The 43,735-nt window shown below is 52.4% G+C and carries 40 protein-coding genes, 5 tRNA genes and 5 other RNA genes; 7 read left to right on the top strand and 43 right to left on the bottom strand.

Features of this window, described 5'->3' with window-relative positions:
• Positions 1 to 47: 47 nt before the first annotated feature.
• The 29 genes from ACQKDS_RS03060 to sdhC all read right to left on the bottom strand — a co-directional run bounded on the left by ACQKDS_RS03060 (position 48) and on the right by sdhC (position 20,947).
• A non-coding RNA gene (locus ACQKDS_RS03060) (RtT sRNA) lies at positions 48 to 177 on the bottom strand.
• A gap of 43 nt (positions 178 to 220) precedes the next feature.
• A tRNA-Lys gene (locus tag ACQKDS_RS03055) sits at positions 221 to 296 on the bottom strand.
• A gap of 100 nt (positions 297 to 396) precedes the next feature.
• Positions 397 to 519, bottom strand: a non-coding RNA gene (locus ACQKDS_RS03050) — RtT sRNA.
• A gap of 16 nt (positions 520 to 535) precedes the next feature.
• Positions 536 to 658, bottom strand: a non-coding RNA gene (locus tag ACQKDS_RS03045) — RtT sRNA.
• Between the two features lie 16 nt (positions 659 to 674).
• A tRNA-Lys gene (locus ACQKDS_RS03040) sits at positions 675 to 750 on the bottom strand.
• Positions 751 to 851: 101 nt separating this feature from the next.
• Positions 852 to 974, bottom strand: a non-coding RNA gene (locus tag ACQKDS_RS03035) — RtT sRNA.
• 16 nt (positions 975 to 990) lie between these two features.
• Positions 991 to 1,066 (bottom strand) — tRNA-Lys (locus tag ACQKDS_RS03030).
• Positions 1,067 to 1,072: 6 nt separating this feature from the next.
• Positions 1,073 to 1,148: transfer RNA gene (locus tag ACQKDS_RS03025), tRNA-Val, on the bottom strand.
• Positions 1,149 to 1,281: 133 nt separating this feature from the next.
• A non-coding RNA gene (locus tag ACQKDS_RS03020) (RtT sRNA) lies at positions 1,282 to 1,404 on the bottom strand.
• A gap of 16 nt (positions 1,405 to 1,420) precedes the next feature.
• Positions 1,421 to 1,496 (bottom strand) — tRNA-Lys (locus ACQKDS_RS03015).
• 176 nt (positions 1,497 to 1,672) lie between these two features.
• Positions 1,673 to 2,437, bottom strand: a complete 765-nt coding sequence (cpoB, locus tag ACQKDS_RS03010) for a cell division protein CpoB (protein ID WP_399665639.1) — start codon at positions 2,435 to 2,437, stop codon at positions 1,673 to 1,675.
• Positions 2,438 to 2,446: 9 nt separating this feature from the next.
• Complete coding sequence (gene pal / locus ACQKDS_RS03005) at positions 2,447 to 2,959, bottom strand: peptidoglycan-associated lipoprotein Pal (RefSeq protein WP_399665637.1); 513 nt, start codon at positions 2,957 to 2,959, stop codon at positions 2,447 to 2,449.
• Positions 2,960 to 3,003: 44 nt separating this feature from the next.
• A complete protein-coding gene (gene tolB / locus ACQKDS_RS03000; RefSeq protein WP_399665634.1) occupies positions 3,004 to 4,296 on the bottom strand; it encodes a Tol-Pal system beta propeller repeat protein TolB in 1,293 nt (430 codons plus the stop codon).
• 121 nt (positions 4,297 to 4,417) lie between these two features.
• Positions 4,418 to 5,551, bottom strand: a complete 1,134-nt coding sequence (gene tolA, locus ACQKDS_RS02995; RefSeq protein ID WP_399665631.1) for a cell envelope integrity protein TolA — start codon at positions 5,549 to 5,551, stop codon at positions 4,418 to 4,420.
• 78 nt (positions 5,552 to 5,629) lie between these two features.
• Complete coding sequence (tolR, locus tag ACQKDS_RS02990) at positions 5,630 to 6,058, bottom strand: colicin uptake protein TolR (protein WP_399665628.1); 429 nt, start codon at positions 6,056 to 6,058, stop codon at positions 5,630 to 5,632.
• Positions 6,059 to 6,070: 12 nt separating this feature from the next.
• On the bottom strand, positions 6,071 to 6,754 hold the full coding sequence (gene tolQ, locus ACQKDS_RS02985; protein ID WP_039992358.1) for a Tol-Pal system protein TolQ: 684 nt from the start codon (positions 6,752 to 6,754) through the stop codon (positions 6,071 to 6,073).
• Positions 6,751 to 7,155: a tol-pal system-associated acyl-CoA thioesterase gene (gene ybgC / locus ACQKDS_RS02980; protein ID WP_399665624.1), complete on the bottom strand. Its 405-nt coding sequence runs from the start codon at positions 7,153 to 7,155 to the stop codon at positions 6,751 to 6,753. The genes tolQ and ybgC overlap by 4 nt, the downstream gene beginning before the upstream one ends.
• Positions 7,156 to 7,286: 131 nt before the next feature.
• Positions 7,287 to 7,580, bottom strand: a complete 294-nt coding sequence (ybgE, locus tag ACQKDS_RS02975) for a cyd operon protein YbgE (protein WP_399665621.1) — start codon at positions 7,578 to 7,580, stop codon at positions 7,287 to 7,289.
• Positions 7,580 to 7,693: a cytochrome bd-I oxidase subunit CydX gene (cydX, locus tag ACQKDS_RS02970; protein ID WP_021805265.1), complete on the bottom strand. Its 114-nt coding sequence runs from the start codon at positions 7,691 to 7,693 to the stop codon at positions 7,580 to 7,582. The genes ybgE and cydX overlap by 1 nt, the downstream gene beginning before the upstream one ends.
• A gap of 17 nt (positions 7,694 to 7,710) precedes the next feature.
• Positions 7,711 to 8,850 (bottom strand): cytochrome d ubiquinol oxidase subunit II, encoded by a 1,140-nt coding sequence (gene cydB, locus ACQKDS_RS02965; protein ID WP_399665618.1) that lies wholly within the window; start codon positions 8,848 to 8,850, stop codon positions 7,711 to 7,713.
• A gap of 14 nt (positions 8,851 to 8,864) precedes the next feature.
• Entirely contained in the window at positions 8,865 to 10,433 is a 1,569-nt protein-coding gene (gene cydA / locus ACQKDS_RS02960; protein WP_399665616.1) for a cytochrome ubiquinol oxidase subunit I, read from the bottom strand.
• Positions 10,434 to 11,229: 796 nt separating this feature from the next.
• Positions 11,230 to 12,102, bottom strand: a complete 873-nt coding sequence (gene sucD, locus ACQKDS_RS02955) for a succinate--CoA ligase subunit alpha (RefSeq protein ID WP_399665613.1) — start codon at positions 12,100 to 12,102, stop codon at positions 11,230 to 11,232.
• On the bottom strand, positions 12,102 to 13,268 hold the full coding sequence (gene sucC, locus ACQKDS_RS02950; RefSeq protein WP_399665610.1) for an ADP-forming succinate--CoA ligase subunit beta: 1,167 nt from the start codon (positions 13,266 to 13,268) through the stop codon (positions 12,102 to 12,104). Before sucC ends, sucD begins: the two co-directional genes overlap by 1 nt.
• A 108-nt stretch (positions 13,269 to 13,376) precedes the next feature.
• Positions 13,377 to 14,591, bottom strand: coding sequence for a 2-oxoglutarate dehydrogenase complex dihydrolipoyllysine-residue succinyltransferase (odhB, locus tag ACQKDS_RS02945; protein WP_399665607.1), 1,215 nt, complete (start codon positions 14,589 to 14,591; stop codon positions 13,377 to 13,379).
• Positions 14,592 to 14,609: 18 nt separating this feature from the next.
• Positions 14,610 to 17,417, bottom strand: a complete 2,808-nt coding sequence (gene sucA / locus ACQKDS_RS02940) for a 2-oxoglutarate dehydrogenase E1 component (RefSeq protein ID WP_399665605.1) — start codon at positions 17,415 to 17,417, stop codon at positions 14,610 to 14,612.
• Positions 17,418 to 17,711: 294 nt separating this feature from the next.
• On the bottom strand, positions 17,712 to 18,428 hold the full coding sequence (locus ACQKDS_RS02935; RefSeq protein WP_399665602.1) for a succinate dehydrogenase iron-sulfur subunit: 717 nt from the start codon (positions 18,426 to 18,428) through the stop codon (positions 17,712 to 17,714).
• 18 nt (positions 18,429 to 18,446) lie between these two features.
• Entirely contained in the window at positions 18,447 to 20,213 is a 1,767-nt protein-coding gene (gene sdhA / locus ACQKDS_RS02930; RefSeq protein WP_399665599.1) for a succinate dehydrogenase flavoprotein subunit, read from the bottom strand.
• Between the two features lie 3 nt (positions 20,214 to 20,216).
• Complete coding sequence (sdhD, locus tag ACQKDS_RS02925; RefSeq protein ID WP_399665596.1) at positions 20,217 to 20,564, bottom strand: succinate dehydrogenase membrane anchor subunit; 348 nt, start codon at positions 20,562 to 20,564, stop codon at positions 20,217 to 20,219.
• Positions 20,558 to 20,947, bottom strand: a complete 390-nt coding sequence (gene sdhC, locus ACQKDS_RS02920; RefSeq protein WP_399665593.1) for a succinate dehydrogenase cytochrome b556 subunit — start codon at positions 20,945 to 20,947, stop codon at positions 20,558 to 20,560. The genes sdhD and sdhC overlap by 7 nt, the downstream gene beginning before the upstream one ends.
• Before the next feature lie 750 nt (positions 20,948 to 21,697).
• Between sdhC and ACQKDS_RS02915 the strand changes: the two genes are divergently transcribed.
• Entirely contained in the window at positions 21,698 to 22,987 is a 1,290-nt protein-coding gene (locus tag ACQKDS_RS02915; protein WP_399665590.1) for a citrate synthase, read from the top strand.
• 71 nt (positions 22,988 to 23,058) lie between these two features.
• Here the strand turns inward: ACQKDS_RS02915 and nei are convergent, their stop codons facing one another.
• The 12 genes from nei to ACQKDS_RS02855 form a co-directional block, all read right to left on the bottom strand.
• Complete coding sequence (gene nei, locus ACQKDS_RS02910; protein WP_399665586.1) at positions 23,059 to 23,850, bottom strand: endonuclease VIII; 792 nt, start codon at positions 23,848 to 23,850, stop codon at positions 23,059 to 23,061.
• A 24-nt stretch (positions 23,851 to 23,874) separates the two neighbouring features.
• Positions 23,875 to 24,519 (bottom strand): pyroglutamyl-peptidase I, encoded by a 645-nt coding sequence (gene pcp / locus ACQKDS_RS02905; RefSeq protein WP_399665583.1) that lies wholly within the window; start codon positions 24,517 to 24,519, stop codon positions 23,875 to 23,877.
• A gap of 8 nt (positions 24,520 to 24,527) precedes the next feature.
• A complete protein-coding gene (locus tag ACQKDS_RS02900) occupies positions 24,528 to 25,535 on the bottom strand; it encodes a DUF979 domain-containing protein (RefSeq protein ID WP_399665579.1) in 1,008 nt (335 codons plus the stop codon).
• The gene (locus tag ACQKDS_RS02895) at positions 25,532 to 26,263 is read right to left on the bottom strand and encodes a DUF969 domain-containing protein (protein WP_399665576.1); all 732 of its coding nucleotides are present in this window, start codon (positions 26,261 to 26,263) and stop codon (positions 25,532 to 25,534) included. The genes ACQKDS_RS02900 and ACQKDS_RS02895 overlap by 4 nt, the downstream gene beginning before the upstream one ends.
• Positions 26,264 to 26,309: 46 nt before the next feature.
• Positions 26,310 to 27,047, bottom strand: coding sequence for a 5-oxoprolinase subunit PxpA (gene pxpA / locus ACQKDS_RS02890; RefSeq protein ID WP_399665574.1), 738 nt, complete (start codon positions 27,045 to 27,047; stop codon positions 26,310 to 26,312).
• Entirely contained in the window at positions 27,037 to 27,969 is a 933-nt protein-coding gene (gene pxpC, locus ACQKDS_RS02885) for a 5-oxoprolinase subunit PxpC (RefSeq protein WP_399665571.1), read from the bottom strand. Before pxpC ends, pxpA begins: the two co-directional genes overlap by 11 nt.
• On the bottom strand, positions 27,963 to 28,619 hold the full coding sequence (gene pxpB / locus ACQKDS_RS02880) for a 5-oxoprolinase subunit PxpB (protein WP_399665568.1): 657 nt from the start codon (positions 28,617 to 28,619) through the stop codon (positions 27,963 to 27,965). The genes pxpC and pxpB overlap by 7 nt, the downstream gene beginning before the upstream one ends.
• A 172-nt stretch (positions 28,620 to 28,791) precedes the next feature.
• Positions 28,792 to 29,535, bottom strand: a complete 744-nt coding sequence (locus ACQKDS_RS02875) for a type 2 GTP cyclohydrolase I (protein ID WP_399665565.1) — start codon at positions 29,533 to 29,535, stop codon at positions 28,792 to 28,794.
• Between the two features lie 111 nt (positions 29,536 to 29,646).
• Positions 29,647 to 30,627 (bottom strand): MBL fold metallo-hydrolase, encoded by a 981-nt coding sequence (locus ACQKDS_RS02870; RefSeq protein WP_399665562.1) that lies wholly within the window; start codon positions 30,625 to 30,627, stop codon positions 29,647 to 29,649.
• A 22-nt stretch (positions 30,628 to 30,649) separates the two neighbouring features.
• Positions 30,650 to 32,080 carry a deoxyribodipyrimidine photo-lyase gene (gene phrB, locus ACQKDS_RS02865; protein WP_399665559.1) on the bottom strand — a complete coding sequence of 477 codons (1,431 nt, stop codon included), beginning with the start codon at positions 32,078 to 32,080 and terminating at the stop codon, positions 30,650 to 30,652.
• A 171-nt stretch (positions 32,081 to 32,251) separates the two neighbouring features.
• Entirely contained in the window at positions 32,252 to 33,205 is a 954-nt protein-coding gene (locus tag ACQKDS_RS02860) for a YbgA family protein (protein ID WP_399665556.1), read from the bottom strand.
• Positions 33,206 to 33,691: 486 nt separating this feature from the next.
• Positions 33,692 to 33,898 carry a YbfA family protein gene (locus ACQKDS_RS02855; protein WP_399665553.1) on the bottom strand — a complete coding sequence of 69 codons (207 nt, stop codon included), beginning with the start codon at positions 33,896 to 33,898 and terminating at the stop codon, positions 33,692 to 33,694.
• Positions 33,899 to 34,393: 495 nt separating this feature from the next.
• On the opposite strand from ACQKDS_RS02855, the gene ACQKDS_RS02850 reads away from it, so the two are divergent.
• The 6 genes from ACQKDS_RS02850 (at position 34,394) to kdpE (ending at position 42,334) form a co-directional block, all read left to right on the top strand.
• Positions 34,394 to 34,483: a K(+)-transporting ATPase subunit F gene (locus ACQKDS_RS02850; RefSeq protein ID WP_427622494.1), complete on the top strand. Its 90-nt coding sequence runs from the start codon at positions 34,394 to 34,396 to the stop codon at positions 34,481 to 34,483.
• Positions 34,483 to 36,171, top strand: coding sequence for a potassium-transporting ATPase subunit KdpA (gene kdpA, locus ACQKDS_RS02845; RefSeq protein WP_399665550.1), 1,689 nt, complete (start codon positions 34,483 to 34,485; stop codon positions 36,169 to 36,171). Before ACQKDS_RS02850 ends, kdpA begins: the two co-directional genes overlap by 1 nt.
• Positions 36,172 to 36,198: 27 nt before the next feature.
• Entirely contained in the window at positions 36,199 to 38,268 is a 2,070-nt protein-coding gene (gene kdpB, locus ACQKDS_RS02840) for a potassium-transporting ATPase subunit KdpB (protein WP_399665547.1), read from the top strand.
• 18 nt (positions 38,269 to 38,286) lie between these two features.
• A complete protein-coding gene (gene kdpC / locus ACQKDS_RS02835; protein WP_399665544.1) occupies positions 38,287 to 38,856 on the top strand; it encodes a potassium-transporting ATPase subunit KdpC in 570 nt (189 codons plus the stop codon).
• Positions 38,857 to 38,928: 72 nt separating this feature from the next.
• A complete protein-coding gene (gene kdpD / locus ACQKDS_RS02830; protein WP_399665542.1) occupies positions 38,929 to 41,679 on the top strand; it encodes a two-component system sensor histidine kinase KdpD in 2,751 nt (916 codons plus the stop codon).
• Positions 41,645 to 42,334, top strand: coding sequence for a two-component system response regulator KdpE (gene kdpE, locus ACQKDS_RS02825; RefSeq protein WP_399665539.1), 690 nt, complete (start codon positions 41,645 to 41,647; stop codon positions 42,332 to 42,334). The genes kdpD and kdpE overlap by 35 nt, the downstream gene beginning before the upstream one ends.
• Before the next feature lie 26 nt (positions 42,335 to 42,360).
• On the opposite strand, the gene ACQKDS_RS02820 is transcribed toward kdpE, so the two are convergent.
• Together ACQKDS_RS02820 and ACQKDS_RS02815 are read right to left on the bottom strand one after the other, a co-directional pair.
• Positions 42,361 to 42,666, bottom strand: a complete 306-nt coding sequence (locus ACQKDS_RS02820; RefSeq protein ID WP_399665536.1) for a DUF3861 domain-containing protein — start codon at positions 42,664 to 42,666, stop codon at positions 42,361 to 42,363.
• Positions 42,666 to 43,292, bottom strand: a complete 627-nt coding sequence (locus ACQKDS_RS02815; protein WP_399665533.1) for a PadR family transcriptional regulator — start codon at positions 43,290 to 43,292, stop codon at positions 42,666 to 42,668. The genes ACQKDS_RS02820 and ACQKDS_RS02815 overlap by 1 nt, the downstream gene beginning before the upstream one ends.
• Positions 43,293 to 43,735: the final 443 nt, after the last annotated feature.

The raw sequence follows: 43,735 nt of genomic DNA, 5'->3' as shown, positions 1-43,735 counted from the left end.
ATAAGCAAAATGCGTTTCAGGATCATACTTTGGGGGATCTTGCAGAATGGTGGGTCGTGCAGGATTACTCGGCCTCTGGCCTCGCCCTTCGGGCAAACGCCAGCGTTGTTCAAAATCGCTCCCGCCGATTTTGTCGAACCTGAACGCAGGTTCTCACCCGCACGACGCGTGCTATAGGCAGAATGCGTTTCAGGATCATACTTTGAGGGATCTTGCAGAATGGTGGGTCGTGCAGGATTCGAACCTGCGACCAATTGATTAAAAGTCAACTGCTCTACCAACTGAGCTAACGACCCACTGATGTGGTTTACTGCTGAACGACAAATACAGATAGAAGACTGTATTGTAGAAATTATGCTGCTTCACAATCCTGCATCTTGCCAATACATCAATAATTGGTGGGTCGTGCAGGATTACTCGGCTTGCGCCTTGCCCTTCGGGCCATCACTGCGTGATGTTGTCTCGCTTTCGCTCGACTCGAACCTTGACGGTTCTCATCCTTTACGACTTAATATCTTACCAAATCATCGAAAATTGGTGGGTCGTGCAGGATTACTCGGCTTTCGCCTTGCCCTTCGGGCCATCACTGCGTGATGTTGTCTCGCTTTCGCTCGACTCGAACCTTGACGGTTCTCATCCTTTACGACTTAACATCTTACCAAATCATCGAAAATTGGTGGGTCGTGCAGGATTCGAACCTGCGACCAATTGATTAAAAGTCAACTGCTCTACCAACTGAGCTAACGACCCACTGATGTGGTTTACTGCTGAACAACAAATACAGAAGAGAAGACTGTATTGTAGAAATTATGCTGCTTCACAATCCTGCATCTTGCCAATGCATCAATAATTGGTGGGTCGTGCAGGATTACTCGGCTTTCGCCTCGCCCTTCGGGCCATCAATGCGTGATGTTGTCTCGCTTTCGCTCGACTCGAACCTTAACGGTTCTCATCCTTTACGACTTAACATTTTGCCAAATCATCAATAATTGGTGGGTCGTGCAGGATTCGAACCTGCGACCAATTGATTAAAAGTCAACTGCTCTACCAACTGAGCTAACGACCCATGCAGTGGTGGGTGATGACGGGCTCGAACCGCCGACCCCCTCCGTGTAAAGGAGATGCTCTACCAACTGAGCTAATCACCCACAAGCGTGGTTACTGCAAAACTTCCTAGCGGAAACTGATTTTCGTCATGCTGGATGGTTCGGCTTTCGCTCGACTCGAACCTTGACGGTTCTCATCCTTTACGACTTAATATCTTACCAAATCATCGAAAATCGGTGGGTCGTGCAGGATTACTCGGCTTTCGCCTCGCCTTTCGGGCCATCACTGCGTGATGTTGTCTCGCTTTCGCTCGACTCGAACCATAACGGTTCTCATCCTTTACGACTTAACATCTTACCAAATCATCGAAAATTGGTGGGTCGTGCAGGATTCGAACCTGCGACCAATTGATTAAAAGTCAACTGCTCTACCAACTGAGCTAACGACCCAATTTCCTTGCTGCTTTAACATCTTGCAAGATGTCTTGGCAACGGCGGCATATATTACTAATTTATCGGAGCAGCGCAACCTAAATTTTGGCACATGGGGTTCAACTGCTTGTTCTTCACACGAATGAGCCCAAAATCAGGTCAAATCGACCAACTTCTGGGCTCATTTTTATGCATTAACTCGCGAGACGCTTCTTCGCCTGCTTAGCCGCATCGCTCGTCGGATACTGTTTTATCACCTGCTGGAACACTGCGTTGGCTTTATCAGCCTGACCTTTTTCCTGCATGATAATGCCGACCTTATACATTGCATCCGGGGATTTTGGCGATTTCGGATAAGTTTTCACCACCACCGCAAAATAATAAGCCGCGTCGTCTTTCTTACCCTTATTATACAGTAACTGACCAAGCCAATAATTGGCATTCGGCAGATAAGTAGACTTCGGATACTTTTTTATAAACTGCTGAAACGCAGGTATTGCCTGGTCATACTGTTTTTTTTCCAGTGCCAAAGAAACCGCTGCGTTGTAGTCGCTGTTTTCGTCTCCGGTACTGGCTGATGGCGCAGGTGCCGCCGCTGTGGCCGCACTACGGGTCTCAGCGGCAGCAGCCGTAGAATTCTGTGCCCCGCCCTGCCCAAGACTGTCTATTTGTGCATAGATTTGCTTCTGGCGTTCGACAACCTGATTCAACTGATATTGGCTTTCTTGGATTTGACCACGAAGTGAATCGATATCGCGCTGGTTGTCAGAGGCTTGCTGTTGAAGTTGGTTTAAAAGCTGACCCTGAGCATTGGTTATACGCTCAAGTGAGGTGACACGGTCTTCGACCGAGCCAGAGCCGACATTACTGATTGGCGCTTGGGCAGTAGCGGCCCATGGAGCCGCTACGCCAACCAGTAACGACAGACTCAAAAAATGACGTCTGAAGTTACTGTTCATAAAATTCTCTTAGTAAACCAAAACCGCACGGCGGTTTTTAGCATAAGCTTCGGCGTTGTGGCCCAGTACCGCAGGTTTTTCTTTACCGTAAGAAACGATAGAGACCTGATCGGCAGAAACGCCTTTACCTTGCAGGTACATTTTCACTGAGTTAGCACGGCGCTCACCCAGGGCAATGTTGTATTCCGGCGTACCACGCTCATCCGCATGACCTTCAACGGTCACTTTGTAAGATGGGTTATTACGCAGGAAAGTGGCGTGCGCATCCAGCATCTGAGCGTACTCAGAAGAGATGTCATACTTGTCTAAGCCGAAGTAAACAATATTGTTCCTTTGCAGCTCTTGCATCTGCAAACGTGCTTGTTCTTCGGAAGACAGGTTGCTGCTACCACTTTCCATACCAGTGCCGCCTGCGCCTACACCAGATTGGTCATTGTCTGCGCTTTTGTTAGAACTACAAGCTGCTACAGCCAGAACTGGCAGTGCCAGCAGAAGCCCTTTCAGCACTTTGTTCAGTTGCATTTCTTCGATCCTTTTATAGTTTGCCATACATATTTACACATGCATCACAGATACGGCGACCAGGCAGGGGATTTGACCTGTCCATCAGTTGCCGGAAGACGCGCTTTGAAACGCCCATCTGTCGATACCAATTGCAGCACAGAGCCCATATCTTGCGTCGAGCTATAGATCACCATGGTGCCGTTTGGCGCGATACTTGGGGTTTCGTCTAGGAACGTATTCGTCAATACTTGGACGGCTCCCGTTCCGAGATCTTGTTTAGCAATATGCTGAACACCATTATTGGTGGTCACCATTGCCAGGAATTTACCGTCGGCGCTCACTTCAGAGTCCTGATTCTGGGCACCTTCCCAGGTCAGACGTTGTGCGGCACCGCCGTTTGCACTGATTTTATAAATCTGTGGCCGCCCGCCCTGATCGGAGGTAAACGCCAGCGACTGACCATCCGGGAACCAAGACGGTTCGGTATTGTTGCTACGGCCATCGGTCAACTGTGTAATTTGCCCAGAAGCTAGGTTCATCACGTACAGGTTCAAACTACCACTCTTAGATAGTGCAAATGCCAAGCGGGTACCGTCTGGTGAGAATGCTGGCGCCCCATTGTGGCGAGGGAACGAGGCAATCTGACGCACCGCACCATTAGACAACGTTTGCACGACCAATGCGGAACGGCCACTTTCGAAGGTGACGTAAGCCAGCTTGCTGCCATCTGGTGACCAGCTTGGTGACATCAACGGCTCAGGCGAACGGTGCACAACAAACTGGTTATAACCATCATAATCCGCTACGCGCAGCTCATACGGGAATTTGCCGCCGTTGGTCTGCACTACGTAGGCAATACGGGTACGAAACGCGCCTTTGATGCCTGTCAGCTTCTCGAACACTTCGTCACTGACGGTGTGAGCGGAATAACGCAACCATTGCTTGGTCACTTTAAACTGGTTTTGCGCCAATACGCTGCCCGGCGAACCAGAGGTATCGACTAATTGGTAAGAAACCAGATAGCTCCCGTCTGCGCCTGGCTGAACCTGGCCGACAACGACCGCATCAATCCCCAAAGCAGTCCAAGCCGCTGGCGTCACTTCAGATGCAGTGCTCGGTTGTTGTGGCATGCGTGTAGTATCAATAGGGTTGAATTTACCGCTATTGCGTAAATCCGCACCGACAATCTTACCCACTTCTTCAGGCGGTGTGCCTGGCCCCGCCCATTTAAATGGCACCACACCGATAGGGCGTGCAGAGTCGACACCTTGGGTGATTTCAATGCGAACTTCCGCATGCAATACGGAGGCCCACAGTATTAAAAAACCTAATGCTACTCGAAATGCCTGCTTCATCTCATCTCCCTTATCCAGGCGGAATGCCTGCGATAAATTAGCAGAATTTTAACAAACCAACTCAAATAAAACTACATAATCCCTGTTGGTTACCTTAGTACATCCCTGCAGTATTCAACCGTTATTGTGGTTTAAAGGTAAGAGGAGCATTCTTAAACACCTCATACACCGCCTGACTCGGTGGTTTAGGGATGCGCGCCTGTTTTGCTGCGGCAATCGCTGCCTGACACAAGGCAGGATCGCCCCCCTCAGCCTTCACGCTAATCAACAAACCATCGGGTGCCAATTTGATTCGCAAATCGCACTGACGCCCTTTGTAAAGATCGGCATCATAGAATTTACTCTGGATAGCTGAGGTAATCTGCCCCAGATAACCACTGACTTCCGCACCACTGGCTCCGGCAGTTTTCGCGTTGCCCTGCCCTGCAGGCTTGCCGTCACCTTGTTGTTTAGCGCTACCTTTGGGCGCGTTTTTACCGTCTGCCAAGCCGCCAAACAAATCTTCAACCTCTGATGACTGTTTTGCTGCTTCAGCTGCCGCTTTTTTCTTGGCCTCTGCAGCGGCCTTTTTCGCCGCCTCCGCAGCCGCTTTCTTCTTGGCTTCAGCCGCTGCTTTCTGTTTGGCCTCTTCTGCTGCCTTGGCTTTCGCAGCCCGCTTTGCTTCTTCTGCCTGCTGCTTGGCCGCAGCGTCAGCTGCCGCTTGTTTCTTCGCCTCAGCTTCAGCTTTCTTTTTCGCCTCAGCCTGGGCTTTGGCTATTCTATCGGCTTCTGCTTTAGCTTTTGCCGCCGCTTGTTCAGACGCCTTTTGTTGTTCGCGCGCTTTCGCCGCCGCTGCTTCTGCGGCCTTCTGCTGCTCTGCGGCCTGTTTTTGTTGCTCCGCAGCCTGCTTTTGCTGGATCGCCGCTTTTTCTTGCGCCGCCAAACGTTCCTGCTCCAACGTTTTTAGCCGTTGTTGCTCTTCAGCCTGTTTCTGCCGCAGTTCTTCCGCCTGCTGATCCGCTTTCTTCTGACGCTGTTTTTCTGCACGCTGTGCGTCAGTACTCTGTTGCTGTTGGCGGTTGTATTGCTCCACCACCGCGCCCGGATCCACCATTACAGCGCCGACGACTGAACCTTCTCCACCACCACCGGCACTCATTTCGGTGTTTTCTTGTAGCGATCCCCAAATCAACAGGGCAATCAACACAATGTGCAGAACCACCGAAACAATAACGGCGCGGTTCAGCTTATCGTTTTGTTCAGTTGCCTTTACCAAAATAGATTCCCAAAAACTGGTGCTTAAACGGGGCTCCTGATGCGTAAAGCAGGAGCCAGGTTGCCGTTCGCCTTACGGTCAAATTGGCTGCGTCATCAAACCGACGGACGCGACGCCCGCTTGATGCAAGATGTTCAGCGCCTTAATAATTTCATCGTACGGCACGTCCTTCGCTCCACCGATCAAAAAGACCGTCTTCGGATTTTCAGCCAAGCGTGACTTAGCTTCTTCCGCCACCTGCTCTGGCGGCAACAGTTCCATACGATTATGATCAACCACCATGGTGTATTGGCCGACACCGGACACCTCAAGGATCACCGGCGGATTATCATCACTGGACACCGTTTTCGAATCAGTGGCGTCCGGCAGATCAACTTGCACACTCTGGGTAATGATTGGCGCCGTTGCCATAAATATCAACAACAGCACCAACAGCACGTCTAACAGAGGAACAATGTTAATCTCCGACTTCAGCTCACGCCGATTACGGCCGCGTACTCTCGCCATACAACCTCCTACTTATTTGCTGTCGCTGGAGAAGGCCTGACGATGCAGAATGGCGGTGAACTCTTCCATAAAGTTGTCGTAATTCTGCTCAAGCTTGTTTACTCGCTGGTTAAGACGGTTATATGCCATCACTGCCGGAATCGCGGCAAATAAACCAATAGCGGTAGCAATCAATGCTTCAGCGATGCCCGGCGCAACCATTTGCAACGTCGCCTGCTTTACTGCGCCTAACGCGATAAAAGCGTGCATGATGCCCCAAACGGTGCCAAACAGACCGATATACGGGCTGATTGAGCCCACGGTACCAAGGAATGGGATGTGGTTTTCCAACGTTTCCAATTCGCGGTTCATCGAAATGCGCATCGCACGTGATGCCCCTTCGATCACCGACTCCGGCGCATGGTTGTTCGCACGGTGTAGGCGGGCAAACTCTTTAAAGCCGGAGTGAAAAATTTGTTCTGAGCCTGTCAGGCTGTCTCGACGTGCCTGGCTTTCCTGATACAGACGCGAGAGCTCAATCCCCGACCAGAATTTGTCTTCGAAGGCTTCTGCGTCACGTGTCGCCGCATTCAAAATGCGAGTACGCTGAATGATGATAGCCCATGAAGCCACTGAAAAGCATATCAAAATCAACATGATAAGCTTAACCAGCAGACTCGCCTTCAAGAATAAATCTAAGATGTTCATGTCAGTCACTGCTTAAACTCCGCGACAATAGACTTAGGAAGCGCTCTCGGCTTCATTTGGTGTGGATCAATACAAGCAATCAACACGTCAGCCTGGCTCAGTAGAACGCCGTCAGCGTTGACAATACGTTGGGCAAAGGTAAGAGACGCCCCACGCATTTGAGTAATTTCACTCTGCACTTCCAACATATCGTCAAGACGAGCTGGCAGCAGATAATCTACCGTCATGCGCCGGACAGCAAACGCGATTTGCTCACTGAACAACTGCTGTTGATGAAAGTTATGCTGTCGCAGCATCTCAGTGCGCGCTCTTTCAAAAAAAGCAACGTAGCGGGCGTGATAGACCACACCACCGGCATCGGTATCTTCATAGTAGACACGTACCGGCCATCGAAATAACGTATTACTCACGGGACTTCCAAGCCAATGCAATTTAACGCTGTTACTATACGCAAGAGCGATCGGGTTGGGAATGGGTTACAAGATGGGATTGAAAATAATTATGGGCTGCGAGAGCCCATAATACGGGGATGTGGGGCAGTTTATAAAGAAACGTAAAGTAATCCTGCTGCCAGAATCACCATTGCCGGTAAGGGGGCAAAAAAAGCGCGCCACACCCTACGTTGCGGGCGGAAACCCACGCCATGAATCACGCCAGCGCAAACGGCCCACACCAGCAGAACACTTTGCCAACTCTCCAACGAGCTGGTTTGCGCTGCAAAACGCGTCGGGTCCCAGAACACGCACCCAGCCAGCACCAGCGCCAACACTAATGAAAGGGCCCGAATGGGGCCCTTGTCAGTGACAGCGTAGAGCTTGTCAGCTAGTGAACTCATCACTTACCGTCTTGCTGTGCTTTGGAGTCTTCGCTGTGCTCAAGCGCTAGCGCCGTAATAATACCGAAGGCGCAAGCAAGAAGCGTTCCGAGAATCCAGGCAAAATACCACATGGTTTAGCTCCTTATCCTTAGTACAGCGAATGCTTGTTGTTTTCGATGAAATTCTTATCCAGGCGACCAAACATTTTATAGTACGCCCAGCAGGTGTACGCCAGAACGATGGGAACAAAGATCAACGCCACCACGGTCATCACTTTCAGCGTCAACAGGCTTGACGTCGCATCCCACATTGTCAGACTCATGTTTGGATTCGTAATTGATGGCATCACGAATGGGAACATGGTCACACCTGCGGTCAGAATGACGCAAGCAATGGTGAGTGATGACATCAAGAATGCCCATGCGCCTTTTTCCAGCCGCGAGAACAGGATGGTAAACAGCGGTAATACCACCCCCAGCGCTGGCAGTGCCCACAACAGCGGATACTTGTTGTAGTTAATCAACCATGCACCAGCCTGATGAGCCACTTCTTTACGCAGAGGGTTAGACTCCGCTGCAGTGTTCAGCACCGAGGTCACCACATAACCGTCAATACCTTTCACCAGCCAAATACCGGCCAGTAAGAAGCACACCGCCATCACCAACGTCGCGATTTGCGCCGCAGCACGTGAACGCAGGTGAATTTCCCCGGTTGTGCGCATTTGCAGGTAAGTCGCGCCTTGGGTAATAAGCATCGTCAAGCTGACGACACCAGCCAACAGACCGAACAGGTTCAGCAACTGGAAGAAATTGCCGGTATAGAACAAACGCAGGTATTCATCCATATGGAACGGCACACCCTGTAACAGGTTACCGAACGCCACACCAAAGACCAGCGCGGGGACGAAAGAACCGACGAAGATGCCCCAATCCCACATATTGCGCCACCGGCTGTTTTCCAACTTGGAACGGTAATCAAAACCGACCGGACGGAAGAACAAGGCGGCCAACACCAAAATCATCGCAACATAGAAGCCGGAGAACGCCGCAGCGTAAACCATCGGCCAGGCGGCAAACAGCGCACCACCTGCGGTGATAAGCCAAACCTGGTTACCGTCCCAGTGTGGCGCGATGGCGTTGATCATTACCCGGCGCTCGGTATCGGTTTTACCAATAATCCGAACCAGGATGCCGACGCCCATGTCGAAGCCATCGGTGACTGCGAAACCGATCAGCAGTACGCCAACCAGCACCCACCAGATAAAGCGTAGTACTTCATAATCAAACATACATGGACTCCTGTTTAGCGCGCTTCCTGCACGGCGGCAGTCGGTTGTTCAAAGTGATAGCGGCCAGTTTTCAGGCTACTTGGACCCAGACGCGCAAACTTGAACATCAGATACATTTCAGCCACCAGGAACAGGGTGTACAAGCCGCAAATCAGCCCCATCGAGAACAGAATATCACCAGCGGTCAATGAAGAGTTAGCCACTGCCGTTGGCAGTACCTCACCAATTGCCCACGGCTGACGACCATACTCTGCGACGAACCAACCGGCCTCAACAGCGATCCATGGCAGCGGTAGGCCATACAACGCCGCACGCAACAGCCATTTTTTCTGCCCGATACGCCCACGCACAACACTGAGGAATGACAGACCAATAATGATCAACATCAGTACGCCACACGCCACCATGATACGGAAAGCGAAATACAACGGCGCAACACGTGGGATGGAGTCTTGGGTTGCTTGAGCAATCTGCTCTTCGGTGGCGTCTGCCACGTTCGGCGTATAACGCTTCAGCAACATGCCGTAGCCCAGATCCTTCTTAGCGTTATTGAACTCGGCACGAACGTTAGGATCGGTATTGCCAGAACGGAGTTCTTCGAGCAGTTGGTAAGCTTTCATACCGTTGCGGATACGGACTTCATGCTGCGCCATCAGATCCTTCAGGCCGGTAACCTGAGTATCGGTAGAACGCGTAGCGATCAAGCCGAGTGCATACGGGATTTGAATTGCGTAGGCATTTTCCTGTTTATCCTGATTCGGAATACCGAACAGGGTAAACGCCGCCGGAGCCGGCTGTGTTTCCCATTCTGCTTCAATCGCAGCCAGTTTGGTTTTCTGCACGTCGCCCATTTCGTAACCAGATTCATCACCCAGAACGATAACAGACAGTACCGCAGCAATACCAAAGCTGGAGGCAATGGCAAACGAACGCTTGGCGAACGCGACATCACGGCCTTTAAGCAGATAGTAGGCACTGATACCCAGAACAAACATCGCACCGGTGGTATACCCTGCGGCCACGGTGTGAACAAACTTCACCTGTGCAACCGGGTTTAGCACCAATTCAGAGAAGCTAAGCATCTCCATGCGCATGGTTTCGAAGTTAAAGTCTGAAGCGATTGGGTTCTGCATCCAGCCGTTAGCAACCAGAATCCACAATGCGGACAGGTTAGAGCCCAAGGCCACAAACCAGGTTACCGCCATGTGCTGTACTTTGCTCAGACGATCCCAGCCAAAGAAGAACAGGCCAACCAGCGTCGATTCAAGGAAGAACGCCATCAGACCTTCGATGGCCAACGGAGCCCCGAAGATGTCACCGACGTAGTGGGAGAAATATGACCAGTTGGTCCCGAACTGGAACTCCATGGTCAAACCGGTGGCCACACCCAGAGCGAAGTTAATTGCGAATAACTTGCCCCAGAATTTGGTCATATCTTTATAAATTTGTTTGCCTGACAGTACATATACCGTTTCCATTATTGCCAGCAAAAACGCCATGCCAAGCGTCAATGGGACAAATAAGAAGTGGTACATCGCCGTTAAAGCAAACTGTAAGCGCGACAGTTCGACAACATCAAACATCTTGACTCCTTGCTCCTCGCAGGAAGACTCCGACTTGCGGTTACCAGTATTACTCTCTTCAGAGTAGTAGCTAATAACGCCCCGCAGTGAATGCCCTTAAACACAACAATTTTGATCCAGCCTCTCTGCTTTCAACCGCACACTCAGGCCAAGCTCAAAACTTGGCGCGAACGCACCACTGAAAACCGAAAACGGATAACAATGACAACAAGATCAACTATTCATAATTACAATGCGATGATACTCGCCCAAACCCACACAATAAATAGGTTTTTACGTGACGCGGGTTGGAATTTTGGATACAGGTCAAAAGGTAGCCAAAAGTAGTACTCGGGTGCAAATTGATCTAAAACAATTTAAGCCTATCTGAACTTTATTTCCAGATTCATCACACTATTTCGCATAATTTTCTCAGGCTAGTGTTACGTAATAGTTCAATTGTTTTTTATTGATGCCATCGTGTTAATTAAATGTAATTTGCAAGATTGGCAATTGTATTATTTGACGATTAATATGTGATGAATATTAACCTTTTATTTCCATAATATTTTCATCGTGTATTTAGCCGAAAATCCACTTTACACCGATCAATCATAGACCAACTTTGGCACTTATTCCCGCCCACATACCGGATGTTTATCATGTCAAGACCAGCGCGGGCATCTGAGCTACGCGAGATGAAAAAAAGGCCACCCAAAGGTGGCCAAACATGTCGAGATCGTATTTTACCTGTCAGCTTTCAGGCTGCTACGTTGTTGGCAGCCGGAGACCGATTAAGTACATTCGAACCGCAATATTAGCGATTCAGTACGGCTTTCACTGCATCACCGATGTCAGCCAGGCTGCGTACGGTTTTCACACCAGCGGCTTCCAACGCGGCAAACTTCTCGTCCGCCGTGCCTTTACCACCAGCAATGATGGCACCCGCGTGGCCCATACGTTTCCCTTTCGGCGCAGTGACACCCGCGATGTAACCGACAACCGGTTTGGTGACGTGGTCTTTGATATACGCTGCCGCTTCTTCTTCCGCGCTACCACCGATCTCACCGATCATGACAATCGCTTCGGTTTGCGGATCTTCCTGGAACATTTTTAGGATATCGATGAAGTTAGAACCTGGGATCGGGTCGCCACCAATCCCTACGCAGGTCGATTGCCCCAAACCGGCATCGGTGGTTTGCTTCACCGCTTCATAGGTTAACGTACCAGAACGAGAGACAATACCCACTTTACCCGGCAGGTGAATATGACCTGGCATAATGCCAATTTTACACTCACCTGGGGTGATCACGCCCGGGCAGTTCGGGCCGATCATGCGCACGCCCGCTTCATCCAATTTCACTTTCACCGTCAACATATCCAGCGTCGGAATACCTTCGGTAATCGTAATGATCAGTTTAATTCCTGCGTCGACGGCTTCCAAAATGGAGTCTTTGCAGAACGGTGCCGGAACGTAGATAACAGACGCTGTAGCGCCAGTCGCTTCTACCGCTTCACGCACGGTATTGAACACCGGCAGACCCAAATGCGTGGTGCCGCCTTTACCCGGTGTGACACCACCGACCATTTTGGTGCCGTAGGCTATCGCCTGTTCAGAGTGGAAAGTTCCTTGGCTACCGGTGAAGCCTTGGCAAATTACTTTGGTGTTCTTATCGATTAAAATGGACATTATTTCCCCTCCACTGCCGCAACAACTTGCTGAGCCGCATCAGTCAGGCTGGTCGCAGCAATGATATTCAAACCGCTGTCCGCCAATTTCTTAGCGCCCAGTTCGGCGTTGTTACCTTCTAAACGCACCACCACCGGGACGTTCACGCCCACTTCGGCCACTGCGCCAATGATACCGTCGGCGATCAGATCGCAACGCACAATACCACCGAAAATGTTAACCAGAACGGCTTTCACTTTGTCGTCAGACAAAATAATTTTAAACGCTTCAGTTACACGTTCTTTAGTTGCGCCGCCGCCAACGTCCAAGAAGTTAGCCGGCTCACCGCCGTGCAGTTTAACGATGTCCATGGTACCCATCGCCAGACCAGCACCGTTCACCATGCAACCGATGTTGCCATCCAGCGCGACGTAGTTCAGTTCCCACTGCGCTGCACGGGATTCACGCTCATCTTCTTGAGAAAGATCGCGCATTTCACGCAGTTCAGGCTGGCGGAACAATGCGTTACCGTCGGCGCCCAGTTTGCCATCCAGACACACCAAATCGCCCTGTTTGGTGATAACCAGCGGGTTGATCTCAACCATCGCCAGATCGCGCTCAATGAACAGCGTCGCCAGACCCATAAAGATTTTGGCAAACTGGCTGACTTGCTTGCCGGTCAGACCCAGTTTGAACGCCAACTCACGCCCTTGGTAAGGTTGAGGGCCAGCCAGAGGATCGATGGTCATTTTGTGGATCAGTTCAGGGGTTTCTTCCGCCACCTTCTCGATTTCTACGCCGCCTTCGGTAGACGCCATGAAAACAATGCGACGGGTGCCACGGTCAACGACCGCACCCAAATACAGCTCTTTATCAATATCGGTGGCGGCTTCAACCAGAATCTGGTGAACCGGTTGACCCAGCGCGTCGGTCTGATAAGTCACCAAACGCTTGCCCAGCCAGGCCTCCGCAAACGCACGGATATCTTCTTTGCTATTAACCACTTTAACGCCGCCAGCTTTACCGCGGCCGCCAGCATGAACCTGACATTTAACTACCCACGGGCCGGAACCGATTTTAGAGGCGGCTTCTTCTGCTTCACGCGGTGTAGTACAGGCATAACCCGTTGGTGCCGGCATACCATACCGAGCAAACAGTTGTTTTGCCTGATATTCGTGTAAATTCATGATGTTCTATCCATTCAGGTCTGAAATTTTAGCCGGATCACAGATGCGGAAAAACCGGCCACATAGCACAGAGTATGGGCGCGTAAATCGCGCCCAAGTAGAGGGTTACTACACGTCCAGCAGCAGACGCGCTGGATCTTCCAGCATCTCTTTCACCGTCACCAGATAACCGACAGATTCTTTGCCGTCGATCAGGCGGTGGTCGTAAGACAACGCCAGATACATCATCGGTAGAATGACAACTTGGCCATTCACCGCCATCGGACGATCCTTGATGGCATGCATCCCAAGAATCGCGCTTTGCGGCGGGTTGATGATCGGGGTCGACATCAGCGAGCCGAAGACGCCACCGTTGGTAATAGTGAAATTACCGCCAGTCAGTTCTTCCACTTTCAATTTGCCGTCACGGCCTTTCACCGCCAGCTCTTTGATTTTCTTCTCGATGTCCGCCATGCTGAGGGTATCGACATCACGTAAAACCGGCGTTACTAAGCCACGTGGGGTAGAAACCGCAATGCTGACGTCGAAGTAGTTGTGGTACACCACGTCTTCACCATCGATGGAAGCGTTCACTTCAGGATAACGTTTCAGCGCTTCAACCACCGCTTTGATGTAGAAGGACATAAAGCCCAACCGTACACCGTGACGCTTTTCAAACGCTTCGCCATATTGTTTACGCAGATCCATAATTGGCTGCATATTGATTTCGTTGAACGTGGTCAACATCGCCGTGCTGTTCTTCGCTTCTAACAGGCGCTCAGCCACACGTTTACGCAAGCGCGACATTGGCACACGTTTTTCGGAGCGGCCGCTCAATGCTGGCTGCGGTGCGGCTTCGGCGGCGGGTTTCTCAGCTTTCTTGCCCCCGTTAGCCAGATGCGCATCCACGTCTTCACGCGTAATACGTCCACCCACGCCACTGCCTTTAATCGCGCTGGCATCAAGATCGTGTTCGGCGATCAGGCGGCGAATCGCCGGACTAAGCGCGTCATTACTCTCTTCCTCCAGGCTCGCGGTAGCACGCTGCGCTGGAGTGGACTCTACGCTCTGACTCTTCTCTTCGGTCGGTTTGCCGGAGCTATCGCCTGGGCGAATGCGGCCAAGAATCTGGCGAGAAAGTACGGTTGCACCTTCCTCTTCCACGATGGCGTCAAGGATACCGGCTTCACTGGCAGGCACTTCCAACACGACTTTATCCGTTTCGATCTCTACCAGCACTTCATCCCGGCTTACTGCATCGCCCGGTTTTTTATGCCATGTTGCCACGGTCGCATCGGCAACCGATTCAGGCAGGTCAGGAACCAGAATATCTACGCTACTCATTAGCTTTCCCTTAAATTTTTAATCAATATTCAGCGCATCATTAACCAGAGCCTGTTGCTGCTTCTGGTGTACGGACATATAACCCACTGCCGGCGAGGCAGAGGCTGGACGTCCGGCGTAACGTAAAGAGGCTCCGAAAGGAATCACTTCACGGAAATTATGTTGGCTGCAGTACCAAGCACCTTGGTTCAGGGGTTCTTCCTGACACCAGACGAAATCATGCACATGTGCGTATTGTTCCAACACCGCTTGTACCGCCTGATGCGGGAACGGATACAGTTGTTCAATACGGACGATAGCCACGTCATTGATGTCATTCTTACGACGCTGTTCCAGCAGATCGTAGTAAACCTTGCCGGAACACATCACGACACGCTTCACCGCTTTTGGATCCAGTTCGTCAATCTCACCGATTGCGGGCAAGAAGCTGCCGTTAGCTAATTCATCCAGCGAGGAGATCGCTAACGGATGACGTAACAACGATTTCGGTGACATCACCACCAACGGGCGACGCATACCACGCAGTGCCTGACGACGCAGCATGTGGTAGACCTGCGCTGGCGTGGACGGGATACACACTTGCATGTTCTGTTCAGCACACAGCTGTAGATAACGCTCCAGACGCGCGGAGGAGTGCTCCGGCCCTTGGCCTTCATAACCGTGCGGCAACAGCATGACCAGGCCACACATACGGCCCCATTTCTGCTCGCCGGAGCTAATGAACTGGTCAATCACCACTTGAGCGCCGTTAGCAAAATCACCAAACTGCGCTTCCCAAATGGTCAGGGTACGCGGTTCAGCGGTCGCGTAACCGTACTCGAATGCCAACACCGCTTCTTCAGACAGCACGGAGTCCCATACTTTGAACTCGCCTTGACCGGAATGCACATTGGACAATGGCACGTAAACGGAGCCATTTTTCTGGTTATGCACCACCGCGTGACGGTGGAAGAACGTGCCGCGGCCTGCATCTTCACCAGACAGACGAATCGGAATGCCTTCATCCACTAAGGTCGCATACGCCAAGGTTTCTGCCGCACCCCAGTCAAACGGTTTATTGCCCGCGGCCATCTCGGCGCGATCGCCATAGATTTTCGCCACGCGCGATTGCATTTCTACCGCTTCTGGCACGGTGCTAATGCGGCGCGCCAATTCCTGCAAACGCTTCTTCTCAACCTTGCTTGGGTACGCTTCATCCCACTCATGATTCAGATACGGTGACCAGGTAAAGGAATGCAGATTCATCGGACGCCACTCTTCAACCACGCATTCGCCACGATCGAGCGCATCGCGATACAGGTTGACCATTTCCGTGGCATCTTCCAGCGTGGCGACCTGTTGTTCAGTCAGCACATCGGCATAGATCTTGCGCGGTGTTGGGTGTTTTTTGATCTTCTGGTACATCACCGGTTGGGTTGCACTTGGCTCATCGGCCTCGTTATGCCCATGGCGACGGTAGCAGACCAAATCGATCATCACGTCACGCTTGAAGGTGTTACGGAAATCCAACGCCAGACGGGTCACAAACGCCACCGCTTCTGGATCGTCCGCATTCACGTGGAAGATCGGTGACTGTACCATCTTGGCAATGTCTGTACAGTATTGGGTCGAGCGCGCATCTTGCGGATTGGACGTCGTAAAACCAATCTGGTTGTTAATGACGATACGTACCGTACCACCCACTTCATAACCGCGCGCTTGGGACATGTTCAGGGTTTCCTGAACCACCCCCTGACCGGTGATCGCCGCGTCACCGTGGATGGTGATAGGCAACACCATGTTGCTGCGCGCTTCATCAAGACGATCGCGACGGGCACGAACAGACCCCATCACCACCGGGCTGACGATCTCTAGGTGCGACGGGTTAAACGCCAGCGCCAGGTGAACCATACCGCCTTCGGTTTCTACGTCAGACGAGAAACCTTGGTGATACTTCACGTCACCGGTGCCAAGGTGTTCTTTGTGCTTGCCAGCAAACTCGTCGAACAGATCGACAGGTTTCTTGCCCAACACGTTGATCAGCACGTTTAAGCGCCCACGGTGGGCCATACCCAGCACCACTTCACGCGTGCCGTTCTTACCGGCGTGGCGCACCATCTCTTTCAGCATCGGGACTAACGCATCACCACCTTCCAGCGAGAAGCGTTTCGCGCCCGGGAATTTCGCCCCCAGATAACGTTCCAAGCCTTCCGCTGCGGTGAGCTCGCTTAGGAAACGACGCTTTTCGTCATCGGTGAAGCTGGCATGACCCACCACTGATTCAATCCGCTGCTGAATCCAGCGTTTTTCTTCAGTATTGGTAATGTGCATGTATTCTGCACCGATCGATCCACAGTAGGTCTGCTTCAACGCCGCATACAGATCCGCCAGCTTCATGGTTTCTTTGCCGATGGCGAAAGACCCCACGTTGAAGGTTTCCTGGAAATCGGTTTCAGTCAGGTTGTGGTAGGCAGGATCAAGGTCAGGAACTTGTTCTTGCTGCCACAAACCAAGCGGATCGAGATTCGCATGCTGATGCCCACGAAAGCGGAAGGCGTTAATCAGCTGTAAGACCTTGACCTGCTTGGCATCGGTTTCAGGATCGGTGATGTTGGTATTATAACGCGCAGAGTCTTTCGCCAAGCGGCGGAAGTATTCACGTGTTTGGGAGTGGAGTTGATCGGGTTTGACACCCGCAGTGGGTAGCTGTTGAAAAATGGAACGCCAGCTATCTTCAACGGAGCCCGGATCGGTTAAAAAGTCTTCATAGAGCTGCTCTATGTAGGACTGGTTCGCGCCCGCCAGATAGGAGGAATCCAGCCAGGCCTTCATTGCGCCGTTCTGCATTATGATCCCTTAAGCTTTGAAGCTTCAGTTTTCGCCGTGGTTAACATAATTACCGTGATTAAAACGGTTTGCCGTAAAAACGGTTCACTCGACGTATCCCCTTCGTTGCTAATGCCAGGCATCAACGACGTTGGGTATTTATTACGTTTTGTTATGGACCTTTCGATCCCTTACAAGGAACCTCTAAAAACCGGCGGGACGAACCTGATTGCCTGTTGCCACAATCACGGGTCAGTTTTTAGAGGCTTCCTGCCAATATGCGCCGGGCAAACCCGGCGCAGAATTTTATGCGTATTATGCGCCGCGTTGCAGCAGCATGGACTTGATGTGACCAATCGCACGGGTCGGATTCAAGCCCTTAGGGCATACACTGACACAATTCATAATGCTATGGCAGCGGAAAACACTGAAAGCGTCGTCTAGATCGTCCAAACGTGCTGTGGTTTCCGTATCACGGCTGTCAATCAGGAAGCGATAGGCTGCCAACAGACCTGCCGGGCCGACGAACTTATCAGGATTCCACCAAAACGATGGGCAAGATGTAGAGCAACAGGCGCATAAAATGCACTCATAGAGACCATCGAGTTTTGCCCGCTGATCCGGTGACTGCAGGTGCTCACGCGCCGGAGGATTCTTACCATCGTTCAGCAAATAAGGTTTAATCTTCTCATATTGGGTATAAAACTGACCCATATCAACCACTAAGTCGCGCACCACCGGCAAACCGGGTAGCGGGCGGATAACGATTTTGCTATTACCTTTGCGCAGGCTGGAAACCTGCGTGATACACGCCAGACCGTTTTTACCGTTCATGTTCAGGCCATCCGAACCGCACACGCCTTCACGACACGAACGACGAAATGCCAGCGTTGGATCCTTTTCTTTCAGCAAGATCAGCGCATCCAGTAACATCATGTCGCGGCCTTCTTCCGCTTCAAGCTGGTAATCCTGCATACGCGGCGCGTCGTCAACATCCGGGTTATAGCGATATATTGAGAATTCGAGTTTCATCCATCGATCTCCGCGAAATTAGTAAGAACGCACTTTCGGCGGGAAGGCCGGGCGCAGTGTCGGTTGCATGTTCACTTCACGACGCGTCATACTTTCCGACTGTGGAAGATACAGCGAATGACACAGCCAGTTGGCATCGTCACGTTCCGGGAAGTCGAAGCGGCTGTGTGCGCCACGGCTCTCGGTACGGAAGTTGGCCGAAACGGCGGTGGAAAACGCAGTTTCCATCAGGTTATCCAACTCCAGACATTCAATGCGCTGAGTGTTGAATTCGCTGGAAGTATCATCCAAACGCGCATTCTTCAAGCGTTCACGGATCACTTTCAACTCTTCCAATCCTTTCGCCATCGCATCACCCTCACGGAATACCGAGAAGTTATGCTGCATGCAGGATTGCAGTGCCTTACGGATTTCAACCGGATCTTCACCGGAACGGGTATTGTTCCAGCGATTCAGACGATCTAGCGATGCTTCAACATCAGAGTCGCTGGCGTCACGGCTTTCGCCCTGCTCTGCCAGAGATTCTTGCAGGTGCATACCGGCTGAACGACCGAACACCACTAAATCAAGCAACGAGTTACCGCCCAAACGGTTAGCGCCGTGTACCGAAACGCAGGCTATTTCACCGACTGCAAACAGGCCAGGAATCACCACGTCTTCGCCTTTTTCGTTCACGGTCAACGCCTGACCGGTCACTTTGGTAGGAATCCCACCCATCATATAGTGGCAGGTTGGAATCACCGGAATTGGCTCTTTTACCGGATCAACGTGCGCAAAGGTGCGTGACAGCTCAAGAATACCCGGCAGACGGGATTCCAAGACATCTTTACCCAAGTGATCCAGCTTCAGCTTGGCATGCGGCCCCCACGGACCATCGCAACCCCGGCCTTCGCGAATTTCAATCATGATAGAGCGGGCAACCACATCACGGCCTGCCAGATCTTTAGCGTTTGGCGCATAACGCTCCATAAAGCGTTCGCCATGCTTATTCAGCAGATAGCCACCTTCACCGCGACAACCTTCGGTGACCAGTACCCCAGCACCAGCGATACCGGTAGGGTGGAACTGCCACATTTCCATATCCTGCACCGGCACGCCGGCGCGAATCGCCATACCGACACCGTCGCCGGTGTTGATGTGAGCATTAGTGGTTGACTGGTAAATACGCCCCGCGCCGCCGGTCGCCAGCACGGTCGCTTTAGCTTTGAAGTAAACCACTTCACCGGTTTCAATACAGATGGCGGTCGTCCCCACCACCGCGCCGTCCTGGTTTTTTACCAGATCCAACGCGTACCATTCGGAGAAGATAGTGGTGTGATTTTTCAGGTTCTGCTGATACAAGGTGTGCAGTAACGCATGGCCGGTACGGTCAGCCGCCGCCGCCGTACGCGCGGCCTGCTCGCCACCAAAGTTCAGCGACTGGCCACCAAATGGGCGCTGATAAATACGGCCATCATCCAGACGGGAGAACGGCAAACCCATATGTTCCAGCTCCAGAATGGCTTCCGGGCCGGTTTTACACATATACTCGATAGCGTCCTGATCGCCGATGTAATCGGATCCTTTCACCGTATCGTACATGTGCCATTCCCAATTATCTTCGTGGCTGTTACCCAGCGCGACGGTGATACCGCCCTGAGCAGACACGGTATGGGAACGGGTCGGGAATACTTTAGACAGCAAGGCACAGGTTGAGCCCGCTTGAGAAATTTGCAGTGCCGCGCGCATACCTGCGCCGCCTGCACCGATAACCACTGCATCGAACTCTCTGACTGGCAGTTTCATTGTTTACGCACCCCACACTACGATTGTTCCGTACAGTAAATAGACCAGCAACGCGACGACAATCGCCAGTTGCAACACCAAGCGTAATGCCAGTGGCTTGATGTAGTCCGTCAGCACCTGCCACATCCCGATCCAGGCGTGAACCAGAATCGACAACAGTGTCAGCAGGGTGAATACCTTCGTAATAGCGGTGGCGAAGAAACCGCGCCAGATTTCATAAGTGATGTCCGGAGCCGTAACAACAAAGCCCAGGATATAGAGAACATACAGGGTGATGACGATAGCGGAAGCACGCAGTAACAACCAATCGTGTACGCCGTTGCGTCCTAATGCAGAAACATTGTTTACCATACGAGGACTCCAGCCAGAATTGACAGCACAGCCGTCAACACGAACGCCACACGGGCAGAGCGAACGCCAGCCACTAAACTCTCTTCGATATAGCCAAAATCCATTAACAAGTGACGGATGCCACCGCAAATGTGATAGGCCAGCGCGGTGAGGATCCCCCAGAATATGAATTTAACGAAGAAGCTATTCATGATGGCGGCAGCCTGCAGGAAACCCTCTTGGGAGGAGAGTGACATGCCCAGCAGCCAGAGTAGGATACCCACGGCAACGAAGGTAATTACGCCAGAGACTCGGTGTAAGATGGACGCTATCGCCGTTACAGGAAACCGGATCGTTTGCAGATCCAGATTGACAGGTCTTTGTTTTTTCACGTTTTTGCCCACACAGCTCTTATTATTTTCCTTCCTCCGGCCTGGGCGGGGATCAGACAGCGTTAAGAGCCAAAACCCTTATACGTCACGCGCTCAAACAACCACTTCCTTGGTGCTTAAACGGCGCGTTGTCATATACCTTATGAATGTCAAGTCACTATCTATAAACTGCGCCTTGATAGACGAAAGATATAACGCTGGGTGCTCCTACTTCAGGGTAATCCGGAGACCTGGCGGCAGTATAGGAGGTTCACATTCTGATTACAATTCCCGTACAATCCCTTTGATAACATTTCCCCTGAACAGTGATTAAGATCACGATTTTCACAAATGGCACAAAATTAATTATCTGATTTGACAACAGATCAACATTTCCATTACATATAGGGGCACAAACGGTCCTATGATGCGCTATAGGTCAACAGATACACTTTCCCCTACGCACAAGTTATGCAACAGTGTATTTGGTTAAAACCCCCAAACACGTCGTAGGTAATGATTAACAGAAAATAACGAATTCAACGAATCGTTAACAACTGGTCACCCGTCTCGTTCGTTTGGTCTAACCCATCGCCTTCACATTACGGCTATTCCAGCCGTGAATGGAAAGCTGAAAGGTTGAGCACTCTGTACCCTACCCGCGCAATTGCGCAGTCGCTCACAGAGTTTGCGCCCACTTTGCTTATTTGTGGGCAACTTGCGGAGATTTAAGGTATTTCAGTTGTTAGAGGTTTTTAAATTAAGGCGCTAAGGAGACTGTAAATGACTGATAAGAAAGCGACGCTAACGATCAATGGCTACGAAGATCCGATCGAACTAGGCGTACTCACCCCAACGCTGGGTCCAGATGTCCTCGACGTCCGCGCCTTGGGTGCCAAAGGTTATTTCACATTTGATCCCGGCTTTACCTCCACGGCTTCCTGCGAGTCAAAAATCACGTTCATCGATGGTGAAAAAGGCATTCTTCTGCACCGTGGCTTCCCGATTGAGCAATTAGCGAAAGAATCATCGTATCTTGAAGTGTGCTACATCCTGCTATACGGCGAAACGCCTACGCCGGAAGAGTTCGAAACCTTCAAAACCACCGTGACCCGCCACACCATGATCCACGATCAGATCACCCACCTGTTCCGCGGTTTCCGTCGTGACTCCCACCCTATGGCGGTGCTGTGCGGCGTAACCGGGGCGCTGGCGGCGTTTTACCACGATGCGCTCGACGTTAATAACGAACGCCACCGTGAAATTACCGCTTTCCGTCTATTGTCTAAAATGCCAACCGTGGCAGCAATGTGTTACAAATATTCGTTGGGTCAACCGTTCGTTTATCCGCGTAACGATCTCTCCTACGCAGGTAACTTCCTGCACATGATGTTTGCGACACCGTGTGAAGAGTACGTTGTCAATCCTGTGTTAGAGCGCGCAATGGATCGCATCTTGATCCTGCATGCCGACCACGAGCAAAATGCCTCTACCTCAACCGTGCGTACCGCCGGTTCTTCAGGTGCGAACCCATTTGCCTGCATCGCAGCCGGTATCGCTTCCCTATGGGGGCCTGCGCACGGTGGTGCGAACGAAGCCGCACTGAAAATGCTGGAAGAAATCAAAACCGTTGAGCACATCCCTGAGTTTATCAAACGTGCCAAAGATAAGAACGACTCGTTCCGTCTAATGGGCTTCGGCCACCGCGTTTATAAAAATTACGATCCGCGTGCCACCGTGATGCGTGAAACCTGTCACGAAGTGTTAAGAGAGTTGAACAAGAAAGACGATAACCTGCTGGAAGTCGCGATGGAACTGGAACACATCGCGCTGAATGACCCGTACTTCATTGAGAAAAAACTGTATCCAAATGTAGACTTCTACTCAGGCATCATCCTGAAAGCCATGGGTATCCCCTCATCCATGTTTACGGTTATTTTTGCGATCGCGCGCACCATCGGCTGGATTGCACACTGGAACGAAATGCACGATGAAGGCATCAAAATTGCCCGTCCGCGTCAGTTGTATACCGGCTATGCCGAACGCGATTTCAACTCCCAGTTGAAAAAATAATACCGATTTAGCCTCGCTAACGTGGACAAACGCCGCTCATTTGAGCGGCGTTTTTATTGCTAACGTCGCGCCTACTGCTGACACACCGGGCACCAATAAAACGGCCGTGAAGACAGCGTGGTTTTTTCGATCATCGCACCACAGCGCAGGCATGGCTCGCCGCTACGGTGGAACACGTTAAAGCGAAACAGCGCGCCATGATGCACATCATCATTCACTCGCCCCCGCGTCTGATAAGACAACCTCGGTATTTCCAATAGTGCCTGTGCCAATCGTTGCACGGCATCGGCCGTCAAATCATGTGGTTTATGTCGCGGTGCCAGCTGCGCCTGCCACAAAATTTCCGCACGCAGATAATTGCCCAACCCGGCCAGAAACGCCTGATCGAGCAGCATTCCGCCCAATTGTCGTCGGCAAAATGCCGGAGACAATAAACGTTGCGCCACCTGTTGCTCAGTCAACTCACTATCCAACACGTCTGGGCCAATGCGTTTGAGAAACGGGTGCTGCTCGATTTCTTCACGCGGAGCCACCGTAATATCGGATGCGCTATACAGCAAAATCGCCTGCTCTGCGGTTTGCAACCTAACGCGTAAATCACGCTTGGTATCCGGTGTTTCTCCAGACTTGGCCACTTTCCACACGCCGTACAGTTGATTATGGCTGTACAACGTTAAGCCGTTGGAAAAATGAGTCAATAAGGCTTTGCCCCGCGGCTCAATGGCGATAATGCGCTCACCAACCAATTCTGCCTGATAGTGTTTTAACTGCGGAAAAGCGAACCAGACATCAGTGAGCGGCTGCGCCAACACCGCCGCGACTAATTTATCTGCCGCCCGCCGAATCTCCGGTCCTTCCGGCATAAGTACAACTCCTTAATTCTCGGCTTAATGTGTCGCGCCACCGACGACTTTCAAATCGTGCTCCATCTGCAACGCAACTGAAATCGCCAATTCTAAGGCAAACAATACGGTGCTGGCGGCCATACTTGGCGAACCCGGATGCGCCGCTGCCTGTTCTGGCAGATAGGGAATATGCATAAACCCCCCTTTGATTTCGGGGCGCTCACATAAACGGTGCAGCAATCCGTACATCACATGATTGCAAACAAAGGTACCCGCGGTTTGCGATACCGATGCAGGGATCCCCGCTTCGCGCATCGCTGACACCATCGCTTTAATCGGAAGGGTACTGAAGTATGCCGCCGGGCCACCGCTGACAATCGGCTCATCGATCGGCTGCTGGCTTTGATTATCAGGAATACGCGCATCATCAATATTAATGGCTACCCGTTCCAATGAAATATCGCTGCGCCCTCCGGCTTGGCCGATCGACAGCACCATGATCGGATCAACGTCATCAATGGCGGCGTTTAACACCGTTAGTGCCTCACCGAATACGCATGGCAATTGGCGTGCAACCACGTGCACGCCAGCCAACTGCATATCATTTAATTGCCGAACCACTTCCCATGAAGGATTAACATGCTCACCATCAAAGGGTTCAAAACCGGTGATTAATACTTTTTGCATGCGTTCTCCTAGAGGAACATCAAGAAATACAGCAAAAAGACGTTAACCAGCAACAACAAGATGCCGGTCGGAATCTGCGCCTTGATGACCGCATTTTTATCCGGCAGTGCCAATAAGGCTGCCGGTACAATGTTAAAGTTAGCCGCCATCGGCGTCATTAGCGTACCGCAATAGCCTGAAAACATGCCAATCGCCGCCATCACCGCTGGGTTACCGCCATGCTGCAACACCAGAATAGGAATGCCAATGCCAGCCGTGACGATTGGAAACGCAGCAAACGCGTTCCCCATTATCATCGTTAACACCGCCATCCCCACCGCATAGACCGCTACCGCAATAAAACGATTATCGACCGCCAGATATTCCTGTGTCAGATGGGAAATCGCCGTGCCGACGCCGGCCACGGTAAACAAGAGGCCTAATGTGGCCAGAATCTGCGGCAGAATAAACGCCCATCCGATCGAATCCAGCAGGCGGCGCGCTTCTTGTAGCGGCTGCGCGACGGTCTCACCGGTCATTTTCACCGCGACAATACCGCCAAGTACGACTCCCAACGCCATGGAGAATAACGTGATCAGCGTGGCATGATTCCCCGGGCCAAACACCGCGTGTTGCAACGCCGGAATATTGTTAAATAGCAATACACCAACGACCGTCACCAATGGAATCAGCAGAGCAGGAATAAACAGCCGATTACCCAACCGCTTAGCGCTGGCTTCTCGCTCTTGCGGTGAACGCTGGTGATAACTACCGAGCCTTACGCCGCCAAAACCGGCGATCAACGCCATCACTACCACTAAGCCACCAATGGTGATGTGTAATTTCTGCGCGGCTTCAGGCCCACTCCCGAACAGGCGGTAAGTCCACTCCCCCACCAGAAACACCAGCCCGTACAATCCCCAGAATAATCCCGTGGTAAAACGCCGTGGGTTACTACGATCGCGCAGTGACATCATCGCCACAATCAGCAGTACCCCGCCGGCCAGCCAATACAGATATTGCTGTTGGAAGTTCATGATGCCTCCCCTTTGGCTACCAACGCCGCTTGATTAAGCTGTGCCAGTTCAGCGCTCAGTTGTTTATCCATCCGATAAAGACGGAATGCATGGATCAGGAAAGCGAAAATCGCCGTTGGAATGCCCCACAGCGCAATGTGTAACGGTTCGGTCTGAATACCTCCCGACTCCAGCATAAAGTTATGCATAAAGATAATGGCACCAAACGCCACGAAAATATCCTCGCCGAAGAACAACCCAACGTTATCGGTCGCCGCCGACATGGCTCGCAGCCGGTAGCGCACCCGTTCGGGGAGTTCGCCATAACGGCTTTCCGTCGCGCCCTCAGCCATCGGCGCCAGCAATGGCCGAACCATTTGAGGGTGTCCACCCAAGCTGGTTAGCCCCATTGCCGCCGTGATTTCACGCACGAATAAATAAACAATCAATAACCGCCCGGCGGTGGCACTTTTAATTTTCGCAATCCACGCTTGCGCACGTTCTTTCAGCCCATGACGCTCAAGCAGGCCGATGACCGCCAGTGGCAACAACAAAATCAACGGCAGATTACGCGTATTCAGAAAACCTTCACCCAACTTTTCCAGAATCTGCGCCAATGGCATTAAGGCCGCCACCCCAGTGATAATACCCGCGACAATGACCACCAGCACGGGGTTAAAACGTAAAATAAAGCCAACCACGATGGCAGCAATCCCCATCAGTGGCCAAAGATTCACAGCCTGATCCATAGTGTTTTCCCATTTTGTCGTTATCAGTGATGTTGTGTTTGATGTTTTATTCTGCGCTGACGCTAATATTGTATTTTTTAAAGCTGTCACGCAGTTTTTGCGCATAGTCCAGCGCGTGTTCACCATCGCCGTGTAAGCAGACGGTTTCGGCCTGAACGGCGGCCCAGTTGCCTTCCACGCTGCGCACCCGATGATGGCGCACCATGTCCAGCGTTTGTTGCAACGCTTGCTCATCGTCTTCGATCAGCGCACCGGGCATTCCCCGCGGCACTAAGCTGCCATCAGCCTGGTAACCGCGATCGGCGAAGACTTCCTGGCGTGTCGCCAACCCGCGCTTTTCTCCCGCGCGAATCAGTTCACTGCCTGCCAAGCCGACCAATCGCAATGCCGGATCCACGGCCCATACCGCCTGAGCAATCGCTTCCGCCAATGCGGGCTCTTGTGCCGCCTGGTTATACAACATGCCATGCGGTTTGACGTGTACCATCACGCCCCCCTCAGCACGGGCGATAGCTGCCAGCGCACCAAGTTGATATACCACTTGTGCATACACCGTTTCCGGCGGTAACTGCATCCGCGTGCGACCAAAGTTTTGCCGATCGGGAAAACTGGGATGAGCACCAATCGCAACACCGTATTGCAAAGCCCAGCGCACTGACTGGCGCATGGTTTGCGCATCCCCGGCATGAAATCCGCAGGCGATGTTCGCAGAGCTGACCAGTTTAAGCAGCGCCCGATCGTTCATGCCGCCCTCGCCCAGATCGGCATTGAGATCAACGATCATTTAACCCCCAGTCAATTTGTTGGATAAAGCGATCCTGTTCGGCCTTAGCACGTTGTGCCTGCGCCACGGTACACGCCACGAAATGAATCGGTTCGCCCAAGCGGATCTGCGCCAAATGATAGAGATCGGCTTCGATCACGCAGGCGATGCGCGGATAACCGCCGGTGGTCTGTGCGTCCGCCATGAGCACTATCGGCTGCCCGTTCGGCGGTACTTGTACGACGCCAGGCAATAGACCGTGTGACAACATTTCGCGGTCAGTGGTACGCACCAGCGGCAGATTACCCTGCAGGCGATAGCCCATACGATTACTTTGCGGGCTGAGTTGCCACGCACTACGCCAAAAATTATCCTGTGATTCCGGTGAAAACTCATCGTATTCTGGCCCCGGTAATGCCCGAATGCGATTGTTAAACAGCAACTGTTTTACCCCAGCAATTTGCGTCGGGGAGGTGGCATTCCTACCCAGCGGCAGGCTATCGCCATCCTTAATCTGACGCCCTTGCAAACCACCAAAACCCGCTTTCAGATCGGTGCTACGCGAGTGGAGGATCTCGGGAACGGCAATACCACCAGCAATCGCCAGATAACTGCGCATACCGTGTTTCGGCAGATTCAACACCAACTGTTGCCCTGATTTCACCGGATAACGCCAGCCGGTCCACAGCGGTTTACCATCGAGCTGTGCATCACAACCGGCACCGGTCAGCGCTATCCATCCTGCCTGAGTGAATTCGGCACTGAACTGACCGAGGGTAATTTCCAGCCCGGCGGCTTCTGGCGTATTACCTACCAGCAGATTGGCAATCTTAAGCGCGGGTACGTCCAACGCGCCGCCCTGACTGACGCCTAACTGACGAAAACCGTTACGGCCCAGATCCTGTACCGTGGTGTAGATTCCAGCGCGTAAAATATTCAACATACGCCCTCCTTCTGCGGAATAAAGCGAACGTTATCGCCGGGGCGCAACGTCGTCGGTGGCGTGGCTTGCGGATTGAATAGTGCCAACGGTGTGCGGCCAATCAGTTGCCAGCCGCCCGGCGTAGTCAGCGGATAAATGCCGGTTTGGCTGCCCCCAATCCCTACCGTACCGGCAGCCACCGACAATCGCGGTTCAGCGCGGCGTGGAATAGTGAGCGCCTCCGGCATACCGCCCAGATAAGAAAAGCCAGGTTGGAAACCGAGAAAATACACCACGTAATCGACGGAAGCGTGGCACGCGACCACCTGCTGCGGCGTCATTCCGCTATGTCGGGCCACTTCCGCCAGATCGGGCCCCTGCTCCCCGCCGTAAATCACTGGAATCGCGACCGCGCGTGATTCCGGTATGCGCGTTTCATTGCTTTCCCACCCCTGTTGCAGTTGTTCCAGCATCAACTCGCTGTCAGCCTGCGGCGTATGTAGCAATAACGTCAGGTTATTCATACCCGGCACGACTTCCTGTACCTGTGGATGATGATTGAGTTTTTCAGCCAGCGCCCAGATGCGCTGCTGGCTGAACAGCGTCACTGGCGGTGTCAATTCAAGCACCACAGCTCTTTCACCCAATAGGTAATAACGTGCTCGTTGCACTCTTAACCTCCTTATTATTATTTGTAAAACGTATCAGTTATGCGCGAGCAATCGCCAGCTGTCAATAACACAACCGTCGATAAAAGAAGGGATTACCCGATTAAAACAGCGCAAATGATAAGGAAAAGCAGAGAATGAATGGGTTCAGATCGCTGAACCCATCAGGTAGAAATCAGGCAGGATTAGGGATATCAATGAAGGTCACATCAAAACCGTGATGTTGTGCTAACCATTCACCCAGGGCTTTGACCCCTCCGCGTTCGGTTGCGTGGTGGCCGGCAGCAAAGAAATGTACCCCCATTTCTCGTGCCGTGTGGATGGTTTGCTCCGAAACCTCACCGCTAATAAAGGCGTCAACACCAAAGCGCGCCGCGTTGTCGATAAAACCTTGACCACCACCGCTACACCAAGCAATGCGGCGAATCTGTGCAGGCGCATTATCACCACAATGTAGTACCGCACGCCCCAATTGTTTTTCGATCCGCTGCGTTAACTGCTCACCGCTTAGCGGTTGTTCAAACTCGCCGAATGGCACCAGCGGCTCGACGTCGCCCATAACCCGAATATCCAACAGGCGCGCGAGTTGGGCGTTATTGCCCAATACCGGATGCGCATCCAGCGGCAGATGATAGCCATACAGATTAATATCGTGGCTCAGCAACGTTTTTAAACGGTTGCGCTTCATGCCACGAACCACCGGCGCTTCGTTTTTCCAAAAATAGCCGTGATGCACCACGATGGCATCCGCCTGTTGTTCAACAGCCGCATCCAGTAACGCCTGGCACGCGGTGACGCCCGTGACAATACGCTGCACGTCCTGCCGCCCTTCAACCTGCAAACCATTCGGCGCATAATCCTGAAATGCCGCACAGTTGAGCTCGTTGTTAATCACGGTTTCCAATTCAAAATTACGCATACCTTTCTCTTTTCAACATAGTGTATTCATTGTTATTTATCTGCTTGCTTTCGGCATAGCAACGCACTCTCTGCCTGCCTGCAATCTTTCGCCACGCCAGCGCAGGGAAATTCAAAACTGTTGCCGATCGCCTTGTTCCATCAGGATAAATTTAACGCCAAGATCGTTGCCCTGTTCCAACTGTTGTTTAATCATCGTCCGTACCTGCTCGCCCTGCTTCAAGCTCGGTTTAATATGGCTAATGACCACCGGTAAGTCTTTTAGCGAGCCTTCACCACCGCTGTATTTTTGCAGGTTTTTCAGCTCCTTTAACAACCATTCTGGTGTCAAATGGCCGTGTAACTTTTTATCCGCTACGCCATTCGGATAGGATGTTTCGATAATCATTCCCTTTAATGTTTTCTGCTCGATTAACGGGCCTAATGTGCGCCAAATGGTGTCCAAATGACGCGACTGTTCAACCGCATCCGGCCCGGTATCGCCAAAATAGGCAAAAGAACCCCGGCGGTCAGACAGCAGCACCATCGAAGAGGGATAGCGATTATGGCTAAGCGGGAACAACACGCCGCTTAACCCGGTGGTACCGAAGGTGAAGCGTTGTTGTTCACGTACTGGCTGTAAGCGATAGGTTCCCAGACGCGTACCATTGCCTGAATCGGTGAAATTAGGCCAGGCTCGCCAGTTAAAATAATGGTTACGCAACGTCAATACGGTGTCAGTGGCCGTATAAATGGTTTTTTTATCATCTTCAGGCGAGCCGATAATCAACCCCGCCACATGGTCGAGATGAGCATGACTAATAAAGTAGCTGCCAATCAGGCGACGAAAAATGTATCCCTGCGGCGTCAGGGGTGCTGCGAGTTCCGATGTCACCTGCGGAAAACTGCCCTTTTCCAATCCCTTGGCGATGCCTGGCATCAGTGAACCAGCATCCAGCGCCACATACTGCGTTTGATTGTCACCGCGGATCAGGTATGACGTCATATTACCATCACTGACGCCCCCCTCTACCCCCAGCGCAACCACATCGAACCCTGCCAGCGCCAACGCTGAATAGCCGCTGAGGCAAACAGCCAGTACCTTCTTCAACATAAGTTTGCTCCTTGCTGTCGCGTTAACACGCCCCGCGTTTCGCCGCTTCGAAGGCTGCCAGTGTGGCAAGCCTAGCCTGCTGGTGATCGACAATCGGCAAGGGGTAATCCATCACGCGTTGCTGTTTTTCCGCCCAACGGTGGGGGTGGTGAAGTTCATTGTCCGGTACATCCGCCAACTCGGGTAACCACTTACGGATAAATGTGCCTTGTGGATCAAAGCGTTTGCTTTGGGTCGTTGGGTTAAAGATACGAAAATACGGCGCTGCATCCGTACCGGTAGAAGCCGCCCACTGCCAGCCGCCGTTGTTAGCGGCCAGATCGCCGTCCAACAGTTGCGACATGAAATATTGCTCGCCCACGCGCCAGTCGATCAGTAAATCCTTAACCAAAAAACTGGCACTGATCATGCGCAAGCGGTTATGCATCCAGCCGGTTTGATTCAATTGCCGCATCGCGGCATCAACAATCGGATAACCGGTTCGCCCTTGTTGCCAGGCCAATAACGCTTCGCTATCGGTACGCCAAGCTACCTTATCCGTCCAGTCAATAAACGGACGGTGCCGACACAATGCAGGATTGGCCACCATCAAGTGGCGATAAAACTCGCGCCAAATCAGTTCATTTAACCAGCAAAATGCGCCACCATCGGGGTTTTCCAATAGATCAGGGCATTCTGCGCGTAGACGATTCACACATTGGCGCGGTGACAGCGCGCCAATCGCTAAATACGGCGACAGGCAACTGGTGCCATCAATCGCGGGGAAATCACGTTGTTGATGATAATCCTGTACCTGCTCACGGCAAAAATGGCGTAACCGGCGCAATGCAGCCTCTTCACCGACCGGGAAAGCATCACCAATATCCGCCGCCGGGTAATCAAATCGGGTCGGCAATTCAGTCAGTTCCACAGGACCATGCTCACGAACGGCAGGGGCGGGCAGACTCCGGATATCACTTTCTGTCAGACGTTGAATAAACGCCTTACGAAACGGTGTATAGACCTTGTACATTTCACCACTGCCGGTTTGTACGCTACCGGGTGGCAGTAACAGGCTGTCATCAAACGCGTGGCAGGTGATTGACGCTGACAAACGCTGCGTCAGTTGCCGATCGCGCTGTTGTTCATTTATCTCATACTGGCGATTATAAAACAGCGCATCGACACCCGCGCGCTGGCAAAAATCGGCTAACCAATCAACGGACGCGGAAAAATCAGCACATTGGTGGACCGTCAGCGCGATCCCGCGCGCAGCCAGCGCCTGTTGCAGTGGCAATAATGTGGCATGGATAAACGCCGCCTGGCGCGGCGCCATGTGATGTTGCTGCCATTGCTGCGGCGTGGCGATAAACACCGCCATCACTTTGGCCTGCGGATCGCGGCAGGCGGCATGCAACGCTTGGTTATCGGTGATACGTAGATCGTTACGCAACCAGACCAAATGAGTGGTCATACTCTTTCCTTAATTCACGCCTATCGCGGTAGACAACTCGAGCTTAGCCCGCTAATACCTGCGGCGGTTATCACGCTAATTCCCCGCAGGCGATGTTGTTGTTCGTCTTGTTACGCGCTGGGTTGTCGGCGCACTCAACGCCAATGAGCACGATCATGGCTTAATCAGCGATCAGTGGCCGTAACGCAGTCGCAGCGCTTCCGGGTAAGGTTCAAAATAACGTTGTTGTGCCAGGTAGCTATCGGGGTACTCTGCCATATAGTGTTTTAACAGGGTGATCGGTGCCAGCAACGGCTGCACCCCTTGGCGATAGCGATCGATTAACTGCGCCAGTTCCTGCCGCTGCGCGGGGCTAAGCTGTCGGCGAAAATACCCTTGTACATGCATCAATACGTTAGTGTGGTTACGCCGTGTGGCTTTATGCGCCAACAGTGACATCAAACGGTTACGGTATTCCTGAGCAAAAGCCTCTAACGATTGCCACTTGTCGATACCCGCCACAAAGCGCCCCAGCTCACGATATTCAGCCTGAGAATGCGCTAATAGCAACAGTTTATAACGACTATGGAAAGCAATCAGACCGCCGCGCGTCAACCCTTTACGCCACAGCATATTGAGCTCATAAAGCGTGTACACACGTCCGACAAAGTTCTCTCGCAATTCCGCATCATTCAGGCGCCCATCTTCCTCTACCGGCAACCACGGCATTTGGCGCATCAGTTCCGCCGTAAACAGCCCAACGCCACTTTTGCGCGCGCCGTCACCGTTCTCACTGTACACTCTGACGCGCTCCATGCCGCAGCTAGGCGATTTCGAACACACGATGTAACCGCACAGATGCTGCAACGTGGCCACACGCTCGGCGGAAAATTGCTGCATTTTATCAGTCACATCCACAGAACTGTCATTGCTGTTGCATAACGCAATGCGCTGATCCTTTTTTATCAACCGAAGCGCCGGGCGCGGCGCGGGTAAACCGATCGCCATTTCAGGGCAAATCGCTTCAAACTGAACGAACGGCGCTAATTGTTCCACGGCAAATGCCAACCGTTTATGCCCGCCATCAAAACGTACCGCGCCCCCTAACAGGCAAGCGCTGATCCCAACCGGAATTTTATCACTCATTATTCGCTCCCCATCTTATGGCTGACAGTAAAAGTGTAGAATAATTGGAGGCTTAATACGACCTGTCAGCGATCAATGCCATAAAAAACAGGCGAATGAAAGCGGCGAAAAGCGTCATGTTGCTCCGTTAAGCCAGAGCGGCATACAACGTTATTTTTGAGGTACGGCCGTAGATTGCCCGCAAAGCCGCAAACGTTATTTTACCTTGGCGTTAAGCCATGATCAGCGCCGTAGATGTGGGATTAGCAATCAGCGAGGTGCGCACAGCGTTACCGCCATAAAAGGCGACGAACAACGCAATGGGGCAGAAACAAAGGAAAAAGCGCCATGATCGGCGCTTTTAGGCGAGACAAAAAGACTCATCGCGTCATGCACAAACAAGGAATGCGTGCCGTTGGCGCAGCCCACCGCCTGAGTTTGGCAAGTGATCGAAACGGCACAGCGCAAAGCGCAAAGCGCGAAAATAACCGATGAAATCAGCGTAGCTTAGTAAAAATCGCAGGACGCTAATTCAGCTTGTTGCAGCCACACCGGCTTGTCGCTGGTTTTAGACCAGACCCGGTGAAGATAGCTGTAGAAACGTGCACGATCGGATCGGAAGATCATCACCGGTAATGCCAGCACACCAGCAACAATGACTGCGCTACGACGCAGGAGAATCCGATGTAATGGGTAAGCGTGGTACATGTTCATGCGAACCTCCTAAAATGTCCTCCATATTTGCTGCCGCCTCGGCTCACTTGTCCATCCCGTCACTGCGTGTTCCAGCGCCAAGATTTACACGCTTACCGCCTTGAAGCGATAGCAATTATTTTGGATAAGCCTAACGCTGGCCATTGAATACAACCGTCAGGAACGGCGCAGCGCAAAAAAAAATAAGATGATTTGGAAACTGTGCAAAATTTTAGCGCATTGTTTGAAAGTTTACCACTCATCCGACCACTAAATTGCACAAAAAATCGCTAATTTTTTTATTGTAATGAAATTTTGTTACAGCATGGTTAATTATTAACTAAACATGGGTTACTGTGTGGTTTTTATCTGCATTCCATGCCGTGCGATATTTCCGCGGGCTAACCCCGTTATTTTTATCTTTTTTTTACACCGACCCGACTCTTTTTATCATCTTCTTTCTACTGCCCTCCTTACACTTCCGCTAACACAAACTTACACCTGTGGAGGTGTCCCGTGAGTCTCAGCGTTATTGCAAGTGCGCTGTTAGTCCTGTTGCTGTTGAGCTATCTGATTTACGCCCTGTTTAACGCGGAGGAATTCTGATGGCTGCTTCGGCCTTATTATTAATTGCCAGTTTCTTACTGGTATTACTGGTGCTCGCCCGTGGGTTAGGCGGATTTTTAGCACGCCTGATTGAAGGTGAGCCCATGCCAATATTGCGCCAATTTGAAGCCGGAGTGTGGCGTTGTGCTGGCGCTGATCGCGCAGAAATGAATGGGTGGCACTATGCAATAGCTATCGTGGTATTCAACCTATTGGGGATCGCACTGCTGTTGGCATTGCTGATGGGGCAAGGCTCGTTACCGCTCAACCCACAAGGCTTGCCTGGGCTGTCATGGCATTTGGCACTGAACACTGCCGTCAGCTTTGCGACCAATACCAATTGGCAGGCTTATAGCGGTGAAAGCACATTGAGTTATCTCAGCCAAATGGCTGGGTTAACCGTGCAAAACTTCTTGTCGGCTGCAACCGGTATTGCCGTGGCATTTGCGTTGATTCGTGCCTTTACACGCCGTTCGAGCAGCACAATAGGCAATGCCTGGATGGATATTCTGCGCATCACGCTGTATGTGCTGTTGCCCATTTCATTGATTATTGCCCTATTTTTTGTCAGCCAAGGGGTTTTGCAAAATCTGTCGCCTTATCTGCACATAAGCACGCTCGAAGGTGCGCAACAAACGCTGCCGATGGGGCCAGTCGCTTCACAGGAAGCGATCAAAATGCTCGGTACCAATGGTGGGGGCTTTTTTGGTGCCAATTCCTCACACCCCTTCGAAAACCCGACGGTGATGAGTAACTTTGTGCAGATGCTGGCGATCTTTCTGATCCCATGCGCCTTGTGCTTTGCCTTTGGGCAGGTGGCTGGCGATAACCGTCAAGGCCATGCGTTGATCTGGGCTATGGGGCTGATTTTCGTCGTCGCAGTTGCGGTGGTGATGAACGCTGAACTGGCTGGTAACCCGAACCTAAGCGCATTAGGCAGCGCCAGCGATATGAATATGGAAGGTAAAGAATCGCGCTTCGGTATTCTCGCCAGTAGCCTGTTTTCAGTCGTGACCACGGCGGCTTCGTGTGGCGCAGTCAATGCCATGCACGACTCATTCACCGCGCTAGGCGGCATGATACCGCTTTGGCTCATGCAGATAGGTGAAGTGATCTTCGGCGGCGTCGGCTCCGGCTTGTACGGCATGTTGTTATTCGTATTGCTGACGGTATTTATCGCCGGGCTGATGATCGGACGTACGCCGGAATATCTCGGTAAGAAGATTGACGTGTATGACATGAAGATGACTGCGCTGGCGATTTTGGTCACGCCCACTCTGGTATTGCTGGGTAGCGCGCTGGCCATCGGTACCGACGCCGGTCGCGCGGGCATTCTCAACCCGGGCGCTCACGGTTTCAGTGAAGTGCTGTATGCCCTTTCCTCTGCGGCCAATAACAATGGCAGCGCCTTCGGTGGGCTCAGTGTCAATACCCCGTTCTACAACCTGTTGTTGGCATTCGTGATGTTTGTTGGTCGTTTCGGCGTCATTTTGCCGGTGCTGGCAATTGCTGGCTCACTGATCGCGAAGAAACGTCAGCCGGCAGGTAATGGCACGCTTCCAACCACCGGGCCACTGTTTATCGGTCTATTAATTGGCACTGTATTGCTGATCGGTGCGTTGACCTTCGTTCCCGCGTTGGCGCTAGGCCCAGTGGCCGAACATTTGCAACTTTGGTTGGCAAACTAACCGACGTCATAAAGAGAGAAGAAAACGATGACTCGCAAACAACGTGCGCTGTTTGACCCCGCGCTGATGCGTACCGCAATGCTTGATGCGTTGAAAAAACTGGATCCGCGCGTTCAATGGCGCAACCCGGTGATGTTCGTGGTATACCTCGGCAGCATCCTGACCACCGCTATCTGGCTGAGCATGCTGGCGGGACAAAGCGTCGGCGATACCGCCTTTACCGGCAGTATCGCGCTGTGGCTATGGTTTACCGTCCTGTTCGCTAACGTTGCCGAAGCGTTAGCCGAAGGCCGTAGTAAAGCGCAGGCGGAAAGCCTGAAAGGAACCAAGAAAACCATCTGGGCGAAAAAACTAACCGCCGCGAAACGCCAAGCCACCAGCGAGAAAGTCTCGGCAGAGAGCCTGCGCAAAGGCGATATCGTGCTGGTCGAAGCGGGCGACACCATCCCTTGCGACGGCGAAGTGCTGGAAGGCGGAGCCTCAGTGGATGAAAGCGCCATTACCGGCGAATCGGCGCCGGTCATTCGTGAGTCCGGCGGCGACTTTTCCTCCGTCACTGGGGGCACCCGCGTGCTGTCCGACTGGCTAGTGGTGCAGTGTAGCGTCAATCCAGGAGAAACCTTCTTGGATCGCATGATCGCGATGGTGGAAGGCGCGAAACGTCGTAAAACCCCAAACGAAGTGGCACTGACCATTTTACTGGTGGCACTGACCATCGTATTCGTACTGGCAACCGCGACCCTACTGCCCTTTTCACAGTACAGCGTAGACGCGGCGGGCAGCGGTAGCGCCATCACCCTTACCGTTCTGGTCGCGCTGTTGGTCTGCCTGATCCCCACCACCATCGGCGGGCTGCTTTCCGCCATCGGCGTGGCCGGTATGAGCCGTATGCTCGGTGCCAATGTCATTGCTACCAGCGGTCGCGCCGTTGAGGCCGCTGGCGACGTCGACGTCTTGTTACTGGATAAAACCGGTACGATTACCCTCGGTAATCGTCAGGCATCGGAGTTTTTGCCCGCGCCTGGGGTAAAAGAACAGGAATTAGCTGACGCAGCACAATTGTCATCGCTGGCGGATGAAACGCCGGAAGGCCGCAGCATTGTGGTACTGGCAAAGCAACGCTTTAACCTGCGAGAGCGTGATTTACAGACCTTAAACGCAACGTTTGTGCCATTTTCGGCTCAAACCCGCATGAGTGGCGTCAATGTTCAAGACCGCATGATTCGTAAAGGTGCGGTGGATGCCATCCGCCGTCATGTCGAATCGAATCACGGCCACTTTCCAACCGCCGTGGATGCGCTGGTAGAAAGCGTGGCGCGCACCGGCGGTACACCGCTGGTCGTCGCCGAAGGGCCGCGCGTGCTGGGGGTGGTGGCGCTGAAAGATATCGTCAAAGGGGGTATCAAAGAGCGCTTCGCCGAACTGCGTAAAATGGGGATTAAAACGGTGATGATTACCGGCGACAATCGGCTGACTGCCGCCGCCATCGCCGCCGAAGCCGGGGTAGATGATTTTCTGGCAGAGGCAACGCCGGAAGCCAAACTGGCGTTGATTCGCCAATATCAGGCTGAAGGCCGGCTGGTGGCCATGACGGGCGACGGAACCAATGATGCCCCCGCGCTGGCTCAGGCCGATGTGGCGGTGGCGATGAACTCCGGCACCCAAGCCGCCAAAGAAGCGGGTAATATGGTCGATTTAGACTCCAACCCAACCAAGCTGATCGAAGTGGTGCACATTGGTAAACAGATGCTGATGACCCGCGGCTCACTCACCACGTTTAGTATCGCCAACGATGTGGCGAAATACTTCGCGATTATTCCCGCGGCATTTGCTGCCACCTACCCGCAGCTTAATGCGCTGAACGTCATGCATCTGCATTCCCCGTCCTCGGCCATTATGTCCGCGGTTATTTTCAACGCGCTGGCGATCGTCTTTTTGATCCCATTGGCATTGAAAGGTGTCAGTTATAAAGCGCTGAGTGCCGCTGCACTGTTGCGCCGTAATCTCTGGTTATATGGTATGGGCGGGCTGTTAGTGCCCTTTGTCGGTATCAAGCTGATTGATCTGCTGCTCATGGCATTGCACATTGCCGGTTAAATTTGAGAGGAAATGCTGATGTCTTATTTACGTCCTTCGCTGGTGATATTGCTTTTGCTGTCACTGATTACCGGTATGGCTTATCCGTTGTTGACCACTGGGCTGGCGCAGTTGTTGTTTGCTAAACAAGCCAATGGCTCACTGATGTATCAAGATAATAACGTCGTTGGATCTGCGCTAATCGGCCAAAACTTCACTCAACCTAAATATTTTTGGGGCCGCCCTTCTGCTACTGCTGACTCGGCTTATAATGCCGCTGCCTCTGGCGGTAGCAACCTGGCAACCTCCAATCCGGCGTTAAACCAAACCATTGCTGAACGCGCCGCGCAATTACGGCAGGCAAACCCAGCCATGCACGGGCCGATTCCGGTCGATCTGCTCACCGCCTCTGCCAGCGGGCTCGATCCGCACATTTCCATTGCGGCGGCGCACTATCAATTGGCTCGCGTAGCCGCAGCGCGACATTTATCATCCGCGCAGGTGGCGGCATTGATCGATAAAAATATCGATCTCGCCACGCCGAGTTTTATGGGCGAATCAGTCGTCAACGTGTTGAAGCTGAATATGGCGCTAGATGCGCTAAAGTAACAGCAGGTTAAGCGATAGCTTCAAGGGTTCGGTGCGCCGGGCCCGTTTTGCGTTGAGTGACAAGGATCCAAAATGGTTGATGAACAACAGCGCCCCGATCCAGACAGCCTGCTGGCTGTCGCCAATGAAAAGACGCGCGGCCGACTGAAAGTGTTTTTTGGTGCCTGTGCCGGGGTGGGCAAAACCTACGCCATGCTGCAAGAGGCACAACGCCTGCGAGCACAAGGCTTGGATGTGCTGGTTGGCGTAGTCGAAACGCATGGCCGTAGCGAAACCGCAGCGTTGTTGAACGATTTAGCCGTGCTACCGCAAAAGCGCATCCAACACCGTGGCCGCACGGTGCACGAATTCGATCTCGATGCCGCGTTGGCACGCCACCCCGCCCTGATCCTGATGGACGAACTGGCGCACAGCAATGCGCACGGCTCACGCCATCCCAAGCGTTGGCAAGACGTCACCGAGCTGTTGGATGCCGGTATCGACGTATTGACCACGGTCAACGTACAACACTTGGAAAGTTTGAACGATGTGGTCGGCAGCGTCACCGGCATTCGGGTGCGCGAAACCGTACCCGATCGCATCTTTGACGAGGCGAGCGAAGTGGTACTGGTGGATCTGCCACCAGACGATCTGCGTCAGCGGCTGAACGAGGGGAAGGTCTACATTCCAGGCCAAGCCGAACGCGCTATCGAACACTTCTTTCGCAAGGGGAATCTGATCGCATTGCGTGAGTTAGCGCTGCGTCGCACAGCCGATCGGGTTGATGATCAAATGCGTGCTTTTCGCGATACGCAGGGGCGTGAAAAAGTCTGGCACACCCGCGACAGTATTTTACTGTGCGTCGGTCATAACCATGGCAACGAAAAGCTAGTTCGCATTGCCGCCCGCCTAGCGGCACGTCTTGGCTGCCTCTGGCACGCGGTGTATGTCGAAACGCCGAAACTGCATCGTCTACCGGAAAACCAGCGCCGGGCGATTTTGCGGGCGCTGCGGCTGGCGCAAGAATTGGGGGCGGAAACCGCCACACTGTCTGATCCTTGCGAAGAACGTGCAATTCTCCGTTATGCCCGCGAGCATAATCTGGGCAAAATCATTATTGGCCGACGGGGTGAACAACGTTGGAAATTCCGCCGTAGCTTTGCCGACCGTCTTGGGCATTTGGGCCCGGATCTCGATCTGGTGATCGTGGCGCTGGAAGAGGAAAGCGCGCCACTGCCGGCCAAAGAAACGGACAGCCGTCACTTCACTGAAAAATGGCGAATTCAATTGCAAGGTTGTGCCGTCGCCTTCGCATTATGTGCACTTATAACATTATTGACCCAATGGTTACTGCCCGGTTTTGATCAGGCAAATCTGGTGATGGTCTATTTACTTGGCGTGGTGATCGTGGCCCTCTTCTTCGGCCGTTGGCCGTCGGTTCTGGCCGCCGTAATCAACGTCGCCAGTTTCGATTTATTCTTTGTCCAACCGCATTGGTCCTTCGCCGTCAGCGACGTGCAATATTTGCTGACGTTTGCGGTGATGCTGATCGTCGGCATTACCGTCGGTAACTTAACCGCCGGCGTGCGCTATCAGGCGCGGGTAGCGCGTTATCGCGAACAACGAGCGCGTCACCTGTATGAAATATCTCGCGGTTTGAGCCAATCCCTGACCATTGGGGATATTGCCAAAACCAGCCGCCATTTCCTTTCCCGTAGTTTCCAGGCGAAAACCGTACTGTTGCTGCCGCAGGATGACGGTCAATTGCAACAAATGGCTGGCGAAGATGGCGGTCTGTTGTCAGTGGATGAGGCCATCGCCCGTTGGAGTTATGACAAAGGCCTTCCGGCAGGAGCCGGAACCGATACGCTGCCCGGCGTGCCGTATCAATTGCTGCCGCTGACCACCTCGCAACAGACCTACGGCCTGTTGGCCATCGAACCGAACAACGTGCGGCAGTTGATGGTGCCGGAGCAACAACGGTTGCTACAAACATTTACCGTGCTGATCGCCAGTGCGCTAGAGCGTTTGCAACTGGCGCGTAGCGCAGCCGAAGCCAAACTGGACATCGAGCGAGAACAGCTTCGCAATTCGCTGTTAGCCGCACTGTCCCATGACTTACGTACGCCGCTCACCGTCCTGTTTGGTCAAGCTGAAATTCTCACGCTTGATCTGGCGACGGAAGGTTCCAAACACGCTCATCAAGCCGGTCAAATCCGTCAACACGTGCTGAGTACCACGCGTCTGGTTAACAATCTATTAGATATGGCGCGTATTCAGTCTGGCGGTTTCAACCTACGTAAAGAGTGGCAATCATTGGAAGAGATTGTCGGTGCATCACTGCACATGCTGGAGCCCCTACTCAGCCAACATGACATCAAGGTTGAATTACCCAATGAGATGGTCTTGATCAACTGTGATGGGAGTTTGCTCGAACGCGTATTCACTAACCTATTGGAAAATGCCAATAAATATGCCGGCCACGATGCTATCATTGGTATTCGTGCCCGTACCTTGCCAGATTGGTTAGAGGTTGAGGTCTGGGATAACGGCCCCGGTATTCCCTTGGCGCAAAAGCAGCTTATTTTTGATAAATTTGCCCGGGGAAATAAAGAGTCTGCCATCCCCGGCGTCGGTTTAGGCTTAGCGATTTGCCGTGCCATTATTGAAGTTCACGGCGGCCGAATTTGGGTAGAAAACCGCCCCCACGGAGGCGCCAGTTTTAACTTCCTGCTTCCGCTGGAAAAAATGCCGGAAATAGACAGCGAATCTTTTGATTTAGCGATAACCAACGGAGACAAAGAGACTCGTGACCATAACGCCAATCAATATATTGATCGTTGAAGACGAAAAAGAAATCCGGCGTTTTGTGCGCACCGCACTGGAAAGCGAAGGGTTACGGGTCTTTGAAAGCGAAACGCTGCAACGTGGGCTGATCGAAGCCGGCACCCGTAAACCGGATTTAATTATCCTCGATTTAGGCTTGCCGGATGGCAATGGGTTAAGTTTCATCCGCGATCTACGCCAATGGAGCGCCATTCCGGTCATCGTATTGTCGGCGCGTATTGCCGAAGAAGATAAAGTATCAGCACTGGATGCCGGTGCTGATGACTACCTCAGCAAACCCTTTGGTATCGGTGAGCTGCTGGCGCGTGTGCGGGTGGCGCTGCGTCGGCATGCCAGCAACCAACAAGAAAGCCCGTTAGTGAGCTTCTCGCACATTACCGTTGACCTGATTAATCGACGAGTTCTAAGCAATGGCGAAGATGTACACTTAACGCCGATTGAATTTCGCTTGCTGTCAGAGCTGTTAGCCAATGCCGGTAAGGTGATAACCCAACGTCAATTACTGAGCCACGTCTGGGGGCCAAATTACGTCGAACACAACCATTATCTGCGCATCTATATGGGGCATTTGCGTCAGAAACTGGAGGCCGATCCGGCACGGCCAAAACATTTACTGACCGAAACCGGTGTCGGCTATCGTTTTATGCCGTAACGGTATCGGCTATCACTCTCAGCCCCTCACGACGCGTTTGTCGGGCCTTTCTTCAAACCGACCATGAACGCTTTAAACGCTTCACGCAGGGGCGTAAACACCGGGTGTTTGCGATGTTCAATCATCACTTCAGAAAATAACTTCAAGCCAACGGCGAACGCCGCGCTGTTCTCTGCCCCGAAAGCCAAGTCTTCACGCCCCTGAATCCGTTCAACAATGGCAAGAATATCGTCGTGATTTTCAACTTCAAACACCAAAGGCGTTTTTTCTACCGGCTCACCTTGACGGTCGCTCAGGGCTTCCACGGTTATGCGAAAACGATGTCCTAGCATCAATTCAGCTCCTCAGATTGTTCAGCCTGCGCCACTTCGGTCTCAATGCTTTCCACGGCGGTCAGTAACGCCTGATTAATTCGCTCAACTTGCTGTTGCGTCAGATCGGCGCGCATCATGTTACCGCGCAGTACACATTTCAATCGGCGCATCGTATCGGCAATGCCTTCGGCCAAATTACCCTCACGGCGGCGGCTAACATCGGCCAAGCGGGCAAAAATCACGTCAACGGCAGGTTGATGTTGCACCAATTCTGCCTTACCCAGTTCGGTAATTTGGTAACTTTTACGCCCATTCCCCGTAGTGGTAGCCACGAGAAAATCCTGCTCTTCCAGCAGCGTCAGGGTCGGGTAAATAACCCCTGGGCTTGGCACGTATAGACCGGAAGACGCCTCTTCGATCGCTTTGATCAACTCATAACCGTGGCTCGGTTTGCGTTCAACCAACGCCAACAGCACCATGCGCAAATCGCCATGTTCAAACAAACGATGCAACTTGCTGCCACGCCCACGACCGCCGCTGTGATGGCGCCCGGCACGATGATGATGACGGCGATGTTGGCAGTGCCCCTCAGCCAAAGCCTCTTGTCGAGCCAGGCAACGCTCGGAGCGAAAACGATGAAACATAAGATCAACCTCTCACTGATTTTTAGATATATCTAATTTAGATCGATATATCTAAATCAGCAAGAAAAAACTTAATTTAGATACATCTAAATCGCATGAATAAAAAATCGCTGTAACAACAGCGCCTTAATATATTGATAAAACCAGTTATTTGGAAAGGCGTGACGATAGGAGTGTTGTGGTATTAGCCAACGGAGCGCCCCCCGTGTGTCAAGCCGACTCTCAGGGCATCAGACGGCGTGATCATCAACCTCAGGTCAGGCATGCCTGACCACTACGACATCAGCAAATGTTGACGTAATCAGTGCCCGTCGTTTCCTACTGACGGTTGGAGCAAGGGCAGGCTAAATGTATAACGCTAAGACGGCGTGATCATCAACCGCAGATCAGGCATGCCTGACCCCTACGACATCAGCCAATGTTGACGTAATCAGTGCCCGTCG

The sequence above is a fragment of the Serratia sp. NPDC078593 genome, assembly GCF_050268245.1.
In the GTDB taxonomy this organism is placed as follows: Bacteria; Pseudomonadota; Gammaproteobacteria; order Enterobacterales; family Enterobacteriaceae; genus JBNNGK01.
The sequence above is the reverse complement of the archived record's forward strand: the minus strand, read 5'-3'. Positions and strand labels throughout refer to the sequence as shown.

Excerpts from the sequence above, each read along its gene's own strand:
- ACQKDS_RS02875 (WP_399665565.1), bottom strand. The coding sequence starts at position 29,535 with ATGCGTAATTTTGAATTGGAAACCGTGATTAACAACGAGCTCAACTGT.
- tolR (WP_399665628.1), bottom strand. The coding sequence starts at position 6,058 with ATGGCGAGAGTACGCGGCCGTAATCGGCGTGAGCTGAAGTCGGAGATT.
- kdpD (WP_399665542.1), top strand. The coding sequence starts at position 38,929 with ATGGTTGATGAACAACAGCGCCCCGATCCAGACAGCCTGCTGGCTGTC.
- kdpB (WP_399665547.1), top strand. The coding sequence starts at position 36,199 with ATGACTCGCAAACAACGTGCGCTGTTTGACCCCGCGCTGATGCGTACC.
- odhB (WP_399665607.1), bottom strand. The coding sequence starts at position 14,591 with ATGAGTAGCGTAGATATTCTGGTTCCTGACCTGCCTGAATCGGTTGCC.
- kdpA (WP_399665550.1), top strand. The coding sequence starts at position 34,483 with ATGGCTGCTTCGGCCTTATTATTAATTGCCAGTTTCTTACTGGTATTA.
- ybgE (WP_399665621.1), bottom strand. The coding sequence starts at position 7,580 with ATGAGTTCACTAGCTGACAAGCTCTACGCTGTCACTGACAAGGGCCCC.
- phrB (WP_399665559.1), bottom strand. The coding sequence starts at position 32,080 with ATGACCACTCATTTGGTCTGGTTGCGTAACGATCTACGTATCACCGAT.
- nei (WP_399665586.1), bottom strand. The coding sequence starts at position 23,850 with ATGCCGGAAGGACCGGAGATTCGGCGGGCGGCAGATAAATTAGTCGCG.
- cydB (WP_399665618.1), bottom strand. The coding sequence starts at position 8,850 with ATGTTTGATTATGAAGTACTACGCTTTATCTGGTGGGTGCTGGTTGGC.
- sucD (WP_399665613.1), bottom strand. The coding sequence starts at position 12,102 with ATGTCCATTTTAATCGATAAGAACACCAAAGTAATTTGCCAAGGCTTC.
- pxpA (WP_399665574.1), bottom strand. The coding sequence starts at position 27,047 with ATGATCGTTGATCTCAATGCCGATCTGGGCGAGGGCGGCATGAACGAT.
- pxpC (WP_399665571.1), bottom strand. The coding sequence starts at position 27,969 with ATGTTGAATATTTTACGCGCTGGAATCTACACCACGGTACAGGATCTG.
- ACQKDS_RS02860 (WP_399665556.1), bottom strand. The coding sequence starts at position 33,205 with ATGAGTGATAAAATTCCGGTTGGGATCAGCGCTTGCCTGTTAGGGGGC.
- sucA (WP_399665605.1), bottom strand. The coding sequence starts at position 17,417 with ATGCAGAACGGCGCAATGAAGGCCTGGCTGGATTCCTCCTATCTGGCG.
- cydX (WP_021805265.1), bottom strand. The coding sequence starts at position 7,693 with ATGTGGTATTTTGCCTGGATTCTCGGAACGCTTCTTGCTTGCGCCTTC.
- pal (WP_399665637.1), bottom strand. The coding sequence starts at position 2,959 with ATGCAACTGAACAAAGTGCTGAAAGGGCTTCTGCTGGCACTGCCAGTT.
- cpoB (WP_399665639.1), bottom strand. The coding sequence starts at position 2,437 with ATGAACAGTAACTTCAGACGTCATTTTTTGAGTCTGTCGTTACTGGTT.
- pcp (WP_399665583.1), bottom strand. The coding sequence starts at position 24,519 with ATGCAAAAAGTATTAATCACCGGTTTTGAACCCTTTGATGGTGAGCAT.
- ACQKDS_RS02915 (WP_399665590.1), top strand. The coding sequence starts at position 21,698 with ATGACTGATAAGAAAGCGACGCTAACGATCAATGGCTACGAAGATCCG.
- sdhA (WP_399665599.1), bottom strand. The coding sequence starts at position 20,213 with ATGAAACTGCCAGTCAGAGAGTTCGATGCAGTGGTTATCGGTGCAGGC.
- sucC (WP_399665610.1), bottom strand. The coding sequence starts at position 13,268 with ATGAATTTACACGAATATCAGGCAAAACAACTGTTTGCTCGGTATGGT.
- ACQKDS_RS02815 (WP_399665533.1), bottom strand. The coding sequence starts at position 43,292 with ATGTTTCATCGTTTTCGCTCCGAGCGTTGCCTGGCTCGACAAGAGGCT.
- tolB (WP_399665634.1), bottom strand. The coding sequence starts at position 4,296 with ATGAAGCAGGCATTTCGAGTAGCATTAGGTTTTTTAATACTGTGGGCC.
- ACQKDS_RS02855 (WP_399665553.1), bottom strand. The coding sequence starts at position 33,898 with ATGAACATGTACCACGCTTACCCATTACATCGGATTCTCCTGCGTCGT.
- kdpC (WP_399665544.1), top strand. The coding sequence starts at position 38,287 with ATGTCTTATTTACGTCCTTCGCTGGTGATATTGCTTTTGCTGTCACTG.
- ACQKDS_RS02895 (WP_399665576.1), bottom strand. The coding sequence starts at position 26,263 with ATGGATCAGGCTGTGAATCTTTGGCCACTGATGGGGATTGCTGCCATC.
- ACQKDS_RS02900 (WP_399665579.1), bottom strand. The coding sequence starts at position 25,535 with ATGAACTTCCAACAGCAATATCTGTATTGGCTGGCCGGCGGGGTACTG.
- ACQKDS_RS02935 (WP_399665602.1), bottom strand. The coding sequence starts at position 18,428 with ATGAAACTCGAATTCTCAATATATCGCTATAACCCGGATGTTGACGAC.
- sdhD (WP_399665596.1), bottom strand. The coding sequence starts at position 20,564 with ATGGTAAACAATGTTTCTGCATTAGGACGCAACGGCGTACACGATTGG.
- ACQKDS_RS02870 (WP_399665562.1), bottom strand. The coding sequence starts at position 30,627 with ATGTTGAAGAAGGTACTGGCTGTTTGCCTCAGCGGCTATTCAGCGTTG.
- cydA (WP_399665616.1), bottom strand. The coding sequence starts at position 10,433 with ATGTTTGATGTTGTCGAACTGTCGCGCTTACAGTTTGCTTTAACGGCG.
- ACQKDS_RS02820 (WP_399665536.1), bottom strand. The coding sequence starts at position 42,666 with ATGCTAGGACATCGTTTTCGCATAACCGTGGAAGCCCTGAGCGACCGT.